The organism is Haloarcula sp. CGMCC 1.6347, assembly GCF_037078395.1.
Classification (GTDB): domain Archaea; phylum Halobacteriota; class Halobacteria; order Halobacteriales; family Haloarculaceae; genus Haloarcula; species Haloarcula amylolytica.
In genome coordinates this window covers 1-57,671 of sequence record NZ_JAYMGX010000003.1, presented here as the reverse complement: position 1 = coordinate 57,671, position 57,671 = coordinate 1, and the positions used below count along the sequence as shown (strand labels likewise).

At 59.3% G+C, this 57,671-nt stretch carries 43 protein-coding genes and 1 pseudogene; 20 read left to right on the top strand and 24 right to left on the bottom strand.

Annotated features, from left to right (window positions below):
* Positions 1 to 56 precede the first annotated feature (56 nt).
* On the bottom strand, positions 57 to 959 hold the full coding sequence (locus VI340_RS16285; RefSeq protein ID WP_336358759.1) for a universal stress protein: 903 nt from the start codon (positions 957 to 959) through the stop codon (positions 57 to 59).
* Positions 960 to 1,180: 221 nt separating this feature from the next.
* On the bottom strand, positions 1,181 to 1,663 hold the full coding sequence (locus VI340_RS16280; RefSeq protein WP_008311797.1) for a DUF2267 domain-containing protein: 483 nt from the start codon (positions 1,661 to 1,663) through the stop codon (positions 1,181 to 1,183).
* Between the two features lie 222 nt (positions 1,664 to 1,885).
* Between VI340_RS16280 and VI340_RS16275 the strand changes: the two genes are divergently transcribed.
* The 5 genes from VI340_RS16275 (at position 1,886) to VI340_RS16255 (ending at position 4,638) form a co-directional block, all read left to right on the top strand.
* Positions 1,886 to 2,365 carry a pyridoxamine 5'-phosphate oxidase family protein gene (locus tag VI340_RS16275; protein ID WP_336358758.1) on the top strand — a complete coding sequence of 160 codons (480 nt, stop codon included), beginning with the start codon at positions 1,886 to 1,888 and terminating at the stop codon, positions 2,363 to 2,365.
* Between the two features lie 170 nt (positions 2,366 to 2,535).
* Positions 2,536 to 2,958: a universal stress protein gene (locus VI340_RS16270; protein ID WP_008311793.1), complete on the top strand. Its 423-nt coding sequence runs from the start codon at positions 2,536 to 2,538 to the stop codon at positions 2,956 to 2,958.
* A gap of 187 nt (positions 2,959 to 3,145) precedes the next feature.
* Positions 3,146 to 3,421, top strand: coding sequence for a DUF7471 family protein (locus VI340_RS16265; RefSeq protein ID WP_004595131.1), 276 nt, complete (start codon positions 3,146 to 3,148; stop codon positions 3,419 to 3,421).
* A 58-nt stretch (positions 3,422 to 3,479) separates the two neighbouring features.
* Positions 3,480 to 4,040, top strand: coding sequence for a nitrous oxide reductase accessory protein NosL (locus VI340_RS16260; RefSeq protein ID WP_336358757.1), 561 nt, complete (start codon positions 3,480 to 3,482; stop codon positions 4,038 to 4,040).
* A 70-nt stretch (positions 4,041 to 4,110) separates the two neighbouring features.
* The gene (locus VI340_RS16255; RefSeq protein ID WP_336358756.1) at positions 4,111 to 4,638 is read left to right on the top strand and encodes a winged helix-turn-helix transcriptional regulator; all 528 of its coding nucleotides are present in this window, start codon (positions 4,111 to 4,113) and stop codon (positions 4,636 to 4,638) included.
* A 2-nt stretch (positions 4,639 to 4,640) separates the two neighbouring features.
* Here VI340_RS16255 and VI340_RS16250 read toward each other — a convergent pair whose 3' ends face one another.
* The 4 genes from VI340_RS16250 to VI340_RS16235 form a co-directional block, all read right to left on the bottom strand.
* On the bottom strand, positions 4,641 to 5,453 hold the full coding sequence (locus VI340_RS16250; protein ID WP_336358755.1) for an ABC transporter permease: 813 nt from the start codon (positions 5,451 to 5,453) through the stop codon (positions 4,641 to 4,643).
* Positions 5,450 to 6,175: an ABC transporter ATP-binding protein gene (locus VI340_RS16245; RefSeq protein ID WP_336358754.1), complete on the bottom strand. Its 726-nt coding sequence runs from the start codon at positions 6,173 to 6,175 to the stop codon at positions 5,450 to 5,452. The genes VI340_RS16250 and VI340_RS16245 overlap by 4 nt, the downstream gene beginning before the upstream one ends.
* Entirely contained in the window at positions 6,172 to 8,085 is a 1,914-nt protein-coding gene (locus VI340_RS16240) for a NosD domain-containing protein (protein WP_336358753.1), read from the bottom strand. The genes VI340_RS16245 and VI340_RS16240 overlap by 4 nt, the downstream gene beginning before the upstream one ends.
* A 189-nt stretch (positions 8,086 to 8,274) precedes the next feature.
* On the bottom strand, positions 8,275 to 9,603 hold the full coding sequence (locus VI340_RS16235) for an RNA-guided endonuclease InsQ/TnpB family protein (RefSeq protein WP_336358752.1): 1,329 nt from the start codon (positions 9,601 to 9,603) through the stop codon (positions 8,275 to 8,277).
* A 266-nt stretch (positions 9,604 to 9,869) separates the two neighbouring features.
* Here VI340_RS16235 and fdhF point away from each other — a divergent pair, with 266 nt between their 5' ends.
* Together fdhF and VI340_RS16225 are read left to right on the top strand one after the other, a co-directional pair.
* Complete coding sequence (fdhF, locus tag VI340_RS16230; protein WP_336358751.1) at positions 9,870 to 11,921, top strand: formate dehydrogenase subunit alpha; 2,052 nt, start codon at positions 9,870 to 9,872, stop codon at positions 11,919 to 11,921.
* Between the two features lie 152 nt (positions 11,922 to 12,073).
* A complete protein-coding gene (locus tag VI340_RS16225; RefSeq protein ID WP_008311780.1) occupies positions 12,074 to 12,352 on the top strand; it encodes a hypothetical protein in 279 nt (92 codons plus the stop codon).
* Between the two features lie 159 nt (positions 12,353 to 12,511).
* Here the strand turns inward: VI340_RS16225 and VI340_RS16220 are convergent, their stop codons facing one another.
* Positions 12,512 to 13,897, bottom strand: coding sequence for a permease (locus tag VI340_RS16220; protein ID WP_008311779.1), 1,386 nt, complete (start codon positions 13,895 to 13,897; stop codon positions 12,512 to 12,514).
* Between the two features lie 178 nt (positions 13,898 to 14,075).
* Here VI340_RS16220 and VI340_RS16215 point away from each other — a divergent pair, with 178 nt between their 5' ends.
* On the top strand, positions 14,076 to 14,450 hold the full coding sequence (locus tag VI340_RS16215) for an SHOCT domain-containing protein (protein ID WP_008311777.1): 375 nt from the start codon (positions 14,076 to 14,078) through the stop codon (positions 14,448 to 14,450).
* A gap of 61 nt (positions 14,451 to 14,511) precedes the next feature.
* On the opposite strand, the gene VI340_RS16210 is transcribed toward VI340_RS16215, so the two are convergent.
* Positions 14,512 to 15,621: a guanosine monophosphate reductase gene (locus tag VI340_RS16210; protein ID WP_336330155.1), complete on the bottom strand. Its 1,110-nt coding sequence runs from the start codon at positions 15,619 to 15,621 to the stop codon at positions 14,512 to 14,514.
* 160 nt (positions 15,622 to 15,781) lie between these two features.
* Between VI340_RS16210 and VI340_RS16205 the strand changes: the two genes are divergently transcribed.
* On the top strand, positions 15,782 to 17,044 hold the full coding sequence (locus VI340_RS16205) for an ABC transporter substrate-binding protein (RefSeq protein ID WP_336358750.1): 1,263 nt from the start codon (positions 15,782 to 15,784) through the stop codon (positions 17,042 to 17,044).
* A gap of 1,683 nt (positions 17,045 to 18,727) precedes the next feature.
* Here VI340_RS16205 and VI340_RS16200 read toward each other — a convergent pair.
* On the bottom strand, positions 18,728 to 20,674 hold the full coding sequence (locus tag VI340_RS16200) for a hybrid sensor histidine kinase/response regulator (protein ID WP_336358749.1): 1,947 nt from the start codon (positions 20,672 to 20,674) through the stop codon (positions 18,728 to 18,730).
* 243 nt (positions 20,675 to 20,917) lie between these two features.
* Between VI340_RS16200 and VI340_RS16195 the strand changes: the two genes are divergently transcribed.
* A complete protein-coding gene (locus VI340_RS16195; protein ID WP_336358748.1) occupies positions 20,918 to 24,817 on the top strand; it encodes a PAS domain-containing protein in 3,900 nt (1,299 codons plus the stop codon).
* A gap of 70 nt (positions 24,818 to 24,887) precedes the next feature.
* Here the strand turns inward: VI340_RS16195 and gdhB are convergent, their stop codons facing one another.
* The 3 genes from gdhB to VI340_RS16180 all read right to left on the bottom strand — a co-directional run bounded on the left by gdhB (position 24,888) and on the right by VI340_RS16180 (position 29,323).
* Positions 24,888 to 26,183: a glutamate dehydrogenase GdhB gene (gdhB, locus tag VI340_RS16190; RefSeq protein WP_008311769.1), complete on the bottom strand. Its 1,296-nt coding sequence runs from the start codon at positions 26,181 to 26,183 to the stop codon at positions 24,888 to 24,890.
* A 2-nt stretch (positions 26,184 to 26,185) separates the two neighbouring features.
* Positions 26,186 to 26,329, bottom strand: a complete 144-nt coding sequence (locus VI340_RS16185) for a rubrerythrin-like domain-containing protein (protein WP_005533309.1) — start codon at positions 26,327 to 26,329, stop codon at positions 26,186 to 26,188.
* Between the two features lie 126 nt (positions 26,330 to 26,455).
* Positions 26,456 to 29,323 (bottom strand): bacterio-opsin activator domain-containing protein, encoded by a 2,868-nt coding sequence (locus VI340_RS16180; protein WP_336358747.1) that lies wholly within the window; start codon positions 29,321 to 29,323, stop codon positions 26,456 to 26,458.
* A gap of 331 nt (positions 29,324 to 29,654) precedes the next feature.
* Between VI340_RS16180 and VI340_RS16175 the strand changes: the two genes are divergently transcribed.
* The 7 genes from VI340_RS16175 to VI340_RS16145 all read left to right on the top strand — a co-directional run bounded on the left by VI340_RS16175 (position 29,655) and on the right by VI340_RS16145 (position 38,084).
* Positions 29,655 to 29,960 carry a hypothetical protein gene (locus tag VI340_RS16175; RefSeq protein WP_049943019.1) on the top strand — a complete coding sequence of 102 codons (306 nt, stop codon included), beginning with the start codon at positions 29,655 to 29,657 and terminating at the stop codon, positions 29,958 to 29,960.
* Between the two features lie 120 nt (positions 29,961 to 30,080).
* Positions 30,081 to 31,334, top strand: coding sequence for a Glu/Leu/Phe/Val family dehydrogenase (locus tag VI340_RS16170; RefSeq protein WP_049943018.1), 1,254 nt, complete (start codon positions 30,081 to 30,083; stop codon positions 31,332 to 31,334).
* Between the two features lie 101 nt (positions 31,335 to 31,435).
* The gene (locus VI340_RS16165; RefSeq protein ID WP_008311757.1) at positions 31,436 to 31,981 is read left to right on the top strand and encodes a ribbon-helix-helix protein, CopG family; all 546 of its coding nucleotides are present in this window, start codon (positions 31,436 to 31,438) and stop codon (positions 31,979 to 31,981) included.
* A gap of 180 nt (positions 31,982 to 32,161) precedes the next feature.
* Positions 32,162 to 33,370: an Nramp family divalent metal transporter gene (locus VI340_RS16160; RefSeq protein ID WP_008311755.1), complete on the top strand. Its 1,209-nt coding sequence runs from the start codon at positions 32,162 to 32,164 to the stop codon at positions 33,368 to 33,370.
* On the top strand, positions 33,371 to 35,365 hold the full coding sequence (locus VI340_RS16155) for a hydantoinase/oxoprolinase family protein (protein WP_336358746.1): 1,995 nt from the start codon (positions 33,371 to 33,373) through the stop codon (positions 35,363 to 35,365).
* A complete protein-coding gene (locus tag VI340_RS16150; protein ID WP_336358745.1) occupies positions 35,362 to 36,987 on the top strand; it encodes a hydantoinase B/oxoprolinase family protein in 1,626 nt (541 codons plus the stop codon). The genes VI340_RS16155 and VI340_RS16150 overlap by 4 nt, the downstream gene beginning before the upstream one ends.
* Before the next feature lie 104 nt (positions 36,988 to 37,091).
* Positions 37,092 to 38,084 carry a DUF3592 domain-containing protein gene (locus VI340_RS16145; RefSeq protein ID WP_336358744.1) on the top strand — a complete coding sequence of 331 codons (993 nt, stop codon included), beginning with the start codon at positions 37,092 to 37,094 and terminating at the stop codon, positions 38,082 to 38,084.
* 46 nt (positions 38,085 to 38,130) lie between these two features.
* Here the strand turns inward: VI340_RS16145 and VI340_RS16140 are convergent, their stop codons facing one another.
* A complete protein-coding gene (locus VI340_RS16140; protein WP_336358743.1) occupies positions 38,131 to 38,691 on the bottom strand; it encodes a PAS domain-containing protein in 561 nt (186 codons plus the stop codon).
* Positions 38,692 to 38,820: 129 nt separating this feature from the next.
* Here VI340_RS16140 and VI340_RS16135 point away from each other — a divergent pair, with 129 nt between their 5' ends.
* Complete coding sequence (locus VI340_RS16135; RefSeq protein WP_008311749.1) at positions 38,821 to 39,225, top strand: DUF4864 domain-containing protein; 405 nt, start codon at positions 38,821 to 38,823, stop codon at positions 39,223 to 39,225.
* 420 nt (positions 39,226 to 39,645) lie between these two features.
* On the opposite strand, the gene arcD is transcribed toward VI340_RS16135, so the two are convergent.
* The gene (gene arcD, locus VI340_RS16130; RefSeq protein WP_008311748.1) at positions 39,646 to 41,112 is read right to left on the bottom strand and encodes an arginine/ornithine antiporter ArcD; all 1,467 of its coding nucleotides are present in this window, start codon (positions 41,110 to 41,112) and stop codon (positions 39,646 to 39,648) included.
* Positions 41,113 to 41,473: 361 nt separating this feature from the next.
* On the opposite strand from arcD, the gene VI340_RS16125 reads away from it, so the two are divergent.
* Positions 41,474 to 42,274, top strand: a complete 801-nt coding sequence (locus VI340_RS16125) for an IclR family transcriptional regulator (protein WP_336358742.1) — start codon at positions 41,474 to 41,476, stop codon at positions 42,272 to 42,274.
* Between the two features lie 1,989 nt (positions 42,275 to 44,263).
* On the opposite strand, the gene VI340_RS16120 is transcribed toward VI340_RS16125, so the two are convergent.
* The 7 genes from VI340_RS16120 to VI340_RS16090 all read right to left on the bottom strand — a co-directional run bounded on the left by VI340_RS16120 (position 44,264) and on the right by VI340_RS16090 (position 52,071).
* Entirely contained in the window at positions 44,264 to 44,647 is a 384-nt protein-coding gene (locus VI340_RS16120) for a hypothetical protein (RefSeq protein ID WP_008311743.1), read from the bottom strand.
* Complete coding sequence (locus VI340_RS16115) at positions 44,644 to 45,489, bottom strand: ParA family protein (protein ID WP_049943017.1); 846 nt, start codon at positions 45,487 to 45,489, stop codon at positions 44,644 to 44,646. Before VI340_RS16115 ends, VI340_RS16120 begins: the two co-directional genes overlap by 4 nt.
* Positions 45,490 to 45,589: 100 nt before the next feature.
* Entirely contained in the window at positions 45,590 to 46,825 is a 1,236-nt protein-coding gene (locus VI340_RS16110) for a tyrosine-type recombinase/integrase (RefSeq protein WP_336330167.1), read from the bottom strand.
* Positions 46,826 to 47,371: 546 nt separating this feature from the next.
* Positions 47,372 to 47,809: a chromosome partition protein gene (locus VI340_RS16105; RefSeq protein WP_023842983.1), complete on the bottom strand. Its 438-nt coding sequence runs from the start codon at positions 47,807 to 47,809 to the stop codon at positions 47,372 to 47,374.
* A 282-nt stretch (positions 47,810 to 48,091) separates the two neighbouring features.
* On the bottom strand, positions 48,092 to 48,790 hold the full coding sequence (locus VI340_RS16100) for a DUF2270 domain-containing protein (protein WP_008311735.1): 699 nt from the start codon (positions 48,788 to 48,790) through the stop codon (positions 48,092 to 48,094).
* Positions 48,791 to 49,312: 522 nt separating this feature from the next.
* On the bottom strand, positions 49,313 to 50,962 hold the full coding sequence (locus VI340_RS16095) for a histidine kinase N-terminal 7TM domain-containing protein (RefSeq protein ID WP_336358741.1): 1,650 nt from the start codon (positions 50,960 to 50,962) through the stop codon (positions 49,313 to 49,315).
* Positions 50,963 to 51,129: 167 nt separating this feature from the next.
* On the bottom strand, positions 51,130 to 52,071 hold the full coding sequence (locus VI340_RS16090) for a UbiA family prenyltransferase (RefSeq protein ID WP_336330169.1): 942 nt from the start codon (positions 52,069 to 52,071) through the stop codon (positions 51,130 to 51,132).
* 465 nt (positions 52,072 to 52,536) lie between these two features.
* Between VI340_RS16090 and VI340_RS16085 the strand changes: the two genes are divergently transcribed.
* Positions 52,537 to 53,493: a bile acid:sodium symporter family protein gene (locus VI340_RS16085; RefSeq protein ID WP_008311731.1), complete on the top strand. Its 957-nt coding sequence runs from the start codon at positions 52,537 to 52,539 to the stop codon at positions 53,491 to 53,493.
* Positions 53,494 to 53,709: 216 nt separating this feature from the next.
* Here the strand turns inward: VI340_RS16085 and VI340_RS16080 are convergent.
* The 3 genes and pseudogenes from VI340_RS16080 to VI340_RS16070 all read right to left on the bottom strand — a co-directional run bounded on the left by VI340_RS16080 (position 53,710) and on the right by VI340_RS16070 (position 56,995).
* A pseudogene (locus VI340_RS16080) lies at positions 53,710 to 54,466 on the bottom strand (ABC transporter ATP-binding protein).
* 200 nt (positions 54,467 to 54,666) lie between these two features.
* On the bottom strand, positions 54,667 to 55,779 hold the full coding sequence (locus VI340_RS16075; protein ID WP_336358740.1) for a FecCD family ABC transporter permease: 1,113 nt from the start codon (positions 55,777 to 55,779) through the stop codon (positions 54,667 to 54,669).
* A 4-nt stretch (positions 55,780 to 55,783) separates the two neighbouring features.
* Positions 55,784 to 56,995 carry an ABC transporter substrate-binding protein gene (locus VI340_RS16070; protein WP_336358739.1) on the bottom strand — a complete coding sequence of 404 codons (1,212 nt, stop codon included), beginning with the start codon at positions 56,993 to 56,995 and terminating at the stop codon, positions 55,784 to 55,786.
* Between the last annotated feature and the right edge of the window lie 676 nt (positions 56,996 to 57,671).

Below are 57,671 nucleotides of genomic sequence, written 5' to 3'. Positions count from 1 at the left end.
GGGGACACGGGCGCACCCAATCAGACGCTGACAGACAGGAAGACGCGTTCCTGTCTTCAGGCCTCGTCACCGCGCTGGTCTCGGGCGTTGACTGCGAGTACAGGCATATCGGCGTGTCTGATGATCCGTTCTGTCGTGCTTCCCACGAGGAACCGGTTGAGACCGGTCCGACCGGCCGTCCCCATGGCGATCAGATCGATGCCGTTCTCGTCAGCGTACTCAAGGATATCTGCCGCCGGGAATCCACTGACGACCCGTGTGACAGTTTCCACTCCGGATTCGCGTGCTCGTGCCGCAATCCGCTCTGTCACTTTCTCCCCTTGGGACTCCAGGGTCTCGATCAGGTCTTTCGGTAGCGTGTATTCGGAGCCGGTTGCGATATTGCTGAGGTTGACGACGTTCAGTGCGTGAACGCGGGCGTCGAACTGCGCCGCAATCTCGCATGCGGGCTCAACTGCGGCCGCTGCAGGTGTGCTTCCGTCCGTCGGGACGAGGATATCGTCGTAGGGAGCGGTGTCGCGACTTCGGTCGGTTGCACGGACGGTGAGAACAGGGACGTCGGCCTGCCGAACGACGCTCTCTGTCACGCTCCCGGCGAGATATCGCCCGACGCCTGTGCGGCCGTGCGTTCCCATCGCAATCAGGTCCACGTCGTGGTCGTCGCGGTATGCGCAAATCTCGTCAACTGGATCTCCCTTGCGGATAGTCGTCTGAATCGCTCCGGCGGCGTCCACCGCGTCCGTGATAGCCGCGACTGTTTCTTCGGCGTCGGCCGTCATGCGGTCGAGTGTCTCGTCTTCGAGATCGTCGCCGCTGAACGGCCCGCCTGCTGTTCGCGTGTCGATGACAGCGATGACGTGCAGGCTCGCGCCGAACGCACGGGCCAGCGCTGCCCCGTGCTCGGCGGCCCGGGTCGCGTGTTCGCTGCCGTCAGTCGGGACCAGAATTGAATCGAACATTGCTGTGTTTACGAATTGTTGCTGTCAGTAAATAAACTGTAGTCGCGATTCTCACGCTATTAGAAATCCGGCGGCTGAGATCGGCGTCTCGAATAGTTAGACTGCGTTGCCAGCAGTTCTCGTCGGTACACCTCCCAAAGTATGAGGGGAAGGCGTAACAATCGTACAGTTATTACCAGATTGTGTCAAGATATATTCGTTTGAAACCGATATGAGAGCTGCTACTGACTGTCCCACTGAGGGGCTTCAGCAGACTTTTGTGGACCACCGCCGGTTTGCACCTCTTCCGCCTCGCCCCAGCCACCGGCATCGACTATGCTGAAGAGTTCGCGCCAGTTTTCCTCGTCCGCACTTTCGGGGAGTTGGCCGCGGAGGTCCTGAAAATCGGCGGCCGGGACCGCCGTATGCATCAGGTCAACAACGACGCGTGCGTGGTACGCTGCGTCCGACGGTTCAACCCCTTCTATTTCGGCGACACGGTCGACGAACTCCGTCCAGTCAAACCGCTGCCCGTGGTCGCGGACGGCGCCGGTCATATACCACTTGATTTCCATCGGGAGGGAGGCAGCGAAGTCCGCGGCGTTCTCCGCGGGAATGCGCTGTCCCAGGGGTAGCAGTGTCGCGCGGGTCGCCCGAACGGCCTCACCAGTACCGGGTAGTTCAAGCCTGTGCTGTATCTCGCCGGTGAACTCATCGAAGTCCATGTATTCGTGTTGGTAGTGCAACAATATAGCGTCCGGTGGGACTTCTCACTGGCTGAAAACCAGCGGGCATACGTACTACCGTCCGACGAGTATCGGCCGACTTCGGCGATATAACAGTATCTGTGCCGTATTGTGAACAGCCACTCCCTCTGAGAAGTCCGCTCTACTTTTTTAGCGTGGGGTTGCATTCGTGATACGTAACCGGATGATCAGACGCGACCTATGACAATCGAACAATTAGAAGAGTACGGACTCGAACAGATGGACGACGAAGCGATTCGGGAATTCCTCGCCACACACTCGACCGGAGTCTTGGGGCTTCCGACGGCGGATGTCCCGTATCTGCTGCCGTTATCGTACGGCTTCGACGACGGAGCCTGCCTCTATTTCACCTATCTCCTCGGCGAATCGAGTCGGAAAGCGGAACTGACTGAGCGAGCCGGCCGTGGCCGGTTTCTCGTCTACGACATCGACACGGCGTTCGAGTGGCAGAGCGTGATGCTTGCCGGCGATATCAGCAGTGTGCCTGAGGACGACTGGTCGGATATCACGGCGATGACACAGAACGCCTGGCGACCCAACACGCTCCAGACGGCCACCACCTCCGGCGGGGTCGCACTCTACGAGTTCGAGATAACGGACCTTGCCGGTATCCGACAGACCGGACTGGCACCCGACTTCCGGGAGAACATCGAACCGTGATTGCCACCGACTTGGGGAGGAAATGGCGGTTTAGCCGTTGTAAATACGATACGCGCCACCTCCGAAAATCGAACGGATCGATATGTGGACGGGTTCCCAATACAACAATAGATTATTAGCTTGTGATAATGGTCAGCGGATTGAAATAGGAAGCGGTGCATTCTTTTAGTATGTACGACACGATTGTGGTCGCGACCGACGGCAGTGCTGACGCGAACCGCGCAGCGACACACGCGCTCGAACAGGCCGAGCAACACGGTGCCGAGCTTCACGCCGTCTTTGTTGTCGATACGGACCGACACGCCGAGCCAGCCCTCAGTAGTATGGAACTGGAGACCATCGAAATCGAGGAATGGGGGAACGATGAACTCGCAGAGGTCGCCGAGAGAGGTGACGCGCTCGGCGTCGAGGTCACCACTCGCTGCTGTCACGGGAAACCGTACGTGGAGATCATCAGTTACGCCGACGAGGTCGACGCTGACCTGATCGTGCTCGGATACCACGGCCATTCTCACACGAAAACTGGTCAAATGGGAAGCGTGACCGACCGAGTCGTCCAGAACGCGGGACGACCGGTGCTGGTGGCTACCTGAGAGAGTGACACAGAGACCCTTTCAAACGGGCATACACCGGCGGAACTGTCTCAGAGCACTCACCTCGGCGTAAGAGTCAGGCGCAGCAACGACTGCGACCGAAACCGATTCCAGTGTCACCGTCTGATCTATGATCTGAGCGATGCTCCAACCGACGGCTGACTGGATTAGTCCCGGTCAATCCGCAATGTTGATCGCCGTGCTGGGACTCGCTACGCTCGGAACGCTGGCGCTGTTTTTCGTCGCGGCGGCCAGTACACACCGACGCCGGTCGCGGCCGTACGTTCTGTTGACTGTCGCTATCGGGTTGCTGGTCCTTCGGTCCGTGGTCGGCATCGGGACTGTACTCGGGGCTGTCCCGATGGTAGTACATCACCTCACCGAACACGGGTTCGACTTCCTCATCGCGCTGCTGGTGCTGAGTGCGATCTATTCGGTCGCGCCGCCGAGCGTCCCCGACTGACCGGCGTTTCGACGCTCGCACCACGAACCATTTGGTGTCGTCTAGTGTACTATCTAGTATGTCTGACTATGCACCAGCCCTGACACGCCGGCACTTCATCGTCGGGACCGCGACAGTCGTGTCGCTCTCGGGGTGTCTGGGGACCAGTGAAGAGATGAAACCGGTCGCCATCGAGAGCGGACAGAACTGTGACCAGTGTGGGATGGTCATCGACCAGCACCCGGGTCCAGTCGGCCAAACGTACTATCAGGACAACACGCCCGAGGGGCACGACCCGCCAGCACGGTTCTGCAGTACGACCTGCACGTATCGCCACCGGTTCGCCAAAGAACAGTCGGGGTGGACGCCCGCGGAGACGTTCCTGACCGACTACAGTGCAACCGACTACGATGTCCGGACTGATGGGGGCAAGACCATCATCTCCCGGCACTTGGAGTCAGAGGCGTTCGCTTCGACTGAAGAGGTCACAGTCGTCGCGAATTCGGAGATAGAGGGGTCGATGGGGACCGCCATCGTCCCGTTCAGCGACAGCGCGGACGCCGAGTCGTTCGCCGAGGAGTACGGCGGCCAGACCCTCCCTGCCGAGGACATAACGCGAGAACTGGTGGGCGGGATGTAAGCGGGTTCCCGCGCAGTGAGAACGTCCGATACCCTGTTGTCCCGGTGGCTGGAAAGCCGTACTGAAGACTATGTCCACGGTTACTGAGCAAGTGCGTTCCCACGTCGAGTCCAAACCGGGAGTCCATTTCAACGCGCTTGCGGCAGATCTCGATATCGCGACTGGGCAGGCACAGTATCACCTGCGGAAACTACGCCGCGCCGGCGACGTCGTCGCCGAGGAGATTCAGGGCAAGACGCACTATTACAGCCGGGAGTACGATCCCTGGGAGCGACGTGTACTCGCGTTTGCCCGGCGCGAAACTGCGCGGACGCTTCTGCTGCATCTGCTTGAAGCAGAGTCCCTGTCGGCAGACGAACTGACCGACCGGCTGGGAGTCGCCCGGAGTACGGTTTCCTGGCACGTTTCGACACTGGCCGACGCGGGGATACTCGAAAAGTCGTACGGCGAACGGGGGCGTGTCGTCGTGGCCCTGACCGACCCTGACGAGACACGGCGGCTGCTCGCTGCAGTCCGTCCATCGCTCACGGACCGTCTCATCGACCGGTTCACGCGGCTGGTCGACGGCGGACTCGCGGCCGCAACGGACGACGGCTGAAATCAGGCCGCATCCGTCGCAAGCATCGCCCCTACGAACGTGAGTCCCCACCAGAACAGGAGCGAGAGGGCGGCGACCCACGTCGGGACGAACGCTGACCGGCCCGGAACAGCGACGTACAGGACCTGATCGAACACGAGTCCGCGATACGCGCCCGCCGGAGTCATGGCGAGCGCGCCGCCGAGTGTGCCCGTCGTGACGCCGGTGTCGAGCGCTGCAAACACCGCGAGGTCACTGCCGACGGTGAGGACAAGCAGCCCGGCGAGTGCGAGCACGAGTGCTCGGCCCCGGCTTCGGGCGAGCGCCGACAGCAGGAACGCGATAGTCAGCGACGAGAGTGCGTACAGGACTGTCAGCGCGATAAACCGGATGAACAGGAACGGGGAGTCGACGCCGCGATGGCTCGCAAACACCGTTGTCTCCGGTCCCGCGGTCGTCGCCACGTTGACGCCCAGCGCCAGCAGCGGGACGACGACAATGGTGAGCAACAGGAGGGCACGACCCGCGTACACCCCCCCGACGTACGACCACGTCGAGAGCGGGTAGGTGTCGAGGATATCGAGTTCACCCCGGACGGCGGGGTCGGCTATCGCGCGATAGCCGACCGCGAAGGCAAGCGTCGGCACGAGTACTTCGACGGCGACGAGCGTATCGACGACGGTTGGAACGTAGCCGCCAGCGGGGCCGCCCCCGGCGTAGGCGAGGCCGAACAGGACAATCCCCGTGACCAGTCCGAGCACGAGATAGGTGCGTGTCCTGACCGCACTCCGGACCTCTCGCACGAAGACCGTCCAGAATCGGTTTCCGTTCATCATGACTGCTCACCCCCCGGAGCGGCGATAGCAGCTCTGTCCTGATCCAGAAGCGCCGTGAACGTCTCGTGGAGCGGCCCCCCGGTCTGTTCCCGCAGGGATTCGACCGACCCGGTCCGAACGAGGCTGCCGGATTCGAGCACTACGAGTCGGTCGGCCGTCGCCTCGACTAGCGGTAGTTCGTGTGAGCAGAGAACCACGGCGCGACCGGCGTCGGCAATCGATTCAATGATATCGAATATCAGCCGACTCATCGCCGGGTCGAGACCGCTTGCCGGTTCGTCGAGCATCACGATGGGTGGGTCACCGGCCAGTGCCTGTGCGATTCCCAGGAGGCGCGTCATCCCCCCGGAGAGCCCGGACACGGGACGGCCGGCCACTTCTTCGAGGCCGACACGTTCCAGGAGCCGGTCCGGGTCGTCGTCGACGAGGTCCGCGTAGAACGCGGCGGTCTCCCGGACGCTAAAGCCCGGCCGGAAGGTCGGCCGCTGTGGCAGGTAGCCCAGCTGGCGTTCGGCCTCAGGCCCGCTGTACGAGACGGTGCCGCTGGTCGGTCGCTCGACGCCCAGAAGCACGCGCAGGAGCGTCGATTTCCCGGACCCGTTCGGGCCGATGAACCCGGTCACGGCGTCGGACGGCACGTCGAGTGACACCTCTGAAACGGCTGTCACGTCGCCGTACTTCTTCGTGACCTCGTCCGCCGTGAGGTACGTCTCGCCAGTCATGCTGCCCCCTCCATCGAGGTCTCGTTTCGAAGATGCCTGACGGCCTCGGGGTTAGCAGGGTCTGTCAGGGGTGCCCTGTCGACGATGCTTCCCCGCCGGAAGCCGGGCGTGGTTCCGCGGAGCGCCCGGAGACCCCGGACACTCGGTGCCGACCTGAGGACGACCGCAGCGTCGGTCTGGTGGAGGCGACGGTCGACGGAGTCGGTAGGCGAGTAGGACTGGACCAACACCGGGCCAGCCCCCCCAGTGAGGTCGTACGCACCGCTCCAGTAGTTCCCCCTGCCTTCGTGCGTGTACACGCGTAGCGGCCCCGGTCCCGAGACCGCGTGACGGTCGTTGGCGATGAAGTCGTTCTCGGTGACGATGTTCGACGGGACGACTGTCGACGCCCGCACACCGATGTCGTTTCCGTAGAGGACGTTGTGCTCGTACAGGGACCGGGCGGCGTTTGTCGACATCGCTTGGTCGGTGTCGACTACCACGTTGTGCGCAATATAGCTCCGGGAGCCGGCTAACATGACGCCGCTGCCGGAGTGGCGCACGTCGTTCCCGACGATGGCGTTCGCCACGGGGTTCGTCATGACGACGACGCCGGCGTACTCCTCCCCCCGGGCGACGTTGTCCGCAACGAGCGACCGGGAGGTGTACATCAGGTGGACGCCGAAGCGATTGTCCCTGAACGTGTTGTTCCGGACAGCGGTCCCGTCGGCCCGGTGGAGGTAGACGCCGTCACGCCCGCCGTTGAACACCGAGTCCTGCACGACAATCGGGCCGTGCATCCCGATAACGCCCATGAACCCGTCTTGCCAGTCTGCCGTCCCGTTGACCGTGACATTCTCGACAACCGCACCGGGTGTCCGCCGCAGAACGACGCCGCTTGCGGGCGTCTCGGCGCTGAGGTTCGCGACGTACAGTCCGGACGCGTTGCGACCGGTAACGGCGGCGTCGCTGTTGCCGTAGGCGGTCGTCACGGTTGCGTCCCAGGCGCTATCGCTGGCGTTCGTCGGATCACCGACCGTCGTGTTTCCGACACCGACGATGTCGAACCCGGTGACACCGACCCGGTCGGCAGTCACGGTCACGACGGTGCCGCTCCCACCCCCGTCGAGCGTCGCTCCGGGGCCGCTGAGGGTGAGTGGCTTGTCTATCGTCACCTGCTCGTCGTAGGTCCCTGCCGGGACGACGACCGTCGTGTTCGGCGGGGCCGCATCGACGGCTCCCTGTATCGTCTCGGCATCGGTTCCGACTTCGACCGAAACAGGCCGGTTTCGGCGTTCTCGCGCCGCCTGCACACTGGCATCCGCATCGTTCCGCCGCGGACCGACCTGTTTTCGGATCGCCCCCGCTTGTTCGAGGTCGAACGACTGGGTCTTGAGGGTCTCCCAGTCGATGGTTCGTCCGCCACATTTGTCGGCAAACGCCGCGGCGTCGTCACGGTCGGCGAACGGCACAACCGCCGGACCGGACGGGACCCTCGCCGACCCATCGACGACGTAGTGGGCCTGATTGGCTTCGACCCAGTCCGGCGGTGTGGCGGTCCGGAGGTAATCGTCGTCACCACACCTGACCGGCCTGTCACTGTAGTCGGAAACGTACACCGCGAGCGGATAGCCGAACTGCTGCTCGTGCCCCGGTTCCGTGAGCGCGGTCACAGCCTGGTCGAGGCCGACGTAGCCGACGACGTAGCGGTACTGCGAGTAGAAGACCTCTACTTTCGGGACGCTAATGCTCTGGTTCCGTGCGATCTGTTCGTCGGCCATCGTGATCCCACGTTGGACGGTGTTATCGAACGGTACTGGTTCAGGTCGGGCGCTGCTGATATCGACAGCGAACGACGCGGCGAAAACCAGTGAGCAGAGGACTACCGCGAGTAGCGCGAAGACTTGCACGGTCGTCAGGGCTGGTCGCATCTACCGGCCCTACGACCGATGTCCCATTACAGTGTTTGGTGCGCCTCTCGAAACTGGCGGCGCACCCGCAAGCACGGTCAGCCGCGACAGCCCGAAAACGGGTCTAGCACTGTTCCAAAACGGAGGTTATTGACACACTATTGACATCCTCCTCCGCGTGAACGCGGAGGAATCCCAAGCGTGGGGATATTAAGATCTACAGTCCACCACCTCTGTCTGCGGTTGGAATCCGCAGGAGAGGTCGTACAGGTAGACTGAAGGCTGTGCCAACCAGCCGGTACACCTATCCCCGGACAACTGCCCGGAAGACTCGGAGTTACTTTCATCGTCGCTGTTTATCTCGAGACGGATGTTCTCCGCCCCATTCACATCCGCGTTGAACGCATCATCGTGTTCCTCGCACACGTACAGACCACGTTCAACCCGCTGATTCTCATCTGTTTTCCCGCACACGCAACACGTCTTACTGGTATCGCGTTCGTCCACTTCGTTCACTTCGATACCTTCCACTTTCGCCTTGTACGTGAGAATCGAAGTGAAGCGGTCGAACGCCCAGCCGTGCAAGTCGAGGTTGCCGTGCCGACCCCAGTTTTTCGCCTCGCCATCGCCGTCTTCACGCACTCCTTCCAAGTCACCAACATTGATTCGGCCAACCTGTTTCTCAACACACCGCTCAACGATGTGCTTGGCGAGACTGTGGAAGAAGTGGGTGCGGCGTTCACTCCATTTCGTATGGAGTCGGGTTGCTCGCTTGCCGCCTGAGTCGTCGCACTTGGCGATTTCTTTCGGGAAGTAGTACCCGTCTTGTTTCAGACGGTTGCCCGGATACAGGTCGGCTTCTTCGGTACTGTAGGCAACGGCGGCGAAATTGCAGATGCCGAGGTCGATGCCAGCGGTTTCATCACCGGGAGCATCTGGGGTTTCAATCTCGTCTTTGCAGACGATGTGAAGCTCCCACTGACCTTTCGCACGGTTGTAGACGGCACGCACCTGTTGGACGTTCTCAACAGTCGCGTCAGGCCGGGTTTCGTATTCGACCAGCATATACTCCCACGCTTTCGGGTGTTCTTTGTGATTCGCGCCTTTCGACAGGCGAATCTTGTTGTGTTTCTTGTCGTGCTTGAACCCGTTCTGCTTCCATGTCACGGTGGAACGCGGGTGTTCTTCGTGAACACGGTTGCCGTCTTGGTCGTAGTAGTTGCGTTTGCGGTAGCCCGGCGGGTTCGCACGGTCATCGGACTTGCGTTTCTGATACCACGAGTGAAAGCTTTCAGCAAGCTCCTCAAGAACTCGCTGACTGGACTGGCTATGCAGCCCATTGTATTTGGTGTGGTCTTTCAACTCGCGTTTCAAGTCTTCATGGTCGGGAATCTCGCCGGTTTCGTCCCAGACGTTGCGGGCGTGATAGTTGGCGACGTTCCAGAGTTTGCTGGCACTCCACCCATGCCGGTCGAGCGACTCTGCAACCTGTGAGTGGTTGCAGATTTTTGCTTGGTGGGTGCGGTGAACTTCCAGCATCGTTTGAAACGGCTCTATAAGCGGTTATAACAGTCTAAATTGTAAATATTGCGGTTGGCGTTGAATATCCAGACGTGGTGTAGCTGGGGGTTTGGTCATCGGAGTGTCGGCTTCATCACCCGCCTGTTCAGTCCTCGGTTCCGACTAGCGGTCGGAACACTCGTCCCTCACGGGAAGGCGGGTGTATTCGCCTCGAATCTCTATAAACCCGCACAGGTTTTACCGGTCGGCTACTTGTATCTGCGTTCCGTTTGTTCGAAAGAGTAATGAGTGACAGTCAGGATCAAAACCCCCGGGCCGAGCAGACAGTCTGTCCGTACTGTGGCGTCGGCTGTACGATAGAGTACGCGGGCAACGGCAAAGCAACCGGAACAGCGGGGCCGGTGAATACGAGTGGTGAGGTCTGTCCGAAAGGCGTAGCCGCATTCGACGTGGTTGCGCACGAGGAGCGGCTGACAGAGCCGCTTGTCCGTGAGGGCGGTCACTTCGTCACTGCTCCCTGGGAAACTGCCCTGAGTCGCGTCGCTGCTGAACTCTCGGAAATCATCGACCAGCACGGGCCAGACGCCGTCGAGTTCTTCGCGTCATCGAACTGTACGAACGAGGAGAACTACGTCTTCCAGAAGATTGCCCGGATGCTCGGCACCAACAACGTCGACAACTGCGCTCGCCTCTGTCATTCCTCGACGGTCGCCGCGATGAGCGAGCGCCTCGGTGCCGGGGCGATGACGAACACGCTCGATGACCTGGCCGAAACCGACTGTCTACTCGTCACCGGTGCGAATCCAGCCGAACAGCATCCCGTCATTTTCCGGTCGTACTTCTTGCCGGCGATTCGCAACGGAGCCACACTCATCCATATCGACCCGCGCGAGACGGACACGACCGACGCCGCCGACATCCACCTCGACGTCCGTCCCGGATACGACATCCAGCTCCTCAATTCGATGGCCAAAGTCGTTCTCGAGGAGGGACTCGTCGACGAGTCGTTCATCAAGGAGCGAACGACTGGCTATACAGATCTGACAGCACATCTCGACGATGCCGACATCGAATCGGGTGCCGACGCAGCCGGTGTTGCACCGGAAAGCGTCCGGGAGGCGGCCCGAGCATACGCCGAGGCCGATACAGCGGCAATCGTCACCGGAATGGGGATGAGCCAGCACACGTCCGGGACCGACAACGTGCACGCGCTGTTGAACCTCGCGCTGCTGACCGGGAACGTCGGTCGCCCGGGAACCGGCGTGAACCCGCTCCGCGGCCAGAACAACGTCCAGGGAGCCGGCGACGTCGGCGCGCTTCCCAACGTGCTCCCCGGCTACGAACCCGTCACGGACCCGGAATCCCGACAGCGTGTCGCCGACGAGTGGGGCGTCGAGCCGCCGAACGAACCCGGCCTGACGGAGACCACTGCGACACACCAGTTCGGTGACGCCGTCAAGGCTGCGGTCGTGTTCGGCGAGAACCCGGCCGTCACGGAACCGAACGCCAGTTCTGTCAGGGCCGGTTTCGACGAGCTCGATTTCTGTGTCGTCATCGACCTCTTCGAAACGGCGACCGTCGACCACGCCGACGTCGTGCTTCCGGGGAGCAGTTGGGCGGAGAAAGCGGGGACCGTGACCAACACGGACCGGCGAGTGATGCGGATGCGACCGAACGCTGACCTGCCCGGGAACGCCCGCCGTGACCTAGATATCCTCACGGACCTCGGCCGGCGGCTGGTCGGCCAGTCGGATGCGTTCGACTACGACGGCCCGGAAGCGGTGTTCGAGGAGCTGACGCGGGTCAACCCACTGTACGCCGGCATGAGTTACGACGGTATCGGTGACAGCTACCAGCGGTGGCCGTTCCCGGCGGACGCCGATTCCGGCACCGACGTGCTCCATACGGAGACGTTCGCCTCTGGCGAGCAAACCGCTCCGCTGGTCCCAGTCTCGCCGTCGCCACCGGCCGATGCCGTTGCCGAGAAACAACTCGTTCTCACGACCGGGCGCGCACTCCAGCACTTCAACAGCGGCGCGCTCACTCGGCGGTCGGAGACACTCATGCGGATGCGCGGGGAAGACGTCCTCGAAATCCACCCGGACGATGCCGCCGCTCGGAATATCGAGGACGGCGATACTGTCGTCGTCGAGAGCGAACGCGGCAGCGTGACAGTGCCGGCGGCCGTGACGGCGGCCATTCGACCCGGGGTCGTGTTCTGTACGTTCCACTATCTGGACCCGCTCGCAAACGCCCTGACCGGCGATGCGCTCGACCCCGTCGCCGAGATTCCCGAGTACAAGCATTCGGCGGTGACAGTGCGAAAGGCAGGGTAGAACCAGTGGGAGACCGGTCGTACAGGTGGCCAATTCGAACGGCATGTGAAGCGTTGTCGACGCGCTCTACTCACCAATAAAACAGTTTCTACGTTTCTCAATGCGGTGGATTAGTCGCAATAGTCATTCTTGTCGGATGGGTAGGTAATCGTATGTTGGATAGTCGAAACAGTCGCAAACTCAGTGCAGCAGTCGTACTTTTCCACGGCGTCGTGACTGCGCTCTTCCCGCAGATAAGTGTCAAATTCATCAAAGCCATGATCGGGAAGAACTTCGACAATGCGTCCGAGTTGCAGGTGAAGCCAGCGTATCGCCGGCAGTTGCGCGCGGTTGGCGTTGGTATGGTCGCCGCAGCCGGTACGGATCTCCTGTTGCAGAGTGCTGGGGAGACAGACGACGACCTCCCCGCAGCTGACGGGGGCGACGAGTAACACGGTCAACAATACGGTTAAATCTGGGTAGTCGCGGTCCTAAAGACAGCAATTCAAATCCGCCACACAGCCAGGCCTCGCAACTTCTGTCTAAAGGTACTGCTGTGTACACACTGGCCGTCGCCGAAGCAGGTGTTGGCGGCTGTGACGAAACAGCCGTCAGTGGTCGTGTCCCTCCATCACCATCGGGTGTCCGGTGGCGTACGCGCCCGGGTTCGAATCGAAGGCGTCTCTGCAGGTCTGTGAGCAGAAATAATACGTCGTCCCCTCGTGGGACGCGCTCGATTTCGCCTCGTCGGTCCGCATCCCACACACCGGGTCGCGGTACTGCCCGGGCGAACCGAGGCCGCGGCGGTACACGTACAGGAGAAACCCAGAGAGCGCGAAGGCGACGAGGTTGAGGTAAAACGTGTAGTTGAGTTCGAAGTACGTCTGTTCGGTCGCCGTCTCCCCGCCGGCCAGATCCGGGACGATGCCGAAGGCGTCGAACAGCAGTTCCATGAGGAAGCCGGTGAACGCCATCGTCACGAAGAAGACACCGAGGATGTACAGCATGACTTTCCAGCCGTAGTACTTCCGGTAGACGTTCAACACGGGGATCGTGATGAGGTCGGCGTAGACGAACGCGATGACGCCGGCGAAGCTGATGCCGCCGCCCCAGAGTGCGACGGCGAAGGGGACGTTACCCATACTGCCGACGAAGCTGACGACGGCGATGGCGACGCCCATGATCGCGTTCTCGGCGGTTACGAGCAGGCCATCACCCTGGACGAACAGCGTGTTCCACACCCACTGCGGGACGAAGACGATGACGAACCCGGAGACGAGAAAGCCCGCGATGACGTCCTTCCAGATCATCGACCACTCCTTGCGGTACTGGTTCCCGATCTTGTACCAGCCGCCCCAGGACAGCAACTCCTCGCGCCACCCGCCGCGACTGGACGTGGTCTGCAGGTAGGTCTCCATACAGCCCTCCGAGCAGAACTGCAGCGTCTCCCCGCCGTCGGTCGTGAGTGTGTACTCGTCTGTGCCCTCCATCCCGCATGTGGGGTCCTCAGTTGCGCCCGACGCTCGGTCACGCTCGTTGAGCGTCGTACGCACTTCGTCGAACAGGGTCTCGGGGAGTGTGAAGTGGACGATGACGGCCATGACAGCGATGAGGATGAGGCCGCCGAGCAGTTCGGCGACGAGGAACTCCCAGCCCAGCAGAATCAGTATCATCAACCCGAGTTCGACGATGAGGTTCGTCGACGCGAACATGAACGCCAGGAAGTTCACCGCGTGAGCACCTTTCTTGAACAACCCCTTCCCGATGGCGACGGCCCCGAAACTGCACCCACTGCTCGCTGCCCCGAACGCGGTCGCTTTGGTGAGGCCGGCCAGATCACCGTCGCCCAGCACGTCTGCCATTCGCTCTTTCGAGACGTAGACCTGAACGAGACTCGTAATCGTGAGGCCCATGATGATCGCCCACGCGGCTGTCCAGAGGAATCCGACACCGATACGGAGGGCTTCAACCACCCCGTCGATCATCGTGGCCTGCATAACGGTACTATCGTAGGGGTCGTCTTTTGCAGTTTCCCTTAAGATATTGTGCCTATAGCCGGCTTCAGCTGTGGAAACAAAAATATGGGGGTGCGGATTCATATGAATCTAAGGCGCAACCGCATTGAACTATGACCACGTACGTAACAGTAGAGGCGAACCCACGGAGTGAACATATATGCCTGAAACTACGGACGACACACGGCTGGTCACGATCCTGCTCCTCATCATTGGTGCCTTTGTCATCGTTCCGATGGTCTTCATGGGCTTCGGGATGATGGGGTTCGGGCCGATGATGGGCGGTATGTGGGGCAGTGGAATGTGGGGCGGCGGAACGATGCCGGGCTGGATGTTCGTCGTCGGAATCGTGATGCGACTCCTGTTCCTAGCCGCCATTATCGGCGGTGGTTACCTCGTTTACAGGGCCGTAGTCGGCAGTGAGAATGACACGGACCAAGCGTTCGAAGAACTCAAGCTCGCCTACGCCCGCGGAGAGCTGACTGACGAGGAATACGAACAGCGACGGGCGACACTCGAACGCGATACGGAGTGATTTACCGTCTCTTTTTGATGCCCTCGATAGGCAGCTAGCCTGTCCAGTCGTTGCTATCAGTTCAGTCGTCGCTGTCGACAGTTGCTTCGGTGCCGGCGTCGCGGACCTGCGTCGCTTCACTCTCCACGTTGACCCCTTCCCAGTCGTGGTCTGTGTGGAACCCCTCGCGTTCTTTCGCGCTCTGGGCGACACGGATGAACTCCGCCTTGTCGCGGGCCGCAGCGATGGTGTGCCCGCCACAGTAGGAGAGCCCGGAACGGATGCCGGCACAGAACTCCTCGGCCACGGCACCGACAGAGCCTTTGTACGGTGTCAGCGCTTCGACTCCCTCGTCGGCGCTGACGTTGTTCTGTTTGTCATCACGGTCCTCGGCCGCGGCGGTGGTCGCCATCCCTCGTGATCGCTTGTACCGCGTGCCATCGACTTCGACGACCGCACCAGGGGCCTCCTCCGTGCCGGCAAAGAGGCTCCCGAGCATCACGGTATCTGCCCCGGCCATCAAAGCCTTCACCGCGTCACCGGACGTGCGAATCCCGCCGTCCGCGCAGATAGTGACGTCGAGGTCCTCGGCGGCTGTGGCACAGTCATCGACGGCGGTTAGCTGGGGGACGCCGGCACCCGCCACTTTCCGGGTGGTGCAGTGTGATCCGGGCCCGATGCCGACTTTGACACAGTCGGCCCCGGCGGCGGCGAGGTCTTCGACGCCCGCGGGCGTCGCGACGTTGCCGGCGATGATGTCGGTGTCGGGGAATTCGTCGGCGAGGGTTTCGACGGCATCGAGCGTCCGGTCGAGGTGACCGTGGGCCACGTCGACGACGAGCGCATCGACACCGGCCCCAATCACGGAAGCGCTCCGTGCGACGTAATCTTCGTTGATGCCGACGGCCGCACCGACCTGTTCGTCCGCTGCTTTCACCTGCTTTACCTGCTCGGCCTGTTCTTCGGGCGTAAGGAACCGGTGCAGGACCCCGAACCCGCCCGAACGCGCGAGTTCGATTGCCAGGTCTGCCTCCGTGACGGTGTCCATCGCGGCGGAGACGAGCGGTGTGTTCAGTTCAACGGTCGGAGTAAGGGGTGTCGAGAGGTCGATGTCGCTCCGACTGTCGACCGGTGACCGCTTCGGGACGAGAAGAACGTCGCCGTAACTCAATCCAGTGCGTAAGTCGTTCATACCCCGCTAATCGAGCCCCTCCTAGCACAAAAGCAACTCGGATTAGAGATGCCCCACCGGGTGCGCGGCCACGACTCGTTCCGCGTGGCTCGGTTGCTGTGGTTTTTAGGCCGGGCTAAAAATCGAAGGCTATTTGTTACTTTAGGCTGGGCTAAAATCTATGGCGAAGACAGATCCGGACGAAACGTGGCCGACGCGGAGAGAGTGCGTAAAGTACGGGGCCACGCTGCTGACCGCTGGCTCGCTCGCGGGTTGTTCTGGGGTTTCGAGTGAGGCCACCGAGTCGGGGGAAACCAAGGCAGGACCCGACCGGTCTTTTTCAGGGACGATGGCACCGGTCGGCGAACTCAGACTCGAGTCGAGCCCGGAAACTATCGTCGGCGGGTGGGGATTCGAGGAGGACATCCTGACTGCACTGGGGGAGGCCGACAAACTCATCGCCGCCGAAGGGAACCAGTTCTGGTTTACCGGGTTTTACGACCAGCTTCCCGGCGTAGACGTACCTGATCCCGACTCACTGGAGTTGGTCCGGACAGACGACTGGTCGCTCCGAACGGAGGTGCTCTACGAACTCGACCCGGACCTGTTCGCTACTGACCCGAACCGGTTCATTTCGTACTACGGTGTTGACGAGGGCGATATCTCCGAAATCAACGATTCGATTGGGCCGTTCTTTGGGAACGCCAGCCGCCGCAAGCGCGGCGACGACTGGCCCACCTGGCCCGGTGGTGAGTCCTATCCCTACTACGATATCCCCGAATTCGTCAGCAGGTACGGGGCACTGCTCGGAAAGTCCGAGACAGCCGCTGCTATCAACACTCTCTACGAGCAGGCCCTACAGGAGATGCGGTCGCGCGTTCCGCCGGTGTCCGACCGTCCGACCGTCGGATTGCTCAACGCACAGATAAACCCCGGCAACGAGGGGTTCTTCCGTGCCTACAACCCCAGAACTGAGATCGACAAGGCATACGGGAAAAAACAGTACAGAGATCTCGGCGTTGTCGACGCGTTCGAGGGCGAGTACGGTGGTCAGTCCGGGATTCAGGTCGACTACGAGGCGCTCCTCGACATCGATCCCGACGTGCTGGTGTTCCACTTCGGCGTCAATTACCGCGACTGGAACGGCGAGGATGCGCTGAGAAAGACGGTCGAGGGGATGCGCGACAGTTCGCTAGGGCAGGAACTCACCGCCGTCCAGGAGGACGAACTGTACGTCGGCGGGTCAGCCTATCAGGGCCCGATCATCAATCTCTTCCAGACGGAGATGCTTGGAAAACAGCTCTATCCCGACGAGTTCGGGGAGTGGCCGGGCGAGATCACCGCCGGCGAGCTCCCGGCCATTCCCGAGGGCGAACAGCTGTTCGACCGCGATGAACTCGCCGACATCCTCGCCGAATCGAGCGGAGGTACCGACTCACAGTGACGGAGTAACGTGTTGCACCGTTGCTGTCGCTGCTCAAAAACAGTAATCGTGGGTACGCAACTGACGAGCGGGACGTTCCTGTTGAGGCTGTCACCACCTGCTCAGCGGTGCTGAAACAGTGCGCTGACTGACGCGGCACACGCTTCTGCGAGCAGTTACCTACCATCGGTAGCGGCCACGACAGAGATAGCAGTTTCACGCTTTCGTACGCAAGTACGGCCAAACGGGTTTTGGGCTCCTGCGGGAAAGCTGACGGCGGGTGGCAATGGGCACCTTGTGTGCCACCCACTGCAGTCAGAGGCACGGTGGGTTCTGGACCCGAGGTATGGGTTGGGGGAAGTGGCTCAAAGGAGGAAGGGGCCCAAAACGGGGACCAGAACCCGTGTCGGTGTAATGCGCCGTTCAGCATATTTTTGTGGTAACTCCTAACAGAGTGGGAATTCCACGCAATACAGTCGTCCACGGGACGCACAACTCAGTCAATCACACGAAAGAATGGTACGTTGCTATGGGGGTGGGAGAAATGGGGTGCAACGTACCATTGGAAGTCGTCGGTTTCGACAACGGATTCCAGCCCGAAGCAATCGTGTGGGCGAATCCAACGCGATTGGACAGGGCCCAGAACCCACCTAGCACCGATACGAGTGTATATAAAGCGTTTGTGAAATCCCCACGCCGTCTGTTGGTTTTATCGCAAGCCACTCATTTCTCACTAACTATTCAACCACGCGCGAGACACATCTGCGTTCCAGCAGCAAAGGAATGGTGGGCAGCCGGGGGGAGTGGCGTGCAACGGCACCATTTGGAGTCGTCAACCACGACGACAGGTTCTAGACCCGGACCGTTTGACGAACGTGATCGGATTCAATGGGGGAGCGGATGCGGGGACCAGAACCCTATCGAATGGCATGTACTTGGCATAAAAAATCGTTGTGACGTTTTATCCCATTTCATTAGCTCTGCGATGACTGAGCTTCCGCAATCGCGGCATCGAGAGGTGGACGATACCCCACACACAGCCAGGGAGGAGCCGTTACAATCACCGATAGCGACCGGCGGTTGCTGGCTGTGGCGTTGCGGAGGACCACGGCACTGGCCGTGTTAACGGAGATCACACGACGGAAACTACCCACTGCCCATGTGTCGTGGGGTCAAGTACAGATCGGACCCGACAGGTAACCCACTGCTAGTCGGGCTGGCACTCATACTGTCGGCTGTAAGTCTGTGAAGCATTTCGCCACCTCGGGGTGGCAAATATCTTGAAATAGTTACAATGGACAGTATCAGGGACACTCACTGCCATCGACGAGCGAGTTCGTATGCAGCAGTAGTCGGCACTGTGATCGTAAGCACTACGAATATGATTTCCTCGACTGTCGGACCGGATTGAGCGATTGCGCTATAGAACACTAATGCGGCGGTAGCGAGGACACCGACTACGGTCGCGACGTACTCGGGGTGTATCCAGCTTTGTCGGGAGGGACTGGAGGACATATGCGATTGGATACTTGCATCTGTGCTAATTCCTGTGGTTTTCCAGATTCCAAATAACCCGAAGGCAAATCGTCTCAGCATCATTGGGCGTGAAGTAATAAACCAGATCCAGCTTTACCGAGGCAAGAGACATAGTCGATGGGAGTCGTCCAGACTGCAAGGAGCCCGGTGCCGATTCGAAACAGTGAGTCATTCGATGATTTCGAGGCCAGTAATCTCAAATCGTGTCCCACCCATCGAGCTCTCGGTTACGCGAATATCCCAGCCATGTGCGTCAGTGACTCGTCTGACGATGTTGAGGCCCAGACCAGTCCCCGATTCGGAAGTCGAGTAGCCAGCCTCAAACACCTTTTCGCGGTCCTCGACGGGGATTCCGGGGCCGTCGTCTTCGATGTAGAATCCGTTGGTGTCATCGAAGATACCGCCGACAACGACAGTGACATCCAGGCCAGCGTGATCGATCGTATTCCTGAACAGATTTTCCAGCAGGTGCTGGAATTGGTCGGTATCCGCTTTTATCAGTGGCTGGGTATCGGCCTCGCAATCGCAGTGCAGTTCGGCCTCATCTGCCGGATCAGATACAAGCTGCCACGCCGCCTCTGCGGCGGCTTCGATGGCAACAGGTTCCAGTGACCCGATTTCCCGTTGCTCCCGCGCTAGCCAGAGGAGGTCCTCTACAATGCGTTCCATCCGTTCAGTCGCTGTCTCGATCACAGCAAGGTGATCGCTCGAATGCGTTTCCTGAACGAGATCCAGCCGACCTCGGATGACGTTTAGCGGGTTCCGCAGGTCGTGGCTGACAGTAGCGGCAAACTGCTCTAGCTGTTCTTTTTGATCCTGCAGTTCCCGTTCACGCTTTTTCCGTTCGGATATATTTCGACCGGTACCGACAAGCCCTATCAGGTTACCGTCCTGATTAGTCAAGCGGTCACCGGTGAACTCGTGGGGAATACGCTTCCCCGATCCAGTAAGGAAGTCCGCTTCGATGGTTGAGTGCCCCGTTGTGAGCGCCTCCTCGATTGCCTCGGCGACTGCGTCCCGTTCGTCTTCCGGAAAAAGACTGCTCGCGTCGAGATTCGTGATTTGCTCGTCAGTGTGTCCGGACACCGTTGCGAATTGTTCATTACAGCGCTGGATTTTGCCCGCAGAATCGAGCACGTAGAATATATCTGCAAGTGAATCGAGTGCCTGGTCGATAAAGGTCCGCTCTGCGCGCAGTTCGTCTCGAATCTTCAGCGAGTGCATGGCGTGCGAGATGCTATCCCCGAGTTCGTCGAGTAACGCCTGTTCGTCCTCACTAAAGGCAAACGAACGGGACGAATAGACGCACAGGAGACCGTACAGAGTGCTATTGTATTCCAGCGGAACCGCAGCGGTGCTTCGATAGCCGCGGTCGAGTGCCTCCTCTCGCCAGACCTCGAACGCCGGATCATCTTGAATATTCTGTGACGTCGCAATACGTCGTTCTCGAACGGCCGTGCCCGCGGGACCTCGTCCGGTGGGGGAGTCGTCCGCAGTGACAACAATAGTATCGAGGGACTCGTCCTCGACGCCGGCCCAGGCCTGTGGCTCGATTCGGTCTGTGTCAGGATCCCGCTCGCCGATCCATGCGAAACGGTAGGGTTCGGAGTCGCTAATGATCTCACAGACACGGGTTTTGATTTCCGATAGCGAACTCGCTCGGATGAGCGCCTGGTCGATGCTACTGACGAGCGCGCGAACCCGCTCAAGTTCAGCAGCACGCTGATTGGTGCGGTACTGTTCGACGGCGTTTTCGATACGGTTTGCGAGGAGTTCGTATCGTTCCGTACCGTGCCCTTTCCGGAGATAATCGGTTGCACCGGCGGCGATGGCGTCGCTAGCGACCGCTTCGCTTCCCTCCCCGGTGAAGAGGATAAACGGGAGATCAGGGAACTCCTCACGGACAGCTTTGAGGAGTTCAATACCGTCTTTCCCGGGCATTCGGTAGTCGCTGATAAGACAGTCAACGCGAGTTGTAGCAAGGCAGTCGAGCGCTTCAGCAGCACTTGCGGCAGTTATAACGTTGAGTTTACTGGATTGCTGTTCGAGTATTTCGGTTGCTACATCTAAAAAATTCGGTTCATCATCGACATGCAGCACAGCAATACTCGACATCTCTGGCACAATATCGAATCTACCTAATTTCGGTTCATAAAGTTGCGGACCCAAATCTCAGAATATATACTCCGATACCGGCGGTGCCCGATTTGTGAGTGCCCGGTGAACGAATAGATGGCATCCGTGCCACCTAAAATCTGATTGGGATCTGCATCAGAAAGCCGGCTGGATCGGACTCAGGATATCATAGATAAGAACGGGTGCGCTCGATTCTTAAAAGCGCGCTGCGTAGGTGTAATAATGGCTTATACAGGTAGTGAGACGTCCGATTGTATTCACGTTCTGTATGTAAACGACGATAGTGACTTTGCTGAGTTGGCGGAGACGAAACTCGTGAATATCTCATCGGGCTTTGAAGTCACAGCTGTCGGGGCTGTGGAGGCTGCGCTCGACTTGCTTGTGACTTCGACTGTCGATTGTGTAGTCACGTCGTACTCGCTGCCGGACGGGACGGGAATTGATCTCTTAGATCGGCTCCAAGCTGAACAATACGAAATACCGACAATACTATTCACTGGCCGGGGAAGCGAGCGAATCGCGAGCGAGGCAACGCAGGCGGGCGTCTCCGATTACATTCCGATCCATGCGGGCGAGAACAGTTTCGAGTTGCTCGGGCGCCGCATACAGACGCTCGTCGAAGCCGCTCGTAAACAAGCGGTCGCCGAACGACTGTCCGACCGCTTCCAGCGAACGCTGGAACGGGCAACTGACGGGATCTACGCCGTCGGCGACGAGTGGCGTATCGAATACATAAACGAGAAGATGGCCAGGCGTGTCGACCGCGACCCCGATGCTATCATCGGTGCCAGTATCTGGGAAGAGTTCCCCTCGATTGTTGGGACGGAACTCGAAGACAAATACCGAACCGCGATGGAGACCGGGGAACCGGTGTCGTTCGAACAGTACCTTGGCGAGCCGTTCGATTACTGGGTCGAAGTTCGAGTGTTCCCGGACGATGACGGTCTCACCGTCTTTTCACGCGAAACAACGGCCGAGCGGGAGCGAGAGTTGGAACTGGAGCGCAGTGAGACAATCCTCGAAACCATCCACGACGCCGTGTTCGTCCTCGACGATGCGGGGACGATCGAATTCGCGAATGCGGCTTCGAAACGGCTGCTCACCGGGGACCAGTCAACGCAGATCGCAGGGCAGCAGTTGGAGACAGTTGTGGGCAACCGTATTTCTACGTCTGATACAGAGCAGTTTACATCTGCGGTCCGCTCGACGCTCAATGACATAGAAGGCGACGGAGGCGTCACGGGATTGTACGACGCGGACCTGCAACTCGATATCACGACCGGGGGCGACAAGCGGACGTTTGACGTCCGCGTTACGCCGTTCCGGAGCAACGAGAGCCGTCAGGTGCTCGTCGTTGCTCGGGACATCACGGAACAAAGCGACGTCAAGCGACAGTTGGAGCGCGAGCGTGACGCGCTCCGGGAACTCCAGACCGTCATGGCAAAGAGTGATGTCTCGGCCGAGACGCGCCTCCAGGAACTGCTCGAACTGGGGTGTCGAACGCTCGGTCTCGAAATCGGAATCGTCTCACGCGTTCAGGGCGACGATTACACCGTTACGGCAGCGCACGCACCAGACGACGAAATCGAACCCGGAGATCAGTTCGATCTCGAATCGACGTACTGCGAGGCAGTTATCGGGACAGACTCGGTCTGTTCGTTCGCAGACGCAGTTGCCGATGGGAGAGAAACCCACCCGGCATATCGTGAGTTCGAGTTAGAGTCGTACATCGGCGTGCCACTCGTCGTCAACGGGACCCGGTACGGGACGGTCAATTTTTCGAGTCCGACGACGCGAGTCGAGCCCTTCGGAGCGCTAGAGCGAACGTTCGTGAAACTGCTCTCAGAGCTCGTGAGTGCCGAGATTTCGCGGGGGCGGGACCACGCCGACCTCCAGCGCCAGGAGTTCCTGTTCGAACGCGTGCAGGACATCGCAGACATCGGAGTCTGGGAGTACTTCCCGTCGGCTGGCACCCTCGACTGGTCTGACGGGGTCCGTCGGATTCACGGTGTTGACGACGATTACGACCCGGTGCTCGACGACGCGATCGAGTTCTACCATCCTGACGACAGGGAGACGATTACGCGGGCTGTCGAGCGGGCAATTGCGGACCGAGAACCGTACGATCTCGATCTCCGAATCGTCCGGACTGGCGGTGACGTGCGCGATGTGCGGGCGTGGGGAGAGCGCGTCGACGACACAGAGGACGACGAACCGTTGCTTCGGGGCGTATTTCAGGATATCACGGAGCGAAAAGCCGAGGAGCGCGCACACCGAGAGCTTGCCGAAGAGTACGAGGCACTGCTCAACACCTCCGGTGACGCCATATTCATGCTCGATGTCGATACAGCCGGTGACGAGCTAGCGTTCGAGTTTGCTCGACTCAGTCCCGGCTACGAGTCACAGACCGGACTCACTACCGACGAAGTTCGTGGCCAGACACCACGGGAAGTATTCGGTGCCGAGCGCGGGGCCGAACTCGCAGCGAACTACACTCGCTGTGTCGAACAGCGTGAGCCAATCTCGTATCAGGAAGAGTTGGACATCGCTGACGACGCACGGTTCTGGGATACGAGCCTCGCGCCGGTCATCCTCGAAGACGAAATCGTCCGAATCGTCGGCATCGCCCGCAACGTAACCGAACAGGTCGAGCGGGAACGCGAACTCGAAACGACGAACCAGCGACTCGAATCACTCATCGAGGCGACGCCACTCACCGTCATGGAAATCGACACGGACGGAACTGTCATCCGCTGGAACGACGGGGCCGAGAACATGTTCGGCTGGTCACGGGAGGAGGTGCTCGGCGAGTTCAATCCGATGGTCCCGGACGAGCAGCAGGCTGAATTCGAGTCCCACCGACAGCGCGCACTGAGCGGCGAGCCGATTCGCGGCAAGGAGATACGCCGGGAAACGAAAGGTGGTGAGGTACTGGATCTACTCCTGTCGGTTGCCCCCATCACTGCTCCGGATGGGGAGATAACGAGCATACTGGCCGTTCTGGAGGATATCACTGACCAGAAGCAGTTAGAGTCGAAGCTCCGATCACTGCAGGCGACTGCGCAGCGGCTCAGTGGCGCACAGTCGAGTGCTGAAATCGGCGACATCGCTGTCGAGGCTGTCGTCGATATTCTCGGGTTCGAGCTCACCGGGATCTGGGAGTCTGCCAACCAAGCCGACGAGCTCGTCCCGCTGACGGCGAGTGCGGCCACGAGAGAACTGCTCGGTGAGCTCCCGCGGCTGGAGTCCGGAGAGGCGCTTGCGTGGGAGGCGTTCGAGGCGTCGGAGTTGCGTAAATACGACGATCTCCAGTCCGAAGTAACACTCGGCAAGGCCGACGCACAACTCAGGAGCGGCCTGTTCGTGCCTCTGGGCGAGTTTGGGCTTATCGGCGTCGGAACGACCCAGGAACAGACGTTCTCTGATACAGACGTGGACCTGTTCCAGATACTGGGTGCGACTGTCGAGGCGGCATTCACACGCGCAAGCCGGGAAACCGAACTGCAGCGGCAGAACGAGCGGCTCGACGAATTTGCCAGTGTCGTCGCCCACGACCTCCGGAACCCGCTGTCCATCGCCATCGGGTTTCTCGACATCGTCGAGGAGACAGGCGACCTCAGTTACCTAGAGCGTATCGAGGCGGCACACGACCGCATGGAGCAGTTGATCGACGACCTCCTGACGCTGGCACGCGGCGAGAGCACAGTTACGGACACGAAGCAAATCGATCTCAAAACCGTGACCACGGAGGCGTGGGGATACGTCGACACCGCTGACGCAACGCTGACAGTTGCTGAAGCGGTCCCGACAGTGGCTGGTGACGCCGGCCGGTTGACACAACTGTTCGAGAACCTCTTCAGGAACGCTATCGAGCATGGTGGGGACGCCGTCACCGTCACCGTCGGGCAGTTAGACGGCAGTGACGGGTTCTACGTCGCGGACGACGGCGACGGGATTCCGCCGGCAAAGCGTGAGGAAGTACTGGAACACGGCGTGACGTCTACCAAAGGAGGCACTGGCTTCGGACTCTCTATCGTAGAGGACATCGCCAAAGCGCACGGCTGGACCGTCCGTGTGACGGAGAGCACTGCTGGCGGGGCACAGTTCGAGTTCCGCTACTGAGGGAAGCGGTGGTCGTGGTTTCTCGGCATCGACAGTGGTGGAACCCGTGATGGAACCGACAGAACCAGTGCTACGGCCAGAGCCCACGCGCTTCGTGGGCCTCCGCGATACGGGACAGGGCGACGATGTACGCCGCATCGCGCCACGTAATGTCGCGGTTTTCGAACTCCGTCCGGACGGCGTCCCAGGCCGCCCGCATCTCTTCGTCGAGTTCGTCGTTCACGCGCTCGAGTGACCACGACCGACGGTTGATGTCCTGTAGCCACTCGAAGTAGCTCACCGTGACGCCACCGGCGTTCGCCAGGATATCCGGAATCACCATGACATCTCGGTCAGCGAGGATGGAGTCAGCGGTGGACGTGGTCGGGCCGTTTGCCCCTTCCACGACGAAATCCGCGGCGATGTCGTCCGCGTTGGCCTCGGTGATGACGTTCCCGAGTGCGGCCGGGATGAGGACGTCGACGTCCAGCGTCAGCAGCTCGTCGTTGGAAATCACGGTGTCGGCGTACTCGGTGACTGCTTCCGGTTCCTCGTCGTGTGACGGTACTGACGCCGTATCGATTCCGGCGGGGTCGTACATTGCTCCGTTCACGTCGCTGATCGCGACGACAGTCGCGCCCCGTTCGTCGAGTAACCGTGCTGCGTTCGCACCGACACTGCCGTAGCCCTGTACTGCGACCGTGGTCTCTGACAGCGGCTGGTCGTAGTACTCACAGACCAACTGTGTGATAATCGCGACGCTCCGACCGGGCGCGTCTTCACGCCCTTCGCTCCCACCGACAATCGGGGGCTTCCCAGTGACAACACCGGGAATTGTCTCGCCTTCCTGCATGGAGTAGGCGTCCATCAGCCAGGCCATCGTCTGTGGGTCCGTTCCCATGTCCGGGGCGGGAATGTCCAGATTCGGGCCGATGACTTTGCGGAGTTCCTGTGCGAACCGGCGGGTGAGCCGTTCTTTTTCGTCTCGGCTCAGCGTTTTCGGATTGACCGCGATACCGCCTTTCGCGCCGCCGAAGGGGAGGTCCATCACCGCGCATTTCCAGGTCATCCAGATCCCGAGGCCGACGCATTCGTCCCTCGTCACGTCGGGGTGATAGCGAAGCCCGCCTTTGTACGGTCCCCTGACGCTATCGTGCTGGGCTCGATATCCAGTGAACACGTCGACTGTGCCATCGTCGCGCTCAATCGGAACGGTGACTTCGTGGACGTTTCGCGGGTGGTTCAGTCGCTCGACGATGTTCGGGTCGATATCGAGGTGGTCCGCGGCTCGGTGGAGTTGTAGACGGGCTGTTTCGAGCGCTGATTCTGGCTCGGGCGGCGTCGGCGAGTCTTCCGAAGGAGAAGCGGAGCTCAGTTCCGATCCCATCGTTATTCCAGCGGTGTCAGTCGGTTTCGCATTTCACCGCCACAGTCCTGACAGTTCTCCGGTTGGCTCTCTGCAGTGATGACTTTGCCACACGCAAAGCACTCGTACGGTGTCTCCTCGTCGTGGTCTTGCTCTACATCTCTCATGTGTATTCACGAGTGACGGTGTCCGACCGTCAGTACTCGATTAAGGAATAGAAGGACATCAAAGGAATATTCAGAGGTTAAACAAAGAAGCAGGAGTTGATTAGGTTGTTTATTATTGAACCCCGTTCACGACTCCAGACCCGAGACACTCCGGTCTTCGAACAATGTGGTGAACAGCTTCCGCTGGACAGTCCGGACGTGCTGGTAGAACGCCGGCGGAGAGATTTCAAGCATCGTCGCGATGTCCTCGCCGGACTTCGTGCGCGGTGACTCGAAGTAGCCGCTGTAATAGGCGGTCTGAATCACTTCTAGCTGGCGCTCCGTGAGGTCCATGAGGAACTCCGAACTCCGGTCCTGCTCGATACCCCGTTCGAGCGTCTCCTTGCGCTTGAGTTCGACGCCGGAGAACGTGCTGTCGACCAACTGTGCGATGTTTCGAACGTCGACGCTCTGTGGCACATCGACGACGAGTGTCGTCCCGTCCGGATCGGCGGTCGCTTCCCGGAAGATAGCACCGTGGTCGGCCAGTTCTAAGGCGAGGAACGGCTGTGACAACTCCAGCCGCAGGACGCCGCGCTCGGTGTCGTCGTCACTGATCTGTGTCACGTCGTCAATCGACGTCATCTCCGCCGCAGCCGCCGCGACCGTTTCCACGTCAGCGTCTTCGACCGTGACGAACACGCTGTTACCAGCCGGCGCGTGCTGGATGCCGCCCTCGTAGGAGAGGGTACACCCCGCCGACCGGGCGAGTCGCGACAGGAGGAACCGCTCGTCATCGATGCCAAACTCGACGCGGGTCACCGACGTCGTGAGCAACGCGTGTTTCCGTTCGATGGCGCTGAGTGCCGAGGCGATCGTCTCGCCGAGTTCGCGCAACACTGTGCGCGTTGTCTCGTCGAACGCGTCTTTCGTGTCCGCGTAGATGGTGAGAATGCCGTGCCTGAGATCGTTGTACACCAGCGGGATGCTCAACACCGAGAGGAAGTCGCGCGTGAGCGCGTCCGACCGCCACGGCGCGTTCCGGAGGTCGGCGGCGACGTTAGGGATCATCGTCACTTCACCGGTCGCAGCCGTCTGGCCGGCGGGCTCGGTCTCGGAGTCCGCGACGGCGATTGATTGACTGTCGAGATACCCCTGTTCGTTGCCGGCCCACGCTCGCGGTTCGACGGTATTACCGCCCGGATCGACGCTCCCGATCCACGCGAACTTGAATCGGTCCGTGTCAGTCAGCCGTTCGCAGACAGTGTGGTTGATCTCTTCCTGAGTTTCGGCGCTGACGATCGTCTGGTCTATCTCCCGAATCGTGTTGTTGATGTGATTCAGGGCGGTCAGTTGCTCGTTCTGTCGCTGGAGTTCACGGTCCTGTTCCCGGAGCTGAGATTCTCGGACGACTCGGTCGAGAGCAGCCTCGGCGGTCGCTGCGAGCAGGTCGGTGAGTTCCTGTGTCACGTCGTCGAACACCCCGACGGCTGTCGAGCCGCTGACGAACACGCCGTGGTTGCCCAGCGGAATGAACATGACGCTCCGGAGGTCGGTCGCCCGGTTTTCCAGTCGGTCCGACGTGTGGACGTCGTCGAACACGAGTGTCTCATCGTTGACGAAGCTGTGGCTCGGAAGCGTGTCGTCGTTCGTGCGGACGGCCGGCAGCGGCCCGTGGTGGTCGGTCATCGCCTGTGACTGTGTGACAGGCTGGAGTTCGTTCGTCTCGACGTCGTGCAGGTAGATGGCACTCGCGGAGACGTCGAACACACTGAGCACGTCGTCGACGATGTGGTGGGCGATCTCCTGATCGGTCTCCGTGTAGAGGAACTTCCGTGCGGTTTCCTGCAGCGTCGCCAGCGCTTCCTCGCGCTGTTTCCGTTTCGTGATGTCCCGGCAGCTGTACAGCAGTGTCCCGCCCTGAATCGCGACTTCGCGGACGTTGACCAGCAGCGTGTGCTCGTGGCCGGCTTTGTCGGTGACGGTACACTCGATGTTCTTGAGCACGCCCTTCTCGGCGAGTTCAGCACGGTCGAACAGGTCCTCGCCGAGGAGCGTGTCGATAGTTTCCTGCTCGCGGATCTCGTCGTCGGTGTAGCCGAAGATGAAGTGGACGTTCGGGCAGACGTAGGTGTACTCCCCGTCCTCGTTCGTCATGAGGACGGTGTCGGTCATGTTGCTGAGCGTGACCCGGTGGAGTTCCTCGGACTGGCGGAGGTCACGGTCGAGGGTGACCTGCTCCGTGATGTCTATCCCTTCGATCACGATCGAGGTGACGTCGCCGAAGTCGTTCTCGACCGGCCGAACCGAAAGCTCGATAACGCGGTCCGTGGCCGTGGTCGGCCGGTGAACGACTGCGTTACCGAACTGCCCGTCGCGTGCGGCCTCCACGAGCTGCCGGATGTCGCGTTCGGTCGCCTCGGACTGTGCCCACCACGGCAGCGTCCAGAACAGATCACCAATGACCCCGTCAACTGCCTCGTCAATCATCGCCCGTCCCGTCTGATTCACACGGGCGAGCGAGCCATCCGGGTCGAGGACCCAGGTGGCCGTCTGTGTGTCGTGAAAGACGGCGTCGAACTGCCGCGCCCGTTCGCGCTGTGTGATCGCTCGCCGAGCGGACTGGAGCGCGTTCCCAGTTCGCTCAACTAACTCGTCTATTCGCAGGCCGTCTGCTCCGGTCAGTGGGACGTAGTCGGAAACGCCGGCCTGGATTGCCTCGCTCGCCAGGGCCTCGCTGCCGTCCGTGGTTCCGAGGACAACCGGGAGGTCCGGAGCCGAATCCCGGAGCTGTCGGACCAGATCAGTGCCACTCCCGTCGTCGAGTGTCTCGCCCGTGACGAGACAGTCGACCGAGCGCTCCCGAACGGTATCCAGGGCGTCCGATGTCGTCGCAACGGTGCGAACAGCGGCCTCGGTGCTGGCGCTGAGAGCCGCTGTGAACGGCTCGGTCCAGGCCGTCGAACCGACAACGAGAACCCGGGCCGTATCGAGGGGCGTCTCGCTGACGCTCATCTGCGTCTCCCGGGCACAAAGCTATCACTGTGACCGGTGGCGCCACGCGTGGCCGCTCGTTCGAGTTGTCGCCACCCGTCGGGAACGGGGTGTTTCGGTTGCCGTGTTCTGTATGGTGGGTTCAATAGTAAACACCTGGTGTCTGGTGGACTTCGTTGCTAAACAATTTAGTATTTGCTTATTCCCGCGGTCGTTCCGATAGAGTGCCATCGGTCGACGGCCGGTACTCGGGGAGACACATGACGGACATCACACAGACGCCGACACGGTCGGTCCCTGCCCGTCGTTCGGGCAGTCGCGAGACAATAGCTCCCGCCGATTCAGCTCAGCTATGATGGATGTACAACGTCGCTTGACGGAGAAGAGAGCTATCAGGCACGTCGAAGCGCCGACGTCGATGCCAGTGTTCCGTTCCGTGACGCGGGTCTGGCACTTCCCCAGCGGAGACGTCCTGCTCGAACGTGCCGAACGTCGTGACTGTCTGATCCCGGACGTCGACCGGGTCGACGTTCCAGTACGTGGAACGGAACAGGTTGCGGATGCTGTGGCACTCGATACGAACACCGCTGTTCGGGTGACGGACAATACAGGAAACGTAGTTGTGTCAGAATTTGATAAGAATGTGAAGATAGGATAAGAGATTCGGATTCAAGCGCGGTTGTAAGCCCCTCTTTTAGTTCCTACTATATCGAATGATATAGTAATTTTCCTGGTAGAAATAGATAGCTTTTGGTATCTCGATGAATCCCGTGGATATATGTCTGATGTAAATCCGTACCAGAGTCTACGGACACAGATAGATGCAGCAGCACAATATTTAGACATTTCAGAGGGACAGCTGGAACGGCTGAAAACTCCCGAGCGGATACTGGAAACGAACCTGTCTGTCGAGATGGACGACGGGTCGGTCGAGGTGTTCCGTGCGTACCGGTCACAGTTCAACGGTGACCGCGGCCCGTACAAGGGCGGAATCCGCTATCACCCGCAGGTGGACCGGGACGAGGTCAAGGCGCTCTCCGGGTGGATGGTCTACAAGACGGCGACGGGCGATATCCCGCTCGGCGGCGGGAAAGGCGGCATCGTCATCGACCCGAGCAACTATTCCGAGAGCGAACTCGAACGGGTCACGCGCTCGTTCGCGAAGGAACTGACGCCACTGATTGGGGCCGACCGCGACGTGCCCGCACCTGACGTCAACACGGGCCAGCGCGAGATGAACTGGATCAAGGACACCTACGAGACACTCGAAAACACGACCGAACCCGGCGTCATCACCGGGAAGGACCTCGCAAGCGGTGGCAGCGAAGGCCGCGTCGAAGCGACCGGGCGTTCGACGGTCGTCGCAGCGCGTGAAGCCTTCGAGTATCTCGACAAGGACCTCGAAGGCGCGACGGTCGCGGTCCAGGGCTACGGGAACGCCGGCTGGATCGCGGCGAAACTCATTCACCAGATGGGTGCCAACGTCGTCGCCGTGTCCGATTCGAGCGGGGCTATCTACAGCGAAGCGTCGTTCGACCCCGTCGCAGTCAAGGACTACAAACGCGAAACCGGGAGCGTCGTCGGCTATCCGGACGCAGCGGAGGAACTCACGAACGAGGAACTGCTCACGCTCGACGTCGACCTGTTGATCCCGGCCGCACTCGAGAACGCCATCGACGAGTCCCTGGCACATGACATCTCCGCCGATGTCATCTCTGAGGCCGCCAACGGCCCGATTACCCCCGCAGCGGACGACGTTCTCAGCGACCGCGAGACGCTGGTCATTCCAGATATCCTCGCGAACGCAGGCGGCGTCATCGTGTCGTACTTCGAGTGGGTCCAGAACCGACAGCGCTTCTACTGGTCCGAAGAGCGCGTGAACGAGGAACTGGATTCGATTATCGTCGAGCAGTTCGGGAACCTCGTCGACGCCTACGAGGAACGGAACCTCCCGTCGCTCCGGACCGCCGCGTACGTCGTCGCACTCCAGCGGGTCATGAACGCCGGCGAGCAGAGCGGCACCTGGCCATAGGCGAGTCCCAGACCACGGCCAGTCACGCGTCGCTGACGGGTCCGAGAGCGCTCTGTCACCAAACGACACGATATTAAGGCCGTCCAGCGACGAGGGGCACTATGCCAACCGACCGCGTCACCGTCTCTCTCGACGAGGAGACCAAGGAGACGTTAGAGGGGCTGACCGACCGAACTGGGGAAAGTCAAAGCCAACTGATCCGCGAGGCAATCGCGTTCTACGCGGCGAACTTCGACTCGGCGCACGCGAGCGACAGCGACCACCTCCAGACGTACTACGAGATGCTCTCGACGGGCGAACATGTGCTTCTGGACATCGACTTGCTGCACGCACTCCTGAGCCAGTTTAGTGATCCAGCACAACGTGACGAGGGGGTTCTCGAAATGATCGATCAGGTAGCCCAATACCACGCCCAGGAGTACGCCGAGCGGTTCGATTCGCTCGAAGACGTTCTCGAATGGCTCTCGCTGTGTGGGTTCCTGACCGTTCGACGGGACGAAAAAGGGAGTTTCCACGTTGTTTTCCCATCCGAGTCGGTGCGATGGTTGATGATCCGGTTCATCCGCGGTAGCATCACCGACCTCCCGTTCGAAATCGAAATCGAAGAGAGCGTTTCGAAAGTACTGTTGCGAGAGCGGGAACCGTGAATACCCCCCGCCCGGGACGCAAACCGACTCGAATCCGGTGGTGGATGTTGCATACTTGTTCACACATCTAGTGACGCGTACACAGAGTTCATACGACCGATGTTCCGGTCACACACAGGTCTTAACAATGTTTTTGATTACCTGCTGGGACCGTGACAGTGGCTATCAAAACCAACAATCATGAGCATTACAAAACGACTCAAAGCCGTCGGCCCGGGAGCGATGGTCGCCGCCGCGTTCATCGGCCCAGGCACGGTCACGACTGCGAGCGTCACCGGGGCGGAGTTCGGCTACGCGCTTCTGTGGACAATGGTCTTCTCGATCGTTGCGACGATCGTTCTCCAGGAGATGAGTGCCCGACTGGGCCTCGTCTCGGGCGAAGGACTCGGTGAAGCACTCCGGGAGCGGTTCGACAATCAGATCGTCGAATACGTGAGTATGTTCCTCGTTGTCGGCGCGATCGGCGTCGGGACCGCCGCCTACGAGGCCGGAAACATCCTCGGCGGTGCCGCAGGGCTCGCGACAATCACGGGTATCGACTCGACGGTGTGGGGCGTCGTGATGGGACTCGTCGCCGGACTCCTGCTCTACACTGGGCGCTATAAGCTGATCGAACGAGCGCTCATTGGGCTGGTCGCCGTGATGGCGGTCTCGTTCGTGGCGTCGGCGATCCTCATCGGTCCCGATCCCGGTGCGATTGCGATGGGGTTCGTCCCCGGTATCCCCTCGGGGTCGCTGTACCTCATCACCGGCCTCATCGGCACGACCATCGTCGGGTACAACCTGTTCCTGCACGCGAGTAACGTTCAGGAGCGGTGGAGCGGTCCCGAGGATATCGGCCACTCGCGTATCGACACGGTGCTGTCTATCGTCGCAGGCGGCGTCATCACGATTACGATCATGGTGACCGCGGCCGCAGCGTTCGAGCCCGGAACGCAGATCAGCGATATCGGCCGGATGGCCGAACAGCTCCGACCCATCGCCGGGCCGTACGCCGAACTGTTCTTCAGCATCGGCATCTTCGCCGCTGGGTTCACGAGCGCAACGACAGCACCGCTTGCGGGCGCGTGGGCGACCACAGGTGCGTTAGGCTGGGATTCAGATATGCAGAGCACACAGTTCCGTGCCGTCTGGGGGACCATCCTCGGTGTCGGAGTGCTTTCGGTGTTGCTGGGTGGCAGTCCCGTCCAGATCATCGTGTTCGCACAGGTGGTCAACGGGATTTTATTGCCGATCGTCGCGGTGTTCCTGATATACGCGATGAACCAGCGGGACCTCCTCGGTGAGTACACGAACGGGTCGATAGCGAACGCCCTCGGCGCTATCGTGACGCTCATCGTCGTGTGGCTCGGGGTTCGGACGCTGCTCAGCGTCGCGGGGGTACTGTAGATGGGAGATCGGAGAATCGGTGTCGACGTCGGTGGAACCTTCACCGACGTGACGCTGGCACTCGACGGCACGCTCGTGACCGCGAAAGTCCCGAGCACCGAAGACCAGAGCGAGGGCGTAATCGCCGGGATCGAGAAGGCCTGCGAAGCGGCCGACATCGACCCGGAGAGCGTGACCGAGTTCTCTCACGCGATGACCGTCTCGGTCAACGCACTCCTCGAAGAGGACGGCGCAAAGACCGCGCTCGTCACGACCGAAGGGTTCCGGGACGTGCTGGAAATCGGCCGTCAGGACCGCCCGTCGCTGTACGACCTGTCCGCGGAAAAGCCGACACCGCTGGTTCCCAGACGCCGACGCTTCGAAGTGTCCGAACGGACGACCACCGACGGTATCGAACAGCCCGTCGACGAGGCCGAAGTCCGGGCAATCGCCGCGCAGTTACGCGAGATAGATGTCGAATCCGTCGCCGTCTCGCTGCTGCACGCGTACGCGCACCCCGAAAACGAACAGCACGTCGCAGACATCCTGCGGGACGAACTCGACGTTCCGGTCTCGGCTTCCCACGAAGTCCTCGCCGAGTTCCGCGAGTACGAACGAACCTCGACGACGGCCGTCGACGCGTACGTACGGCCGGCGATCGACCACTACGTCAGTCACCTCACCGACCGTACTCGGGAGCTTGGAGTCCCACAGCCCCGTATCATGCAGGCCAACGGCGGCATCACCGACGCCGATACCGTCAGGCGGAACGCCGTGACGACGGTTCTCTCGGGCCCTGCCGCCGGCGTCGTGGGGGCAGGGTCGATGGCGGCCGACGAACAGGACGGGCTGGTCACGTTCGATATGGGCGGGACCTCTAGCGACGTGAGTCTCGTCCGCGACGGCGAGGCCGAACGGACCACGGAGGGCGTCATCAACGAGCGGCCGATCAAGACGCCGATGGTCGACGTCGAGACAGTCGGCGCAGGTGGCGGGTCCACCGCCTGGGTCGACGCCGGGGGCGCACTCCGCATCGGGCCACGCTCCGCCGGAGCGAACCCCGGCCCGGCCTGCTACGGGAAGGGCGGCACTGAGCCGACCGTCACCGACGCGAACCTCGTGCTGGGCTACATCGGAGAAAGCACCAGTCTGGGTGGCGAACTGTCGCTCGATGCGGATGCGGCGTACAACACGCTTGCGAACCTCGCCGACGAGGCGGGTCTCGACAGCCCACTGGAAGCCGCCCGTGGCGTCTATCGCGTCGCGAACGCGAACATGACCAGGGCGATCCGCTCTGTGACCGTCGAGCGCGGGTACGACCCGCGGAAGTTCGGGCTCGCTGCGTTCGGGGGTGCCGGGCCGATGCACGCGGCGTCCATCGCGGACAGCCTCGATATCGACCGGGTGGTGATTCCACGCGCTTCAGGCGTGTTATCGGCTTACGGCCTGCTCGCAGCCGACGAGAAGCGCGACGCGGTGCGGACGTATCAGCGGTCACTCGACGCGGTCGACCCCGACGATGTCGACGCCGTCTACGAAGAATTATCCGAAGAACTGCTGGCTGAAGTCAGCGACCGCGAGGCGGCGACAGTGCGACACTCCGCTGACCTCCGGTACGCCGGCCAGAGCTTCGAACTCACCGTGGACGTCGACCGGCCGTTCGACACCGCGGACGCCCGCGAGCGCTTCGGCGCAGCCCACGAGTCCGCGTACGGCTATCGAGCGGGCGAGTCCGTCGAACTGGTGAACTGTCGCGTGACGACGACCGTCGAACGGAACGCGCCGCCGGTCGAGTACGATGCCGGTGGCGACCCACGGAAGGGGTCCCGCGAGGCGGTGTTCGCCGGCGATGTCCGCGAAACCCCGGTTTACGAGCGAACGAAACTGCCACCACAGGACGAAATCGACGGCCCCGCGATTGTCGAGGGCGATGAGAGCACAATCGTCATCCCACCGGCCTGGAACGTCCGGGTTCGCGATGACGGGACGCTGACAGCAGAGGTGAGCGACGAATGAACGACGAAGCTACCACACCGAGTGACGAACAGGAGGTGATCGACCCCGTAACGCTGGAGATCCTCAGGAACCAACTGGAGAGCGTTGCAACCGAGATGGGACATGTGCTCATCCGCGGGGCGTACTCCCCGAACATCAAGGAGCGACAGGACTGTTCGACGGCGCTCTTTGACGCGTCCGGTCGGATGGTCGCGCAGGCCGAACACATCCCGGTCCACCTCGGCGCGATGCCCGATGCGGTGGATATCGTCCTCCAGAAGGACCCGAAGCCGGGCGACGTGTTCATCGTCAACGACCCGTTCGCGGGCGGGACACACCTCCCGGACATCACGCTCGTCTCGACGATTGCGCCCAACGACGAGATCATCGGGTACGCAGTCTCGCGAGCCCACCACGCCGACGTGGGCGGGAGTTCGCCGGGGAGTATGCCACCGGGCGCACAGGAGATCTACGAGGAAGGACTTCGACTGCCGGCGGTTCGCCTCGTCGACGGCGGCGAACCCAACGATGCGGTCCACGACCTCATCCGTGCCAACGTCCGGACGCCAGACGAGCGCGAGGCGGACCTCCGAGCCCAGCGCGCCGCGAACGCCCGGGCCGAGGAACGCATCGGTGAACTGCTGGCGGAACACGGGCCGACCCTGCTCGACGCGTTCGATGCCGTTATCGACTACTCCCGCGAGCGGGTCGAAGCTGAACTCGACGGGCTCCCGGACGGAACGTATCGAGCGCAGGATATCCTCGAAGGCGACGGCGTGACCGACGATGACATCCCGATCGAGGTGGCCGTCACCATCGATGGGGCCTCGATAGCTGTCGACTTCGCCGGGACTGCCGAGCAGGTGACAGGCAACCTGAACGCGCCGCTTTCGGTCGCGAAGAGCGCGGTCTACTTCGTCGTCCGAGCGATCACCGACCCGGAGATTCCGCCGAACCACGGCTGTTACGAGCCGGTGTCCGTGTCCGCACCCGAAGGGTCAGTGCTCAACCCGGACGCGCCAGCAGCGGTCGTCGGTGGCAACGTCGAGACGAGCCAGCGCGTCATGGATGTCACGCTGGCGGCGCTCGCCACGGCCGTCCCCGACAGGGTTCCCGCCGGTGGGCAGGGAACGATGAACAACCTCATCATCGGCGACCGAACCGGCGATTTCACGTATTACGAGACGATCGGCGGCGGGTTCGGTGCCCGGCCCGAAAAGGACGGGATGGACGGCGTGCAGGTCGGAATGACGAACACGCTCAACACGCCCGTCGAAGCGATGGAGACCGAGTATCCGCTCCGGGTCGAGCGGTACGCGCTGCGTCCGTCGAGCGGCGGCGACGGCCGATACCGTGGCGGCCTGGGCCTCGAACGAACCGTCACCGTCGAGACAGACGCCACCGTGTCCCTACTGACGGAGCGCCGGCGGACGGCCCCCGCTGGAATCGACGGCGGCGAAGACGGCGCGACAGGGGAGAATCTGGTCGACGGCGAGCCGGTCCCCGCGAAGGCCTCCGTTGACGTCGCGGCCGGGACGACCGTCTCCGTCCGAACGCCCGGTGGTGGCGGGCACGGTGAGCCGGCAGAGCGGGACCCGGAAGCCAGGGACCGTGACCGACGCGACGGAAAGGTAGACGACTGATGACGTGCGGGTTCGGTTGCCCCAGATAAAGTGCGACCGAGCCATGAAGCGTTCTGTTTCGAGCGTGACTCTCATACGAGGGCAACACGATACTGTGTACTGAGATGAAGGTCCCGCTCGGAATCACGACCCTCCACCTCTCACAGAGGAGTGCGCTTCTGTTGCTCCTCGCCGTTGGGCTTCTCGGCTTCGGAGGGTACGACTACGTCCAGCAGTCACAGGCGGTCGACAACGTCGTCCCCGTGCAGGCAACCATCACCGACTCCAGTGTCGATCGAATGGACGGCGGACGTGGAATCGACTACGAGCCGGAGATACGCTACACGTACCAGTATCAGGGGGAGACGTACACCAGCGAGCAGGTGTTCCCGAGTACGGGCGTACGGACCTACTCCGACCGGTCGAGGGCGGAGTCGGTGGTCGAGTCCTACGAGCCGGGTACGACGGCCCGCGCGTACGTTTCACCAGCCGACCCGGACGACGCGTTCCTGATTCGAGAGCGGACGCCGTGGCCGCTGCAAGCCATCGCCGCCGGCGGTTTCCTCTCCGTTATCGGGGTGCTGGCCGGGCTGGGGGCGAAGAACCCGGGCCAACAGGAGCTCCGTCCGGCAAGCGAGGTGCAGCCAGCGCCACGCGAGACGTGGGTTGACAGCCACGGCGAGACAATCCACCGGCTATCGAAACAGGGACTCGGTGTCTGTTTCATCGGTTTCTGGCTCTCGCTGGTCGTGTTAGTTTTCGGCCTGTTGAACACCACCGGTGACTTCGGCGGCTCGCCACAGGCGATTCAGGCAGAACTTCTGGGACCGGTCGGGCTCCCGATGCTCGTGGGGTTCAGCTTCTGGGTCGGGATGATCATCTCACTGTGTCTGTACGGCGTCTGGTCGTTCACCGAGTACCGGCAGCTCCGCCGGCGACTTCCTGACCCAAAACCACCGAGTCCGTTCAGACACCCGAGTCGGCTTGTCACGATACTCGGAACCGACGACGGTGATTTGGGTGAGTACGGACACCGTGTCCGGCTGACTGGATGGGTGTTACTGATTGTTGCCGGGATGACGGCGACGCTGGCGTATCTCCTCTACACTGCAAGCTGAATAGGCACCCGAGGTCGGACGTATCGCCGAGTCGTGCCACCGACGGTTAGCTATCTGCCGTGCCGATTGCTTTCTGTACACCGAGCCAGTTCGTGATGGAGCCGTCGGGACCGGTGAGTGGCACTATCGTCACTCGGTTTTTGAAGCGTGTGCCGTCCGACCGGTAGTTCCATAGTTCGACGGTCCGCTGTTCCCAGATGTCGATCCCCTCCTGAAGTGTCGCGACCGACTCTGGGTCCGTTGCCGGCCCTTGCAGGAGGCGGAGATTCTCGCCGCGGAGTGCGGTCAGCGAGTGGCCCGTCATCTCTCTGAACGTCTGTGTCGCATATCTGAGCGGATTATCTTGGTACGCAGGTCCCGTGAGTGTCAGGCCCAGCGGTGCCGTCCCGAGTCGCACCATTTTCGCGATAATCTCTCGCTCGAAGGGCGTCACAGAGCCGAGCTTGAGCGCATCGAGGTTCTGAAGAATGTCTGCCGGCGACTCGTCGGCAGGGTGTGGATCGACAGTCCGGAGCTGGTGTGTTTCGACAAGGCCCGGAAGCCGCTGGCGAAACCGCTCCTCGTCGAGCAACATGGTTTCGATAAGTACGTCCCTCAGTTCGGCCATGATCGCAGTCGCCAGTTCTAGCTGCCGGGAACACAAACTCCCGTCGATATCCGGGTTTGTAGCCGATCAGCCGTGCCATTCATGCTGGTATAGCCCCTGTTTCAGAGACACACGGCACCTACGATATCAATGTCTGAAGACGAGCATCCGGTGACTGGCCTTCCAACGTCCAGCGAGACATACAGCCCTGGTGATGCTGTTGCCCTCCAGGTCGATGCGCTAAAAACGAACGACGACCCGTTTGAGAACGCGGGTATTATGACGGCGTACAACTTCGCCTCCCCAGCCAACCGCCGCTCGACTGGGCCACTGGACCGATTTATAGCCATGGTCGAGTCACCGCAGTACCGCCCGATAATCGACTTCGGAGAGGCTGTGCGAGGCTCTGTCGAGCGAAACGAAAACTACGCTGAACAGCGGGTGACGATTACGGGGCCGGATGGACGAACGACCACGTACGAGTTCGGTCTATCAGTGCAGTCCGTCGGCGAGTTCCGAGGCTGCTGGCAGACCGACCGTGTGGGAGTGGTCTGAGCTCACCTAACGAGAGGACCTAGCGTTACAGAACATCGTGAACTGCGCTTCAGTGGTTAATCGCCCCCCAATTCCGGGTGTTCAGCCGTTTCGATGTGACAGTCGTACGCCCCCATGCAGGGATTTTCGCATCCATGTCTCCCAGCGTCGGCAAGAGTATGTACCCAGAATTGGGCTGAATAACCTTGTATCGATAGTTATTTTCCATAGTTTTGTAGTATACGTATATAAATAGCTATTTTTATATTTGTGTCCGGGCTTTTAAAGGTATTTCTTACCTATTTCGGTTTAGATATTCGAGGGCGTCGGGCCTTGTCACCAATGAGTGAGTATATCTGGTTCGGTGGACTCGAATGGTGCCTGTGATTCCGAATCGCAGTGAGGTCCGGGGTACTTACCCGCTATCGCCGGGCGGTGCGCTCAGTCACTATCTGCCGGCGCAGCCATATTACTCGGTGTCTGGCTGTCAGCCTCGGTCTCGGTATACGTGATTTGCCAGCCGGTAACTCCCATGAGAATGAGGATAAGCGGCGAAAGGAAGCCCAAGAAGTAGTAGGGGGCGTACTGGAACGTACTGACGCCAAGCGTTCCGGCCATGAACACCGCGCCGCTATTCCACGGAATGAGCGCGCTCGTGACGGTGCCAGAGGACTCAATTGCCCGGGAGAGATTTTCGGTCTTGAGGCCCTTCTCTTCGTAGAGGCTCCCGAGCGTCACGCCGGGAACAACGATACTGATATACTGTTCTGCCGCAAGGACATTCATCGAGACTGATGACAGGACCGTGATTCCGGTGAGGCTACCGACGCTGTCACTGAGCTGGCCGAGGTGATGTGCCAGGACAGCGATAATCCCAGTGCATTCGAACAGGCCACCCAGTGCGAGTGCGGCGATGGCAATTGTTACGGCCCATGCACCGCCGACCATCCCACCGCTTGCGAGGAGGCCGTTCACGAGCTCCATCCCTGTTTCCGGGCTTGTTCCGCTCTGTGCGACGGTCCAGACCGATGTGAACGAGTTCCCCTGAAGCACGGCCGATGTAATCGCACCGGCAAAGACACCAGCACCAAGAGCTGGAATCGCGGAGATACCGTATATCGCCAGCCCAAATGTGACGAGAAGGGGGAAGAAAGCGAGCGGAGAGATCGTGAACGAGCCCGTGAGCGCCGTCTGTATCTCGGCGATGCGGTCCACGGGAATCGCTCCTGACGCGCGGATGCCGAGACCGGCGTACAGGACGACGGCAATAGAGAAGGCCAGGAAAGTCCCTGCCCGCATGGCATTGATATGGTCGTACAGGTCAGTGTTTGTCACCGCCGAAGCGAGGTTTGTCGTGTCCGAGAGTGGTGACTGTTTGTCTCCCGTGTATGCACCTGTGAGGATTGCGCCCGCGGTCATCGGTTCAGGGAGTCCGAGTCCCGATCCGATGCCTATGAAGGCAACACCGAGCGTCCCCGCTGCGGTCCATGATGAGCCGATGGCAAACGTTATCGCTGCAGTAATGATCGCCGTGAGCGGCAGGAACACTATCGGGTGCAGCAGGTCAAGCCCGTAGTACATGAGCGTCGGAATCGTTCCGGCCTGTATCCAGGTCGAGATGAGAGCGTAGACGATAAACAGGATAAACACGACCTGAATGCCCATTAGCAGCGTATGTGTAATCCCGGAGTACATCTCGTCCCAGGATATATCGAACCGGTAGTAACTGAACAGCCCAGTGAATGCAATGCCCCAGAGGAGTGGGAACTGCGGGTCAAGTCCATAGATGCCGATACCAATGCCCAGCGCGGTTAGCATCCCGATAATCGGTATCAGCGCCTCTCCCAGAGAGGGTCGGTCTTCGGGATCAATATCGTCGTACAGCTTGATGTCGAATTCGGAGCTCATTCTTATTGGGTCGGTTACTTATTGTCTGTACCGTTTTCTTCCCAGCAGTGGGCGTGTGCATTCAGTTTTCCGACTTGTATGCTTTGAAGCGACTTCTCAGTCGGTATACGGCTAGCTTGGCGACTATGCCGACTTGTCCAACAGCGCATATCGTTTGCTCCATTGACAGCGTCATTAATAAAAGTTCATGTAGAGAGCGGTCGCGAAACTGTTTCTGGGTCAGATTGTGCTGGACTGCGGAGTCCACCTTACTGAGCGATCATACCGGTCGGATCAGTATGTGCTGTCGAAAGCGGTCGCACCGACAAACGGTACGTTCGATATACCAAAATCATATAACCTGATAAACGAGACTCAACATATGACTGAACGCGAACCGCCGACTGCAATTCGACAGATCAAGTCGATTCAGACTGCGAGCGATATCCTGCGCGAGATTCAGTCTCAGTCTGAAGTGACACTTGCGGACCTCTGTGATGACGTAGACGTTGCCAAAAGTACATTGCATACGTATCTACAGACACTTGTTGCAGAGGGTTTTATTGACAAATCAGACGGCGTATATCGGTTGGGACTACGGTTCGTCCCACTCGGTGAAAGCGTCCGGAATCGGGTTGACCTCTATCAAATCGGAAAGGAGGAAGTAGAACGGTTAGCCGAAGAGACCAGTGAATGGGTCCACCTCACAGTTGCGTACCGGAACAGGGAGGTAACACTGTACGAGCATAATGGAGGAGAAACGGTAGCCATGGATTATCAACGGCGGACCAGAGAGTCCCCACAATATCTCCACTGTACTGCGACGGGAAAAGCGCTGCTGGCACATTTCGATGAAGCCCAAGTCACTGATATACTGGCCAGTGAAGAACTCGTTCAGCAGACAGAAAAAACGATTACTGATCCAGACGAACTGCGCGAGAGACTCGCAGAAATTCGAAGGAAGGGGTACGCGATAAACGATGAGGAGGAAATCCGGGGTATGCGCTCCGTGGGCGCTCCGATACAGGACGTGGACGGAGCAATTTGTGGTGCGATCAGTGTAACCGCACCGAAAATGCGGCTGTCCGGTGAATACCTCAACAGTGACCTTCCGGAGTTAGTGATGGAGGCAGCAAACATCATCGAGGTCAATTTAGAGTCTGCGGCCGCCCGGAGTAAATAGTGTTCACATATATCGAAGGCTACTATCGCTGCTGCACTACGTTGTGGAGATATGGTTTAGCCTAGAAATGGCACAAAAAGGCCATTAATCCGGAACTGTAGTCCAGATGCGCTCTATCTGAATACTCGAGCGGTGACGGGCATCCAGTCCTTCTCAGGGACACCCTGTGATACGCTCCCTTCTGTAGCAATCTGAATGGCTGGATAGCTTGACGCTCGTGTCGAGTTCGCCTATCAGATTCCGTTGTTAGAGTGGCTAATGCATCGGTTTGAGGCCCCTTCGATCAGCGACTCATCTCCGCTTGTGAACTATACGCTCAGTTTCAATCGCTGTTGTACCGTCTTGGGCCGTTTTAGTCGGCTTGAATTCCGGTCTTATTTGTTTATTCCGAACTAAGTCTGCTTGCTGACGCCAGAGGCGCTATATCGCCGTCGACTAACTTTGTCTCCTCTGTGTGTACGCTTCGGTCACGCATCAACTAATGCAGCGGGAGAGCAAGGCAACTGAAATCTCATTCGGTATAGTCAAAGTATCGCCAGGGAGGGGCAACCAGATCTGCTGCATGGTCTGTATATTCACTTCCATTCCCAGCCAGCGGGTCAGACGGTCATGACCTGATTGGTCAACCGCTACTCACACGTCGAGATCGTCATCGTTGTCAGCAGTCCCAATCCTACTCATCAACAGCAACACCTCTGACTCAGGGTAGCCGATGTATGCGGTCAAATTGATAGATGTGACTGTGATGCGTGGCCAAGCAGTCGGAACGGTCAGAGGTACCCGTTCCAGAGTACAATAACACGGGTACAATCGTTATATATTCTCACGCGACAGGCGGAATTCGATTTGCGGGGTTCGATACCCTTGTGATTAGATAACACTCATTAGCAGTATCTTAGATATTCGAACACCAATTCAAGAGTGGATTAGCAGATCGAAGGTCAAAGTTCGCGATTATATAAATATTTTGAAGAGCGTAGAAAGGCTTTTTCAAACTTGATGGAGAGAATTGACTTGAGTATCTAGATCAGCCCTTTTCTATAGATAGAACATCGCTTCTTAAACAATATCTGTTTAATCTGCTTAGAGTAATCGGAAAGACGACGGTGAATCACCAATATAGGGTCAGGTCCGGTCCACATCGCCGGTGATGCTATCGTACTGGCGAACCGCCTGACTGGCTCCGGAATGGGACACGCGGCACGGTCCGACCGAGCGGCTGTGAGCGCCTTCGTACAGCAGAAGTCGTATAGACGCAGGTCGTTGGGCCAGAACTTCTGGACGAAAGCTGTCACTGGTGTGGTCTCACCTATTCATGACAGCATCGGACTGGAGGGAATAGCCAGCTATCGAAGGGGGACATCGAGTATCAGGAGAGCTTCGAACCGCACCAGCTCGGAGATATTGTAAGCGCTGTTCGGGCCTTTATTTGGCGTATTGAGCCAGTTATTGGCGCATCTGGGTGGCCACACCTGTTCGATTCGGAAACCGCTAGTGCCGGTTTGACCTATCGGTGGTGACTCTCGAAAGCACTCGACACCCGCCACCGGCAGATCTGTAATCGTCTTCGGGGAGAGGGTGAACCGTCCAACAGGTATCGGCCACAGCGATTGTTGTCGTCGGAACAGTCGAGATATCTCGAAGAGAGAACTATACGTATTAGCTCGTCTCAGCACGTACAGCGGCTAATCGAGCTCGTCAGCTATTCGACCTATCGACACCCCATAGCCATTCCGCATGGCTAATCGAATTGGCCATACTGTATACCCACATAATATGGCTGGTCGGTATAGCTATACGGTATAGCCAATCCACATATTCAAAAGAGATAGTTGGACGAGATAGCTATATGTGGTAGCGGATGAAGGTAGGCAGTTGACACAGTTAACAGTTCCAGTTTCGTTCGGCTAGGTATCGGGAGAGGACTGCAAGCACAAAAAGACAAAACCACGGGCGGAGCGCGAGGGCGCGCTCAATACTGTTGTGTACTTAGCGGGACGTGGCCGATTGCTCCCAGTCGTACCCCCACTCACGGAGCTTTTCGGCGACAAGGTCCGGATTGTCCATAGCAACGACGAGAGCGGCTTCCAGCGCGTCGGTCTTGTATACATCCTCACCGACCGCGTCTTCTAGATGACGGAGGAAAGTGGATTCGCGCTCCTCGACCTCGGGGCGTATGAAGATCGGCCGTTGCTTGCGGTCTTGCTTGACTGAGTCACGCCGGAATTTGTATGGGATGTCCGGTTGGGCCGCCGTTTCTACGTCGGCGGGTTCAGTTTCAACATCCATCACCTCATCCTGCTGCTCGTCCGGTTCTGGCTCTGGATCCGAATCGGTCTCCGCAAACGGATCGTCGCCGGAGCCGGATTTCATGCTGTTGCCTCCTGTTCGCGAGTCTGTCGGAGATGCGCAGCTAGCTCTTCGAACTGCTCCAGCGTTTCGATTTCGTAGTCACGTTCCCGACTCCGGTGGTCTTCAATGTATTTGAACGCCGAACACTGTTTGCGCCAACAGCCTTCAAGCAAGGACGTCCGCTCCCGGAACACGACAGGTATATCGTACGACTCCGCACGAAGCCGTTTGAGCATCTCCTCTTGATCGTTGGTCCCCTTGAACCGATTCGGTACAGCAGCTAATACGCCCACATTGATATCTAGCGTGTCTTCAAGCCCGGTCACGAGGTCTGCGAGGCCCTCGACAGACTGTTGGCCTTTGCCGCTGGGTTCAAACGGGATAACGAGGTTCCGCGTCGCGTGCAATGCGTTGTACAGTTTCACGTCCGCGGTCGCAGGCGGGTCGATGATGACAGTGTCGTACTCGGACGGAACGCCCGCGTCCTTTAGCACACGTAGGAGCTGGACGTTCGGGTTCCAGTTCTCACCGAAGTCCGCCGCTTCCTCCTCACGACGCCGCAGATGTTTCGAAAGGACCTCCAGAGAGTTGTGTGCGGGAAGGACATCGACACCCTCTGAGGCCTCAATGAGGTCAGCGAACGGGCCGCGTGGCCGTTCGACGAGGTGTCGTACTAAACTGTCGGCCTCCGAGTCCGTTCGGCGGTCCGCGACGTCGAACAGGAACGAGAGGCTCCCCTCCTGTGGATCCATATCGATAGCCAGTACGTCGTGACCAGCACGGGCGTCGGCGACGGCGAGGTTCGCCGCCATCGTTGTCTTGCCGACACCGCCGGCCTCGCTGTACACGGTGTAGGTCAGCATACCGTATCGCATTCACCGCACAGATATAAAGATTAGTCAGACGGTATAGCTATACGGTATAGCCGGCTGGTATCTCTAAAGCGGTCTTGCAAAACGCGGACTACTCGACGAACAGCCCTGCGAGCGTCTCGCGCATCTCCGCCCGCCGGTGAGACCGGGCTTCAGACTCCGAGAGGTAGTTATCGAGTACGACTTGTGCAGACGCCGAGCCCTGCTCCGCTGCGACGTCTTCGAACCGTTCCGCAACCCGCCTGACAGCAGCACCGTACGTAGTGTACCAGAATCGACGGCCGGTTTTTGGCGTTGGCGTGTCGCCGTCGACAGTGACATCTGCGGCCTCAGCCACTGATTTGAACCGTCGTCGGACGGTTTCGGCGGTTAGATGGCCAGTGGCTGCGGACGGGGAAGGCAAGAGGTAGCCACTCCACTCTGGATCGGAAAGCGTCTCTATACGGCGTTCTACCGTCTCCAGACCGGCCAAGAGAGCCACGGTCCCAGGACCGTTTTTCCGCTCGCCGTCACCGAACTCTATGTACGGATGCGAGTCATCGTCCGGATCGAGGTTGAGCTGTCGAATATGTAGCGATGCGACTTCACTCGGGCGAAGCCCCCAACCGCAGCACGCGACCACGATGAATCGATCCCGTAGCTCACTCGCTGCTCCATACAAGCGTTGGACGGCGCTTCTATCGAGTGCTTTGTTGTCCCAGGACGGGGTTCTATCCCATCCAAACCGGATTTCGAGGTCAGCGAGTGGATTGTACGCGGCGTTTCCGAACATCACCAGGTGTTTGTAGAACTGCCGCGTGTCCTGAACGTATTTACGCCGTGACGCAAGCGTCGTCAGGGCATCGTCCAGTTGGTCCAGCGCATCAAACGTCGCCGCCACCCGATCCATCTCTGCAACGCGTTCGTCGGGATTCTCCAGCGGTACGAGCAAATCTTTTGTATCGTGGATATTGGTATATACTTTCGCGTAGCGTCGTAGAATCGACCGCCGTGTATCGATTGTGGCGTCAGCACGCCCACGTCGAGTCGAAAGTTCGTCGAGGTACCCCTCGATGGCCCGCTGGGTGTTGACAGAGAGGAAGTCAAATGATCCCGATGTCGTCGTGGCTTCTGGGACTCCGATCTCGTCGTAGAACTGCCCCGGGGACAGGTCAAATCGCCGTTGGAGATGCTTTACGAATCCCGGGAACTGTCCGTTCAGCCAGGTGTACGTGGGGGCTTCAGCGGTCGGGTCCAGCCCGTCGGTTTCCATCGTCGGTACGACGGTTTCGTGATAGAAAGACTCACAGTCGGCTAAGTCCATCGTTGAGTAGCGAGTTTCAGTCATTGGATTTTGGGTGTGAACTGCAGTAACTGACGAACTGTTCTAGCTGGTTCGTCTGAATCACCGAGTTTTCGTATGTAGCGTATTTCCATCGTACGACTAATAGTTTGTCTTGTATTGTTTTCTCATGCAGAAACCTATAACAAGACAGATACAGACGGTCGGATTACCACAGCACATAAATTATATAACGCTATATCAAATTCTGTGTTGTACAGGCTCGGTAGAAATGTTCCACTGCAGTTTTTATCCGGTTAGGGCTCATCTCCACTCAAATTCCGTATATTCTGTAGCGGAGTCAAGCACAGATTTCTCGTCTGTACTGAGAACAGCCCCTTCACCGCTCTTCCAAGAGCACCAATGAGCAGGTAAGACCGACTACAGGATAGGATATTCCGGGCCTGCGGTAGCTCCCGTAACCGTCATCGCCGGCCATCTGTGAAGAATTTCACCACACGGGATGGATATCGTGCAATGGCCGAGCCAACAGTATAGAACAGATCCAGCGGTTCTGAAATGTGGCTTACTCAAGGGCCAATCTCTCAGTTGTCACTCATCGGGACCGAACTCCTGGCAACCAAATCGGTCAATGTTCTCTGGCTGTGCACAGAGATAATCGAGCCGTTTTTCCATTTCGGACCGTGACATGCCCGCTTGGTTTTCACGGGACTCCGCGAGCCGGGCTTGGCTGGCATTTAACATTTTTTCTTTCCTTTCTAGTTCCGAAAGAAGTGTGTCTACGTCCTCGTTGCGTGTTTCTAACTGTTTGTTGAGGTTTTCAGCACGGGATTTTTCCGCCTTTCGGTCTTCCCGGGTCTCGTTCAGTTGTTCACGCAATTCCTCGTTTTCAGCGTGGAGGGCTTCGTTCTCTGTTTGTATGTCCTGTGCAGAATCCTGAAATGCAACTGTTGTCCCGACTGTCCCACTGGTGGCCACCACAGTAGCGACGAGTAGCCAGGAACTGATATTGCGTGCAAGCGTGGTCACCGGTGATCCTCCTCTGCTGTAGCCGGAGTACGGAACTGGTGCCTCTCCCGGTGCAGCAGTACCGAAGGTTGAGTCATCATGTCCCTGCCTGATTGGTATGTGCTACTAATCGTAGTTCCCAGTTGGTTGCATTTGGATAGCGATGAATCTCCAATAGTGCATCGACACTGGTGTAGAACCTAGACGAACTGACCGATTATTTCGTGTCCGTGATCGGCGTTACCCACAGCATACACCACTGTCACATAATTTCCGTGGGACTTCGGTGAATTCCAGAATACCCTATTGGCGGAGATCTTCGGACCGAAGCTCTCCTTTTGCGTGCCATGTTCTGGGGCGGACGGCGACGACGATTGCAGCGGCGTATAGTAGTCCGACAGTGCCGATGACGACGACGCCGGGAAGCATACCGATAGCAGCGCTATCTGTCCACGAACCGGAACTGAACACGGTAATTCGTATGAGCCATGCGGTTAGTAAGACAGTGAAAAGCGGCAGGTACACTCGTCGGAGTCGGTGCGCGATAGCTTCTTCGGTGCTGATTTTGATCGTCGGCTGTCGGTAATCGGCACTCAGTGACTTGCGCCAGTCCGGATCGGCCACGCCTGCAGCGGGGTCTAACCCGTAGGCGAAGACGTTTGCCTGTAGTGTTCTGACTCGGCTTCGCCAGATGTCGTAACCTCGATATCGCCTGGCCTCGATGAACAGAAACACTGCAAGCGTGGCCGTTCCGATCAAGAGGATGTAATGAGGAATGTCCGGCCGCGAAAAGGCCCATGTGAGGATCGCAGAGATTACCAACACTGCCCAGTTGGTTGTCCGGTCGAGGCGCTCGCGCCAGAACTTCATCCGGTGGATCTCGCCGCGGTAAAGATGGGCCATGGCTGAACTCGGACCCATATCCTCCTCTAGCAGGCCCTCACCGACTTCCCGATGTGTCGAGTCGCCCGCGTCGACGTCCTTGTTTGAGACCCGTGTCATGAGTGGAAGATGAGCGGCTGGAGATTCGACTCGGTCGTGTGCTGAGCGGCTATCGCCGAGTCGACACTATTGTCGGAGTCGCTCCTGTCGTAGTCAGGGGGTATATCTGCAGTAGCCACCTGTTGAGGTCCCGTAATCATCGTGTTACTCCGTTGTGCGGACGTAGTGCTTGAGAACGTCCGTGCCCGTTTTTTCCCCGACGATAGCTCGTCAATGGTTTGTTTCGCCTTGACGACCGGCATCGGACAGTTCTCCCCTGTGACACCCAGCATCTGAGTAGGTCGTGGTTGGCCATAGTATTGTTCTCTACTATCAATACTGTAGCCACATATAAAAGCACAACGGTAGTGTCTCAGAAGGCGATAGGCCATATACAAGCATTCTTGGAGGGTAAATCGGGATAGGTTTTGGAGTTTTAGAGGGTTTAAATTGCGTAATAATGGACTAAATCCTGAATACTATGGGACGGTACTCACTCAGGCACAGAGGGAGAATCGTCCACCTTCTCAACGTCTCGGTGACTTATCCTGATGAGAGAATCGGAATCCGTAGGGAGACAGTCGTTCCCGTCGTCTCACTCGACTCGATATCGACTGTCCCACCTGCGATATCAGTTCCCCACACAACCAGTGCCAGCCCGAATCCGCTCCCGTGCTTTAGCGGCGTTTCCGAGCCATGTTCTACGAGAGCGAGCTCGTTGGAGTCAATACCGGGCCCGTTGTCCCGGACAGTGACCTGAACGTATTCGCCGTCCCGTTCGACCTTGATTGACACAACAGGGTCGGGAGAGGTATTGTGTTGAGCGGCGTTTTGAATGATATTCAGACAGACGACATCAAACAGGCAATCCACCGCGAAATCTGTCTGCTCGGGAGCATACTCGAACGTGACCTCGGGATACGCTTCGCTGGTCGAATCGAGACACTCGTCGAGAATAGAGTTCAGGCTGAGAGTATCTCGTTCCTCTCGGCTTTGTTCAAAGATATCGATAACCGAACGGACTTTTTCCCCGAGTTCATTGATTTCGACGGCGTGTTCTTGCAGGGTTGCGGCCTTCGACTCACTATTGTGCGTGGCTAGATACGCAGCGTTACCGAGGATGACTTGCACGTTCGTTCGGATGTTGTGCCGGAAGACCCGGTGGAGAACCTCTAGCCGTTGCTGGTCACGGAGAAGGTTACTCACATCGTGTAAAGTAATGACCCGGCCGATAGTCCGATCATGGATATCTGTTACGAGACTTTCGGAGACGTCGTACGACTGGGACGCCCCCTGGGGACGGTAAATCGTTTGCCCGGCCTGTGTTGCGCTACCGAGCGCCGATAGATCCGGACTGATTTGTTCAAGTGGTCGGCCGAGGGCTTCGTTCGGCGTCGTCTGCAGGGCAGTGGTAGCCTGGTCGTTCATATCGACGATATGGTCGTGCGTATCCAACACGAGAGCCCCTTGCTGCATCTGCTGAAACAGCGAATTGCGAGCATGGCGTATCGGCGTCGGATTTGCACCGAAGAGCTGGAACCTGGTGAGTGCGCCTAGATACGCGAGACCGGACACGGCAAAGGCAATCGGTGTCGGATCGACACCGGCAGATGGGAGTGACCCCATCAAAAAGAGGACGTTCGTCACCCAGGGTGCCAGCAGACCGAGAAGGAGCGCTAAGCTCTGGCCGCGGAACGGGTCCACTTGACTCGTAACGAGTTTCAACAGCGGAAGTGCCCCGAGAAGGCCCAGCAAATACGTATAGCCGGCTATAATCCAAAACCAGACACCCGGCGTTCTGTTCAACGTCGCAATTCCGTGTTCCTGGATGATGACCGAATTAGTGTACAGTAACTGGTGGGAGTGGCTCGTGAGTCCCAGAAAGACGGTAATTGCAGGGACGATCGAATAGAGCAGGATGTGCTTGCGGGCCGTATACTCGGTATAGCCGGCATATTCGAGCGAAAAAAGCAGCCACGCTATCGGAATGATTGCAACACCGATCCAAGAGACATCGACCCAGAAAACCTTCGAGCTCAGCGTCGCTGCATCAATCCGGAAGATCAGCGTGGCCGACCACCAGCACTGGCCTGCCAAAAGCAGAATAAGTGGGTCAGCGCCGGGTTCTGGGCGCTCTTTCCAGGCAAGGAGGCCGCCCGTAACGCCGACCGCAATCGTGGCGACCAACACCATCTTCATCAGCGTCAGTGAGAACACAACTATGTTGAAGATTAATCGGGCGCCATCGTTATAACCTATTTGCCTTCGAAAGTATCTAAGATTGACAGAACCGCCATCAGAGGGCCGAATACTGGCGGAAGAGAGGGTGCTTTACAAATAAGGTAATTTATATGATAGTGCTACTGGCCGAGCAGTGGGAAGACCACAACAACAAACGCTGGTAAGCGAGTACACTCTGCTGCGACCGCAAGTGCACTGTCGTTTTCGGTTCGGTTAAGACAGAAGATGACGCCATTCAGGAAGAGCAAACTAAGTAAGAGAACGATTGCTTCCCTGAGATTGATGATATTTGCAACAAACGCAACACCGAGCAGAACCGCTGTCAGACCCGTGATTCCGTAGAGGATATACTTAGTCCAGCGAACACCGACCACAACCGGGAGCGTCCGGACACCGATTTCGCTGTCACCCTCCTTATCGCGCACATTCGGAATTTCTGTATTGACGAACGTCGCCAATACGAAAAACAGGAACACGACACCGACCGCCGGAGAAGCGGGCGCACCAACGTACGTTATCGGCAGACACACAATGACGAGCGCCCAGACTACAGCGACGAGAGTTGAATTGAGAAGGAAGACCTCTTTCAGTCGCTGGGTACCGCTCGGAAGGGTAGGGATCCAGTCACAGGCGTAGAGAATCCAGCACACACCCGGTAACAGCGATAGACCAAAGCTGATGGGCCCACCCAATGCAGACAGGGCCACAGCAAGGCCGTATGCGATAGCCGCCAGAACGTAGAAGCCGTTCTGATATCGGCGCACGAAGGCAGTCCGTGCGGGGGACGTTTTCGCATCAGTTTCTAAGTCTGCCAACCGGTCGTTGCCATACACTGCGAACGTGAGCAATCCTGCCACAATCGGAGCCGGCGTTAGTGGGAGCGCCAGTAGTTCACTCACAAGGACTGCTTCCGCCATCGCAATAACTGCGAGATACACGGAACTGTAGAGAAATATATTCCTGACTGGTCTCGTCAGCGTAGCTAGTTTTGTAATCAAAGAGCGGTTCCTCACGGACTCTATGTCAGGCTGCTTGCCTGGGTTTTGTGCATCAGTCGGCATAGCTGCAGTAGAATATCGGCGAACTATACAGTAAAGTCCTACCCTATATTAAATATCTTCAAAAGTCGAAGTAAGTTTGGTTTGGCTTCGTCGTGGATGAGAGTATAGTCAAACGTGCGGAACATCTTCGTATCTATCCAAGCGCTGTCTGAGCAAGCGACCATGGAATAGATTGAGTGGAGACGGGTTGGGGGATACTATCAATGGCCAGGTGGATACCACTCCGTGAGCAGTTCACCACGGGAGGCCCTGTTCGCTCTCGGACAGACTCACTGTGCGTCGATATCAATCTCGACCCAACAATAGCGATAGTAGCCATTGATTTTCAATTGGTACTATAGTCCAGAAAACCAGCGGCCGTCCCACATTGTGTGTTCGTCGTCCGACAGTACAGCGATCCAAAGTAAGCTTTTTCTACATTGTTCATCATCCAGAGATGTGACTTCGACATCGACGCTTCGAGCGGTGAGTCGGGCTGCGAGCAAGTACTTCGTTGTCTGGGTAATCCTTCTGGCAGGGATCGCTCTCGTCAGGCCGGACCCGTTCGTCCCAGTGTTGGACTACGTGTCCCCGCTGCTCGGGCTAATCATGCTCGGGATGGGGTTGACGCTCCAACCGGCGGACTTTCGCCGGCTAATCGAAGAACCGGTCGATATCGGTATCGGCGCTGTCACGCAGTGGCTGGTGATGCCTGCCGCTGCGTACGGGCTGTATGTCCTCCTTGATCTTCCGGACGCTGTCGGAATCGGTCTCATTCTGGTCGGTGCCGCTCCCGGTGGGACCGCGTCGAACGTGATGGCGTATCTCGGTCGGGGTGACGTGGCGCTGTCCGTCGCGATCACGACGCTTACCACCCTTGCAGCGCCGATCGTGATGCCGGCCTGGGTAGTGTTTACCCTCGGCGAACAGATCAACGTCACCTTTGCGGAGATGTTCCGGAGCATCATTCAGATCGTCATCATTCCGGTGTTGCTCGGGTTCACAATCCGGTACTTGCTGGACCGCTATTCGCCCAAAGCCGCTGAAATCGGCACCGACGTGTTCCCACTTATCAGTGTCGCCGCGATTGTTGCGATTGTCGCTGGCGTTGTTGGCGCGAACGTGGACAACATCCTCACGGCTGGTCTGCTTGTGCTCGTGGCGGTCGTCGCCCACAACGCGATCGGGCTTGGCTCGGGATACGGTGTCGGGCGGGCAACTGGAATGTCGAAAGACCGCGTTCGGACCTGTGCGTTCGAGGTGGGGCTGCAAAACAGCGGTTTAGCCGTCGCGCTGGCGACAACGCTGTTCGAGCCTGCAGCCGCACTCATTCCGGCGCTGTTCAGCGTCTGGCACAACATCACCGGGCCGGCGCTGGCAAGCTTCTTTAGCTGGCAGGACGACGGACAGAAATCCGTCGAGGCTGTGCCAAGCGACGACTGAGGCTCGCTTCCCACGGTAACCCGATTTTCGGTGTTATCAAATCCGCTCATCCAGTGGTGAGCGACCAGGCCGTACGGACATGGAGGAGCCAGGAAGCGGGGGACCCCTTCGGCTATCTCAACAAACAGAGTAATCGTATCCCCCGAACCATCTGACGACAAGATCAGTGATGTCGATTCTGACGCAGTCTGGATGTCTGGGTGGTGCTGCCACCGGTCACGGTTCCCGATCAGTATCCGGAACGTCCTCGGGAACAGGACCTACAGTGGTGTGTGCCGCCTGCGCGTCGGTGACCGGGTCAATCGGAATTACCTGAAGCCCGTACTCGGTTTCCAGAACCGCCGCTTCGATCTCGAAGACGTCAGCAAGCAACTGTTTCGTGACCACCTCCTCTGGCGGGCCGCGGGCGTACATCGAGCCGTCCTTGAGTGCGACGATGTTGTCGGCGTACCGCGCTGCCTGTGCGATATCGTGGAGCACGAGGACGACCGTTATCTGACTCTCATCCCGGAGCGTTTCCACTATCTGCATCACTTCCAGCTGGTGCTGTGGGTCGAGGAACGTCGTCGGCTCGTCCAACAGCAACACGTCCGTGTCCTGCGCGATTGCCATCGCAATCCAGACGAGTTGCTTCTGGCCACCGCTCAGGCTGTCGACATCGCGGTCACGGAGGTTCTCAATGCCGGCAAGTTGAATCGCGTCGTCGACGGCGGCTCGGTCCTCGTCGGACGGCGACTCGAAGAACCCAATGTGGGTACCGTCCGCGCTCGACCAGATCACCCACCGAGATACCGGTCGGAACGACGTTCTCCTGGGAGAGCAGGCCGAGTTTGCGTGCGAGTTCCTTGGACCCGAACTCGTCGATCGTCTGGCCATCGACAAAGACGGTTCCGTCGTCGGGCGAAATCTTGTCCGCCATCGCTTTCAGGAGCGTGCTCTTCCCGCTCCCGTTCGGGCCGATGAGCGCGGTCATTTCGTCCGGTGGGACGGCGATCGACTCGCCGTCGATGACAGGCTCGTCCCGTCCAGAGTACCCGACAACGAGATCGATCCCGTCGATTTCTGCGGCCGACTCCGATGTCGTTTCACTGGCGCTATCGACGGCTCGTGTTCCGGCCTCGGACCCGTGTTCGACTGTCTCTCCGTCCATCTGTGAGGGCCGACCGTCAGCCATCAGACTTCACCCAGGTCGGTTTTCTTCCGCATCAGGTAGAGGAAGTACGGGCCGCCCACGATGCCGGTGATGACGCCCACCGGCAACTGGACGGGGCTCAAGGCGAGCCGTGCACCCACGTCTGCACTGACCAGCAGCGCCGGTCCGAGGAACAGACACCCCGCAAGCAGCAGCTTCGAATCGCTACCGACGAGATTACGGACCATATGGGGAACAATGAGCCCAACGAACCCGATGAGGCCGGCGACAGCGATTGCAGCCGCCGTCGAGAGAACGCCGATCCCCGCGATAGCGAACCGGACTTTCTCGACCGGCATCCCCAGTGAGTCCGCTCGGTCCTCGCCGAGTGCCAGTACATCCAGTTCCTGCGTAACGGCGAACGCGAGCGCCATCGCAAGGACGGTGAACGGCAACGCGATTCGTACCTCAGCCCACCCAGCGTTCATCAGAGTCCCGGAGAGCCACGCCTGCGCGGACATCGCAACGCCGAGGTCGTCGATGAAGAAAAACAGCGCCCGCTGGACGGACCCGAAGACGGTGCCTACCACAACACCTGCAAGCACCAGTCGGACGGGACTGGTGCCGTTCTTCCACGCGATAGCATACATGAGCAGGAACGCGAGTCCGCCACCGGCAGCCGCGAGTATCGGTAGGAACGGCACCAGTCCGGAGAGGAGTGTTAGCGTGAGCAACACGACTAATCCAGCCCCGTCGCTGACACCGAGGATGTACGGGCTCGCGAGTTCGTTGCGCGTGATTATCTGAAAGAGCGCTCCCGATACTGCGAGGTTCGCGCCGACCAGGACGCCGACGAGGATACGGGGCAGCCTGAGGTTCCAGACGATGAGTTGCTGGCGGGTCAACCACTCCGGGACCGCTGCACCGAGAAACGCCCACCGCCAGACTTCGAGGCTGGAAAGTACCGCCGGGTCGAAGACCGTCTGCCACGCCTCGACCAGCGTCAACGGGTACGCGCCGAAGCTCACCTGCAGTATCGTTGACCCGAGCAGGACGGCGAGGCTGCCGGCGATAATGAGGGCGAGCTTTGAGACCTCGTACCTGTCGGTCGTTCCTGCGCGTAGGTTCGTGAGCCGGTCGAATACCTTCGCCATCGCGTTAGACGTTTCCGTTGATGATGTCACTGACCGCCCGGCGGTCGAACAGTTTCTCTTCGTCGGGGACGTCGCGGACAGGACCTGGCCACTCGCCGAAGCGATCGGGCCAGACTTGCTTGGCGGCGGCCTCCGTGGCGAAAAGATCGACGATAGGACCCTGGTATTGGCCGCCGATGCGGATGATGTTACCTTCCTGAACGGCGGTGAGGTCCTGACCGTTCGGGTTGTTCTCGAACGGCTCGACGACGTTGTTCACGAACTCTTCGTGAGTTGCGGTTGTGAGCCGGCCCACGGCAGCGATGTAATCTGGATCGTGGGTGAGGAGTTCCTCGTAACCGACGGTACCACCGCCGGGGATCTCAGCATCGTAACCGTCCCTGAGCCCGAGCCGCGAGAGGGGCTTGGTCTGGTTGTGGTATTTGTGGATATCAGAGAGATAGAATTGGCCGGAAGCCGGGTCTACGCCGCGCCACACCGCGATGACGGAGGGGCGTTCGTCCTCAGGGGGGAGATCAGACCTGATGTTCGCCATGAACTCGTCGTGCAGCGACTCCCAGGCCCGATACCGGGCCTGGCGCTGGAAGACCGCCGCCATCTTCTCGAAAACGTCGTAGAGTTCGTGGTAGGTTTCCTGCTCGTACCCAAAGGGATGTTCGGGGCCGAAGCGGATCGAGGACGCGACGAACGGACCGGTGGCCTCCTCGATCTCCTGAATATCGGAGTCCGCCCAGTCGGTGAAACGTCGTAATCCCCGAGGGTCGATGAGATTGACAGCGGGGCCGGCAGCGTAGAAGTTCTCCTTGTCGTAGCCGGACTCGGAGCCGGCCGCCAGCGCCATGATGTCGTCCTCGTTGAACGTAACGTCGGGGAGGATGTCGTAGAACTTCCGTGGCGCCCGTGCCATGTCGGTCGCGGCGGTAGGCTGGATGCCGAGCGCCATCCCGATATCGAGGTAGACGCTGGGAATGACCGAGTACGACTCGGGAACTTCTTCGAACGTGAACTCGCCGTGGGGCTCAATTTCGACGGTGTACGGCGTTGAATTTTCTGGAGTCGATTGCTCGGTACCTGCCGTGGCTTCGGCCTGGTCTGTTTGGGAAATCGCGGCCCCATCCCCGGTGGTTCCTCCATCATCGGAGCTCCCACTGGAACAACCGGCGAGGGAAGCCACCAATCCGACACTACCTGCAAGTACTTCGCGTCTACGTGTCATCGCTTTTCAGGTGGACCTAAAACAGATTAGTGATTCCTCCCTTTCGACGTAACACGGTGTGTACGATGTTCAGGCCGTGAAATATCGAGCCGCTATGCGTCGTCCGTACTCTGCTCAGGCGTCACCGGCGATTGGAAACGCTGAACGAGTGCTCGCACTGCGGGCAGTGATAGCTTGTCGTATATCCGGTGCTCGAAACGTCCCAGTCGCCCCCGATCATACCACTCTCAAAATCACAGTCCGGACAGAACAGTACCATTTTCGAGGGTGTCCCGATAGCGTCTGTAGTTTCCTTACGAGCCATTTGCATTGATAGCGTAACATGATGAATGGAGGGCAATATATGCTACCCCCCGGTTTTCAGCATTTGATATCGCAGTCAGCAATCAGAGACCTCGTGCTGTTTCCGGACAAAGTACAGCCATGTGTCACACCCTGTCAGGTGATCGGGGTATCACCGATGTAACTACCAGACATCGGTGTCCGCGAGCACTTTTGTACTAGCTACGCCTTCATGTTGACGCTGATACACCTACCGCGAAACAATATGTCTCAACGGCTCTGGTGAATCGCGGGACAGCGTCGGCTTCGACCGTCAGAACTAGGAAGATGAAGCGGGAAACCGTCGATGTCCATGTCGAAAATTTCCCGCTTCACAAGCAAAGTCGTTCAGTTA

Bases quoted from the DNA above. Each gene is read 5' to 3' on its own strand.
- VI340_RS16185 (WP_005533309.1), bottom strand. From the start codon at position 26,329: ATGAGAGATGTAGAGCAAGACCACGACGAGGAGACACCGTACGAGTGC.
- VI340_RS16260 (WP_336358757.1), top strand. From the start codon at position 3,480: ATGTCTGACTATGCACCAGCCCTGACACGCCGGCACTTCATCGTCGGG.
- VI340_RS16280 (WP_008311797.1), bottom strand. From the start codon at position 1,663: ATGGACTTCGATGAGTTCACCGGCGAGATACAGCACAGGCTTGAACTA.
- VI340_RS16275 (WP_336358758.1), top strand. From the start codon at position 1,886: ATGACAATCGAACAATTAGAAGAGTACGGACTCGAACAGATGGACGAC.
- VI340_RS16070 (WP_336358739.1), bottom strand. From the start codon at position 56,995: ATGACACGTAGACGCGAAGTACTTGCAGGTAGTGTCGGATTGGTGGCT.
- VI340_RS16195 (WP_336358748.1), top strand. From the start codon at position 20,918: ATGGCTTATACAGGTAGTGAGACGTCCGATTGTATTCACGTTCTGTAT.
- gdhB (WP_008311769.1), bottom strand. From the start codon at position 26,183: ATGGGATCGGAACTGAGCTCCGCTTCTCCTTCGGAAGACTCGCCGACG.
- VI340_RS16115 (WP_049943017.1), bottom strand. From the start codon at position 45,489: ATGCTGACCTACACCGTGTACAGCGAGGCCGGCGGTGTCGGCAAGACA.
- VI340_RS16075 (WP_336358740.1), bottom strand. From the start codon at position 55,779: ATGGCGAAGGTATTCGACCGGCTCACGAACCTACGCGCAGGAACGACC.
- VI340_RS16175 (WP_049943019.1), top strand. From the start codon at position 29,655: ATGATGGATGTACAACGTCGCTTGACGGAGAAGAGAGCTATCAGGCAC.
- VI340_RS16220 (WP_008311779.1), bottom strand. From the start codon at position 13,897: ATGCAGGCCACGATGATCGACGGGGTGGTTGAAGCCCTCCGTATCGGT.
- VI340_RS16200 (WP_336358749.1), bottom strand. From the start codon at position 20,674: ATGTCGAGTATTGCTGTGCTGCATGTCGATGATGAACCGAATTTTTTA.
- VI340_RS16125 (WP_336358742.1), top strand. From the start codon at position 41,474: ATGACTGAACGCGAACCGCCGACTGCAATTCGACAGATCAAGTCGATT.
- VI340_RS16245 (WP_336358754.1), bottom strand. From the start codon at position 6,175: ATGACTGGCGAGACGTACCTCACGGCGGACGAGGTCACGAAGAAGTAC.
- VI340_RS16165 (WP_008311757.1), top strand. From the start codon at position 31,436: ATGCCAACCGACCGCGTCACCGTCTCTCTCGACGAGGAGACCAAGGAG.
- VI340_RS16170 (WP_049943018.1), top strand. From the start codon at position 30,081: ATGTCTGATGTAAATCCGTACCAGAGTCTACGGACACAGATAGATGCA.
- VI340_RS16110 (WP_336330167.1), bottom strand. From the start codon at position 46,825: ATGACTGAAACTCGCTACTCAACGATGGACTTAGCCGACTGTGAGTCT.
- VI340_RS16150 (WP_336358745.1), top strand. From the start codon at position 35,362: ATGAACGACGAAGCTACCACACCGAGTGACGAACAGGAGGTGATCGAC.
- VI340_RS16235 (WP_336358752.1), bottom strand. From the start codon at position 9,603: ATGCTGGAAGTTCACCGCACCCACCAAGCAAAAATCTGCAACCACTCA.
- VI340_RS16285 (WP_336358759.1), bottom strand. From the start codon at position 959: ATGTTCGATTCAATTCTGGTCCCGACTGACGGCAGCGAACACGCGACC.
- VI340_RS16215 (WP_008311777.1), top strand. From the start codon at position 14,076: ATGCCTGAAACTACGGACGACACACGGCTGGTCACGATCCTGCTCCTC.
- arcD (WP_008311748.1), bottom strand. From the start codon at position 41,112: ATGAGCTCCGAATTCGACATCAAGCTGTACGACGATATTGATCCCGAA.
- VI340_RS16155 (WP_336358746.1), top strand. From the start codon at position 33,371: ATGGGAGATCGGAGAATCGGTGTCGACGTCGGTGGAACCTTCACCGAC.
- VI340_RS16270 (WP_008311793.1), top strand. From the start codon at position 2,536: ATGTACGACACGATTGTGGTCGCGACCGACGGCAGTGCTGACGCGAAC.
- fdhF (WP_336358751.1), top strand. From the start codon at position 9,870: ATGAGTGACAGTCAGGATCAAAACCCCCGGGCCGAGCAGACAGTCTGT.
- VI340_RS16160 (WP_008311755.1), top strand. From the start codon at position 32,162: ATGAGCATTACAAAACGACTCAAAGCCGTCGGCCCGGGAGCGATGGTC.
- VI340_RS16240 (WP_336358753.1), bottom strand. From the start codon at position 8,085: ATGCGACCAGCCCTGACGACCGTGCAAGTCTTCGCGCTACTCGCGGTA.
- VI340_RS16265 (WP_004595131.1), top strand. From the start codon at position 3,146: ATGTTGATCGCCGTGCTGGGACTCGCTACGCTCGGAACGCTGGCGCTG.
- VI340_RS16250 (WP_336358755.1), bottom strand. From the start codon at position 5,453: ATGATGAACGGAAACCGATTCTGGACGGTCTTCGTGCGAGAGGTCCGG.
- VI340_RS16135 (WP_008311749.1), top strand. From the start codon at position 38,821: ATGTCTGAAGACGAGCATCCGGTGACTGGCCTTCCAACGTCCAGCGAG.
- VI340_RS16225 (WP_008311780.1), top strand. From the start codon at position 12,074: ATGTTGGATAGTCGAAACAGTCGCAAACTCAGTGCAGCAGTCGTACTT.
- VI340_RS16145 (WP_336358744.1), top strand. From the start codon at position 37,092: ATGAAGGTCCCGCTCGGAATCACGACCCTCCACCTCTCACAGAGGAGT.
- VI340_RS16120 (WP_008311743.1), bottom strand. From the start codon at position 44,647: ATGAAATCCGGCTCCGGCGACGATCCGTTTGCGGAGACCGATTCGGAT.
- VI340_RS16140 (WP_336358743.1), bottom strand. From the start codon at position 38,691: ATGGCCGAACTGAGGGACGTACTTATCGAAACCATGTTGCTCGACGAG.
- VI340_RS16095 (WP_336358741.1), bottom strand. From the start codon at position 50,962: ATGGTGTTGGTCGCCACGATTGCGGTCGGCGTTACGGGCGGCCTCCTT.
- VI340_RS16090 (WP_336330169.1), bottom strand. From the start codon at position 52,071: ATGCCGACTGATGCACAAAACCCAGGCAAGCAGCCTGACATAGAGTCC.
- VI340_RS16210 (WP_336330155.1), bottom strand. From the start codon at position 15,621: ATGAACGACTTACGCACTGGATTGAGTTACGGCGACGTTCTTCTCGTC.
- VI340_RS16180 (WP_336358747.1), bottom strand. From the start codon at position 29,323: ATGAGCGTCAGCGAGACGCCCCTCGATACGGCCCGGGTTCTCGTTGTC.
- VI340_RS16205 (WP_336358750.1), top strand. From the start codon at position 15,782: ATGGCGAAGACAGATCCGGACGAAACGTGGCCGACGCGGAGAGAGTGC.
- VI340_RS16255 (WP_336358756.1), top strand. From the start codon at position 4,111: ATGTCCACGGTTACTGAGCAAGTGCGTTCCCACGTCGAGTCCAAACCG.
- VI340_RS16100 (WP_008311735.1), bottom strand. From the start codon at position 48,790: ATGACACGGGTCTCAAACAAGGACGTCGACGCGGGCGACTCGACACAT.